Source organism: Pseudonocardia nematodicida (genome assembly GCF_040105385.1).
Lineage (GTDB): Bacteria > Actinomycetota > Actinomycetes > Mycobacteriales > Pseudonocardiaceae > Pseudonocardia > Pseudonocardia nematodicida.
Map to the genome: position 1 here is coordinate 1 of NZ_JBEDNQ010000013.1, position 57,671 is coordinate 57,671.

Annotated in this window: 49 protein-coding genes, 1 tRNA gene and 2 rRNA genes (1 of these 52 running past the window's edge); 29 read left to right on the forward strand and 23 right to left on the reverse strand. The window is 73.8% G+C overall.

Annotated elements, in window-relative coordinates; genetic code table 11:
• Positions 1-352: ribosomal RNA gene (locus WIS52_RS26580) — 23S ribosomal RNA — on the reverse strand; the annotation flags it as partial.
• Positions 353-657: 305 nt separating this feature from the next.
• Positions 658-2,179, reverse strand: a 16S ribosomal RNA gene (locus WIS52_RS26585).
• A 734-nt stretch (positions 2,180-2,913) separates the two neighbouring features.
• On the opposite strand from WIS52_RS26585, the gene WIS52_RS26590 reads away from it, so the two are divergent.
• Positions 2,914-3,558 carry a methyltransferase domain-containing protein gene (locus WIS52_RS26590; RefSeq protein ID WP_349301128.1) on the forward strand — a complete coding sequence of 215 codons (645 nt, stop codon included), beginning with the start codon at positions 2,914-2,916 and terminating at the stop codon, positions 3,556-3,558.
• A 134-nt stretch (positions 3,559-3,692) separates the two neighbouring features.
• Here WIS52_RS26590 and WIS52_RS26595 read toward each other — a convergent pair whose 3' ends face one another.
• The gene (locus WIS52_RS26595) at positions 3,693-4,496 is read right to left on the reverse strand and encodes a PP2C family protein-serine/threonine phosphatase (RefSeq protein ID WP_349301129.1); all 804 of its coding nucleotides are present in this window, start codon (positions 4,494-4,496) and stop codon (positions 3,693-3,695) included.
• A 162-nt stretch (positions 4,497-4,658) separates the two neighbouring features.
• Between WIS52_RS26595 and WIS52_RS26600 the strand changes: the two genes are divergently transcribed.
• A tRNA-Arg gene (locus tag WIS52_RS26600) sits at positions 4,659-4,732 on the forward strand.
• 72 nt (positions 4,733-4,804) lie between these two features.
• Here WIS52_RS26600 and WIS52_RS26605 read toward each other — a convergent pair.
• The 4 genes from WIS52_RS26605 to WIS52_RS26620 all read right to left on the reverse strand — a co-directional run bounded on the left by WIS52_RS26605 (position 4,805) and on the right by WIS52_RS26620 (position 8,926).
• Positions 4,805-5,074: a DUF4287 domain-containing protein gene (locus WIS52_RS26605; RefSeq protein ID WP_349301130.1), complete on the reverse strand. Its 270-nt coding sequence runs from the start codon at positions 5,072-5,074 to the stop codon at positions 4,805-4,807.
• Positions 5,075-5,173: 99 nt separating this feature from the next.
• A complete protein-coding gene (locus WIS52_RS26610) occupies positions 5,174-6,640 on the reverse strand; it encodes an FAD-dependent oxidoreductase (RefSeq protein ID WP_349301131.1) in 1,467 nt (488 codons plus the stop codon).
• Between the two features lie 9 nt (positions 6,641-6,649).
• Entirely contained in the window at positions 6,650-7,537 is an 888-nt protein-coding gene (locus WIS52_RS26615; protein ID WP_349301132.1) for an AurF N-oxygenase family protein, read from the reverse strand.
• 90 nt (positions 7,538-7,627) lie between these two features.
• On the reverse strand, positions 7,628-8,926 hold the full coding sequence (locus tag WIS52_RS26620) for a YeeE/YedE family protein (RefSeq protein WP_349301133.1): 1,299 nt from the start codon (positions 8,924-8,926) through the stop codon (positions 7,628-7,630).
• A 371-nt stretch (positions 8,927-9,297) separates the two neighbouring features.
• Between WIS52_RS26620 and WIS52_RS26625 the strand changes: the two genes are divergently transcribed.
• The gene (locus WIS52_RS26625) at positions 9,298-10,587 is read left to right on the forward strand and encodes an MFS transporter (RefSeq protein WP_349301134.1); all 1,290 of its coding nucleotides are present in this window, start codon (positions 9,298-9,300) and stop codon (positions 10,585-10,587) included.
• 4 nt (positions 10,588-10,591) lie between these two features.
• Here the strand turns inward: WIS52_RS26625 and WIS52_RS26630 are convergent, their stop codons facing one another.
• A complete protein-coding gene (locus WIS52_RS26630; protein ID WP_349301135.1) occupies positions 10,592-12,046 on the reverse strand; it encodes an MDR family MFS transporter in 1,455 nt (484 codons plus the stop codon).
• Between the two features lie 165 nt (positions 12,047-12,211).
• Here WIS52_RS26630 and WIS52_RS26635 point away from each other — a divergent pair, with 165 nt between their 5' ends.
• From WIS52_RS26635 to WIS52_RS26650, 4 genes are all read left to right on the forward strand, one after another.
• Entirely contained in the window at positions 12,212-13,375 is a 1,164-nt protein-coding gene (locus WIS52_RS26635; protein ID WP_349301136.1) for an NAD(P)/FAD-dependent oxidoreductase, read from the forward strand.
• Between the two features lie 10 nt (positions 13,376-13,385).
• Positions 13,386-13,925, forward strand: a complete 540-nt coding sequence (idi, locus tag WIS52_RS26640) for an isopentenyl-diphosphate Delta-isomerase (RefSeq protein WP_349301137.1) — start codon at positions 13,386-13,388, stop codon at positions 13,923-13,925.
• 60 nt (positions 13,926-13,985) lie between these two features.
• Positions 13,986-15,020 (forward strand): small ribosomal subunit Rsm22 family protein, encoded by a 1,035-nt coding sequence (locus WIS52_RS26645; protein WP_349301138.1) that lies wholly within the window; start codon positions 13,986-13,988, stop codon positions 15,018-15,020.
• An 86-nt stretch (positions 15,021-15,106) separates the two neighbouring features.
• On the forward strand, positions 15,107-15,745 hold the full coding sequence (locus WIS52_RS26650) for a hypothetical protein (protein WP_349301139.1): 639 nt from the start codon (positions 15,107-15,109) through the stop codon (positions 15,743-15,745).
• Between the two features lie 258 nt (positions 15,746-16,003).
• Here WIS52_RS26650 and WIS52_RS26655 read toward each other — a convergent pair whose 3' ends face one another.
• Complete coding sequence (locus WIS52_RS26655) at positions 16,004-17,011, reverse strand: CobW family GTP-binding protein (protein ID WP_349301140.1); 1,008 nt, start codon at positions 17,009-17,011, stop codon at positions 16,004-16,006.
• Positions 17,012-17,113: 102 nt separating this feature from the next.
• On the opposite strand from WIS52_RS26655, the gene WIS52_RS26660 reads away from it, so the two are divergent.
• Positions 17,114-18,082 (forward strand): carbohydrate kinase family protein, encoded by a 969-nt coding sequence (locus WIS52_RS26660; RefSeq protein ID WP_349301141.1) that lies wholly within the window; start codon positions 17,114-17,116, stop codon positions 18,080-18,082.
• 45 nt (positions 18,083-18,127) lie between these two features.
• Here WIS52_RS26660 and WIS52_RS26665 read toward each other — a convergent pair whose 3' ends face one another.
• On the reverse strand, positions 18,128-18,727 hold the full coding sequence (locus tag WIS52_RS26665) for a TetR/AcrR family transcriptional regulator (protein WP_349301142.1): 600 nt from the start codon (positions 18,725-18,727) through the stop codon (positions 18,128-18,130).
• A gap of 97 nt (positions 18,728-18,824) precedes the next feature.
• Between WIS52_RS26665 and WIS52_RS26670 the strand changes: the two genes are divergently transcribed.
• The 7 genes from WIS52_RS26670 (at position 18,825) to WIS52_RS26700 (ending at position 28,263) form a co-directional block, all read left to right on the forward strand.
• Positions 18,825-21,062, forward strand: a complete 2,238-nt coding sequence (locus WIS52_RS26670; RefSeq protein WP_349301143.1) for a glycoside hydrolase family 3 C-terminal domain-containing protein — start codon at positions 18,825-18,827, stop codon at positions 21,060-21,062.
• Between the two features lie 72 nt (positions 21,063-21,134).
• Positions 21,135-22,067, forward strand: coding sequence for a dihydrodipicolinate synthase family protein (locus tag WIS52_RS26675; protein WP_349301144.1), 933 nt, complete (start codon positions 21,135-21,137; stop codon positions 22,065-22,067).
• 49 nt (positions 22,068-22,116) lie between these two features.
• Positions 22,117-23,658 carry an ABC transporter substrate-binding protein gene (locus WIS52_RS26680; RefSeq protein ID WP_349301145.1) on the forward strand — a complete coding sequence of 514 codons (1,542 nt, stop codon included), beginning with the start codon at positions 22,117-22,119 and terminating at the stop codon, positions 23,656-23,658.
• Positions 23,659-23,712: 54 nt separating this feature from the next.
• Positions 23,713-24,660, forward strand: coding sequence for an ABC transporter permease (locus WIS52_RS26685; RefSeq protein WP_349301146.1), 948 nt, complete (start codon positions 23,713-23,715; stop codon positions 24,658-24,660).
• Complete coding sequence (locus WIS52_RS26690; protein WP_349301147.1) at positions 24,657-26,435, forward strand: dipeptide/oligopeptide/nickel ABC transporter permease/ATP-binding protein; 1,779 nt, start codon at positions 24,657-24,659, stop codon at positions 26,433-26,435. The genes WIS52_RS26685 and WIS52_RS26690 overlap by 4 nt, the downstream gene beginning before the upstream one ends.
• Positions 26,432-27,283: an ABC transporter ATP-binding protein gene (locus tag WIS52_RS26695; RefSeq protein ID WP_349301148.1), complete on the forward strand. Its 852-nt coding sequence runs from the start codon at positions 26,432-26,434 to the stop codon at positions 27,281-27,283. The genes WIS52_RS26690 and WIS52_RS26695 overlap by 4 nt, the downstream gene beginning before the upstream one ends.
• On the forward strand, positions 27,280-28,263 hold the full coding sequence (locus WIS52_RS26700) for an aldo/keto reductase (protein WP_349301149.1): 984 nt from the start codon (positions 27,280-27,282) through the stop codon (positions 28,261-28,263). Before WIS52_RS26695 ends, WIS52_RS26700 begins: the two co-directional genes overlap by 4 nt.
• Before the next feature lies 1 nt (position 28,264).
• Here the strand turns inward: WIS52_RS26700 and WIS52_RS26705 are convergent, their stop codons facing one another.
• Positions 28,265-29,248: a glycoside hydrolase family 16 protein gene (locus WIS52_RS26705; protein WP_349301338.1), complete on the reverse strand. Its 984-nt coding sequence runs from the start codon at positions 29,246-29,248 to the stop codon at positions 28,265-28,267.
• A 241-nt stretch (positions 29,249-29,489) separates the two neighbouring features.
• Here WIS52_RS26705 and WIS52_RS26710 point away from each other — a divergent pair, with 241 nt between their 5' ends.
• Positions 29,490-29,900 (forward strand): cupin domain-containing protein, encoded by a 411-nt coding sequence (locus WIS52_RS26710; RefSeq protein WP_349301150.1) that lies wholly within the window; start codon positions 29,490-29,492, stop codon positions 29,898-29,900.
• A 183-nt stretch (positions 29,901-30,083) separates the two neighbouring features.
• Here the strand turns inward: WIS52_RS26710 and WIS52_RS26715 are convergent, their stop codons facing one another.
• From WIS52_RS26715 to WIS52_RS26750, 8 genes are all read right to left on the reverse strand, one after another.
• Complete coding sequence (locus tag WIS52_RS26715; RefSeq protein WP_349301151.1) at positions 30,084-31,127, reverse strand: PHP domain-containing protein; 1,044 nt, start codon at positions 31,125-31,127, stop codon at positions 30,084-30,086.
• A gap of 48 nt (positions 31,128-31,175) precedes the next feature.
• Positions 31,176-32,279: a galactokinase gene (gene galK, locus WIS52_RS26720; RefSeq protein ID WP_349301152.1), complete on the reverse strand. Its 1,104-nt coding sequence runs from the start codon at positions 32,277-32,279 to the stop codon at positions 31,176-31,178.
• A gap of 5 nt (positions 32,280-32,284) precedes the next feature.
• Positions 32,285-33,862: a CYTH and CHAD domain-containing protein gene (locus WIS52_RS26725; RefSeq protein ID WP_349301153.1), complete on the reverse strand. Its 1,578-nt coding sequence runs from the start codon at positions 33,860-33,862 to the stop codon at positions 32,285-32,287.
• Positions 33,863-33,917: 55 nt separating this feature from the next.
• Positions 33,918-35,432: an FAD-binding oxidoreductase gene (locus tag WIS52_RS26730; RefSeq protein WP_349301154.1), complete on the reverse strand. Its 1,515-nt coding sequence runs from the start codon at positions 35,430-35,432 to the stop codon at positions 33,918-33,920.
• A 366-nt stretch (positions 35,433-35,798) separates the two neighbouring features.
• Positions 35,799-36,755 (reverse strand): NAD(P)/FAD-dependent oxidoreductase, encoded by a 957-nt coding sequence (locus tag WIS52_RS26735; protein WP_349301155.1) that lies wholly within the window; start codon positions 36,753-36,755, stop codon positions 35,799-35,801.
• Between the two features lie 48 nt (positions 36,756-36,803).
• Entirely contained in the window at positions 36,804-38,288 is a 1,485-nt protein-coding gene (locus WIS52_RS26740; protein ID WP_349301156.1) for a GntP family permease, read from the reverse strand.
• A gap of 16 nt (positions 38,289-38,304) precedes the next feature.
• Positions 38,305-39,216: a hydroxymethylglutaryl-CoA lyase gene (locus WIS52_RS26745; protein ID WP_349301157.1), complete on the reverse strand. Its 912-nt coding sequence runs from the start codon at positions 39,214-39,216 to the stop codon at positions 38,305-38,307.
• A gap of 1 nt (position 39,217) precedes the next feature.
• Positions 39,218-40,456 carry a CaiB/BaiF CoA transferase family protein gene (locus WIS52_RS26750; protein WP_349301158.1) on the reverse strand — a complete coding sequence of 413 codons (1,239 nt, stop codon included), beginning with the start codon at positions 40,454-40,456 and terminating at the stop codon, positions 39,218-39,220.
• A gap of 63 nt (positions 40,457-40,519) precedes the next feature.
• Between WIS52_RS26750 and WIS52_RS26755 the strand changes: the two genes are divergently transcribed.
• Positions 40,520-41,338, forward strand: coding sequence for a GntR family transcriptional regulator (locus WIS52_RS26755; protein ID WP_349301159.1), 819 nt, complete (start codon positions 40,520-40,522; stop codon positions 41,336-41,338).
• Positions 41,339-41,361: 23 nt separating this feature from the next.
• On the forward strand, positions 41,362-41,976 hold the full coding sequence (locus WIS52_RS26760) for an MSMEG_1061 family FMN-dependent PPOX-type flavoprotein (RefSeq protein WP_349301160.1): 615 nt from the start codon (positions 41,362-41,364) through the stop codon (positions 41,974-41,976).
• Here the strand turns inward: WIS52_RS26760 and WIS52_RS26765 are convergent.
• Complete coding sequence (locus WIS52_RS26765; protein WP_349301161.1) at positions 41,970-42,914, reverse strand: o-succinylbenzoate synthase; 945 nt, start codon at positions 42,912-42,914, stop codon at positions 41,970-41,972. The genes WIS52_RS26760 and WIS52_RS26765 overlap by 7 nt on opposite strands.
• Before the next feature lie 32 nt (positions 42,915-42,946).
• On the opposite strand from WIS52_RS26765, the gene WIS52_RS26770 reads away from it, so the two are divergent.
• The 4 genes from WIS52_RS26770 to WIS52_RS26785 all read left to right on the forward strand — a co-directional run bounded on the left by WIS52_RS26770 (position 42,947) and on the right by WIS52_RS26785 (position 46,677).
• Positions 42,947-43,558, forward strand: coding sequence for a TetR/AcrR family transcriptional regulator (locus WIS52_RS26770; protein ID WP_349301162.1), 612 nt, complete (start codon positions 42,947-42,949; stop codon positions 43,556-43,558).
• 33 nt (positions 43,559-43,591) lie between these two features.
• Positions 43,592-44,353 carry a siderophore-interacting protein gene (locus tag WIS52_RS26775; RefSeq protein ID WP_349301163.1) on the forward strand — a complete coding sequence of 254 codons (762 nt, stop codon included), beginning with the start codon at positions 43,592-43,594 and terminating at the stop codon, positions 44,351-44,353.
• 74 nt (positions 44,354-44,427) lie between these two features.
• Positions 44,428-45,174 (forward strand): response regulator transcription factor, encoded by a 747-nt coding sequence (locus tag WIS52_RS26780; RefSeq protein ID WP_349301164.1) that lies wholly within the window; start codon positions 44,428-44,430, stop codon positions 45,172-45,174.
• A 3-nt stretch (positions 45,175-45,177) separates the two neighbouring features.
• Entirely contained in the window at positions 45,178-46,677 is a 1,500-nt protein-coding gene (locus WIS52_RS26785) for a sensor histidine kinase (protein ID WP_349301165.1), read from the forward strand.
• On the opposite strand, the gene WIS52_RS26790 is transcribed toward WIS52_RS26785, so the two are convergent.
• On the reverse strand, positions 46,663-47,469 hold the full coding sequence (locus WIS52_RS26790; RefSeq protein WP_349301166.1) for a MerR family transcriptional regulator: 807 nt from the start codon (positions 47,467-47,469) through the stop codon (positions 46,663-46,665). The two genes, WIS52_RS26785 and WIS52_RS26790, sit on opposite strands and share 15 nt — an antisense overlap.
• Before the next feature lie 255 nt (positions 47,470-47,724).
• Positions 47,725-48,321, reverse strand: coding sequence for a spermidine N1-acetyltransferase (gene speG, locus WIS52_RS26795; RefSeq protein WP_349301167.1), 597 nt, complete (start codon positions 48,319-48,321; stop codon positions 47,725-47,727).
• 310 nt (positions 48,322-48,631) lie between these two features.
• Here speG and WIS52_RS26800 point away from each other — a divergent pair, with 310 nt between their 5' ends.
• Positions 48,632-50,320, forward strand: a complete 1,689-nt coding sequence (locus WIS52_RS26800) for an AMP-binding protein (RefSeq protein WP_349301168.1) — start codon at positions 48,632-48,634, stop codon at positions 50,318-50,320.
• A gap of 98 nt (positions 50,321-50,418) precedes the next feature.
• Entirely contained in the window at positions 50,419-51,324 is a 906-nt protein-coding gene (locus WIS52_RS26805) for a sucrase ferredoxin (RefSeq protein WP_349301169.1), read from the forward strand.
• Positions 51,325-51,331: 7 nt separating this feature from the next.
• On the opposite strand, the gene WIS52_RS26810 is transcribed toward WIS52_RS26805, so the two are convergent.
• The gene (locus tag WIS52_RS26810) at positions 51,332-52,120 is read right to left on the reverse strand and encodes an HAD family hydrolase (protein ID WP_349301170.1); all 789 of its coding nucleotides are present in this window, start codon (positions 52,118-52,120) and stop codon (positions 51,332-51,334) included.
• Positions 52,121-52,280: 160 nt separating this feature from the next.
• On the opposite strand from WIS52_RS26810, the gene WIS52_RS26815 reads away from it, so the two are divergent.
• The 5 genes from WIS52_RS26815 to WIS52_RS26835 all read left to right on the forward strand — a co-directional run.
• The gene (locus WIS52_RS26815; protein ID WP_349301171.1) at positions 52,281-53,426 is read left to right on the forward strand and encodes an acyl-CoA dehydrogenase family protein; all 1,146 of its coding nucleotides are present in this window, start codon (positions 52,281-52,283) and stop codon (positions 53,424-53,426) included.
• Between the two features lie 75 nt (positions 53,427-53,501).
• Positions 53,502-54,818, forward strand: coding sequence for a glycosyltransferase (locus tag WIS52_RS26820; protein ID WP_349301172.1), 1,317 nt, complete (start codon positions 53,502-53,504; stop codon positions 54,816-54,818).
• On the forward strand, positions 54,815-56,941 hold the full coding sequence (locus WIS52_RS26825) for a glycosyltransferase family 39 protein (protein WP_349301173.1): 2,127 nt from the start codon (positions 54,815-54,817) through the stop codon (positions 56,939-56,941). Before WIS52_RS26820 ends, WIS52_RS26825 begins: the two co-directional genes overlap by 4 nt.
• 146 nt (positions 56,942-57,087) lie before the next feature.
• On the forward strand, positions 57,088-57,651 hold the full coding sequence (locus WIS52_RS26830; RefSeq protein WP_349301174.1) for a PH domain-containing protein: 564 nt from the start codon (positions 57,088-57,090) through the stop codon (positions 57,649-57,651).
• Positions 57,648-57,671 carry the 5' end (the start) of a PH domain-containing protein gene (locus WIS52_RS26835; protein ID WP_349301175.1) on the forward strand. It continues 2,046 nt past the right edge of the window, so 24 of the gene's 2,070 nt are visible here — the first part of the coding sequence; its start codon is at positions 57,648-57,650; the stop codon falls past the right edge of the window. The genes WIS52_RS26830 and WIS52_RS26835 overlap by 4 nt, the downstream gene beginning before the upstream one ends.

Genomic DNA, 57,671 nt, shown 5'->3' on the forward strand with positions numbered 1-57,671 from the left:
CCCACCCTCGGCAGAAGGTGAACAATGCATCCCACAACCCCGCACCCGCAACACCTGCCGGCTTGACACGGACACGGTTTAGCCTCTTCCGCTTTCGCTCGCCACTACTCACGGAATCACGGTTGTTTTCTCTTCCTGTGGGTACTGAGATGTTTCACTTCCCCACGTTCCCTCCACGCACCCTATGAATTCAGGTACGGGTAACACCCCATGACGGGTGCTGGGTTTCCCCATTCGGACACCCTCGGATCACAGCTCGGTTGACAGCTCCCCGAGGACTATCGCGGCCTCCCACGTCCTTCATCGGCTCCTGATGCCCAGGCATCCACCATGTGCTCTCAACAACTTGACCACAACAAGATGCTCGCATCCACTATGCAACACTCAACCCACAACCACAGAAGCCCGAGAAGCAACCACCACCCCCACACAGGAGGCGTTAGGACAACCCTCGAACACGCGGCCACAGAGAAACCGAAAAACTCGGTGTCCTCTCAGGACCCAACAGTGTGCCAAGCCACGCCACAACAGGCGTCCATTATGTTCCACCCAGCCACACCCCAGGACACGAACGGCCCTGCCGGATGCGAATCAGTAAAGGAACCACAAACCTTCGAAAAGCCTCGTGGCGCCCCACCACATGGTGAGACTCCTTAGAAAGGAGGTGATCCAGCCGCACCTTCCGGTACGGCTACCTTGTTACGACTTCGTCCCAATCGCCAGTCCCACCTTCGACGACTCCCTCCCACAAGGGGTTGGGCGGCCGGCTTCGGGTGTTACCAACTTTCGTGACGTGACGGGCGGTGTGTACAAGGCCCGGGAACGTATTCACCGCAGCGTTGCTGATCTGCGATTACTAGCGACTCCAACTTCACGGGGTCGAGTTGCAGACCCCGATCCGAACTGAGACTCACTTTAAGGGATTCGCTCCACCTCACGGTCTCGCAGCCCTCTGTATGAGCCATTGTAGCATGTGTGAAGCCCTGGACATAAGGGGCATGATGACTTGACGTCATCCCCACCTTCCTCCGAGTTGACCCCGGCAGTCTCCCATGAGTCCCCACCATTACGTGCTGGCAACATGGAACAAGGGTTGCGCTCGTTGCGGGACTTAACCCAACATCTCACGACACGAGCTGACGACAGCCATGCACCACCTGCACACCAACCACAAGGGAAACCTGATCTCTCAGGCGATCTGGTGCATGTCAAACCCAGGTAAGGTTCTTCGCGTTGCATCGAATTAATCCACATGCTCCGCCGCTTGTGCGGGCCCCCGTCAATTCCTTTGAGTTTTAGCCTTGCGGCCGTACTCCCCAGGCGGGGCGCTTAATGCGTTAGCTGCGGCACAGAAACCGTGGAATGGTCCCCACACCTAGCGCCCAACGTTTACGGCATGGACTACCAGGGTATCTAATCCTGTTCGCTCCCCATGCTTTCGCTCCTCAGCGTCAGTATCGGCCCAGAGACCCGCCTTCGCCACCGGTGTTCCTCCTGATATCTGCGCATTTCACCGCTACACCAGGAATTCCAGTCTCCCCTGCCGAACTCAAGTGATGCCCGTATCGACCGCACGCTCAGAGTTAAGCCCCAAGTTTTCACGATCGACGCGACACACCGCCTACGAGCTCTTTACGCCCAATAATTCCGGACAACGCTCGCACCCTACGTGTTACCGCGGCTGCTGGCACGTAGTTGGCCGGTGCTTCTTCTCCAGGTACCGTCACGTTAGCTTCGTCCCTGGCGAAAGAGGTTTACAACCCGAAGGCCGTCATCCCCCACGCGGCGTCGCTGCGTCAGGCTTCCGCCCATTGCGCAATATTCCCCACTGCTGCCTCCCGTAGGAGTCTGGGCCGTGTCTCAGTCCCAGTGTGGCCGGTCGCCCTCTCAGGCCGGCTACCCGTCACCGCCTTGGTAGGCCATCACCCCACCAACAAGCTGATAGGCCGCGGGCCCATCCCCCACCGAAAAAACTTTCCACCCCCAACCATGCGGTCAGAGGTCCTATCCGGTATTAGACCCAGTTTCCCGGGCTTATCCCAGAGTGGAGGGCAGGTCACCCACGTGTTACTCACCCGTTCGCCGCTCGTGTACCCCCGAAAGGGCCTTACCGCTCGACTTGCATGTGTTAAGCACGCCGCCAGCGTTCGTCCTGAGCCAGGATCAAACTCTCCAACAAAAACCCTGACAAACAAACAACTGCGATCCGCCAACCCGACGGGGCCGGGCAACGAACCGTCAAACAATCTGGCATAAAAACGCCAAACATAGCTCGACACACTGTTGAGTTCTCAAAGGACACCCACACCACATCACCGACCGATAAGCCGGATCCGAAGGTGGATCACCTTGGCCCCACCACGATAACCACGCCGGAAAATCCGGGGCCTACCGGGGGGCGGCCAGCGGGCCTGTTGACCGGGCTCCAGGGCCCGTTCTGTCCGGCTCACTCGCTGACAGGAAATAAGTTACGGCATGCTGTCAGGGCCCGTCAAACCGGGGTCGGAAACACCGGCTGACCTGCGCGAACACGCTCCACAGCCGCGCCGGCCCACGATGGGCACCGACCCCGTCGCGCGACGAACGGTCGTCGCCACGGGCCTCCTCCGCATACTGGTTGACCTGGCCGGATCCCGCAAGAGCTGGTCCACTTCGGTCCTCCTGCGGGCCGACACCGCCGTCGTTCGTCCGAGGTCGGATGTGCGGCAGGCGATCTGAAAATTTTTTCCGGCCGTCCACCGTGTACTGCCGGGCGACGAACGGTCGGCACGGGGCGCACCGGTTCCCGGCGAATCGGTCACGGTGGGTGTGCGGGCGGTCATCGTGACGATCGGACCGCTCGGCGTGTGGCGCAGGCCGGAAGCCGGGGTGGTGGCTCGGAGCCGCTCCCGCCACCTCGGCGAGACTCCCGGGATGCGCAGCGACGGAGATGTCCTCGATCCGGTGCTCCACCGGTTGCGTGCCGACCCGGGCCCGACCGCCGCGGAGTGGTGTCGTGCTCCGGGGGCGAGCAGCCGGGTCCGGGCGACGGTCGCTCCGTCCGGTGTCGTCCTCGAGGCGCGCGGGGGCTCGCCCGCGTACCTGCCGGCGTCGCCGACCGCGCTCCCCGTCCGGCCCCGGTCGGTGGACCGGATCGCGCTCCCCCTGGTGCTTCCGCTCTTACCCGACATGGACGGGCTGTTCGCCGAGATGCGCCGGGTCCTCGCGCCGCACGGACTGCTGTCGCTGATGGTCCCTGCCCCGGTGTCGCTCGGCTGGCGGGAGCGTGGGCTGACCCGGGCGGTCCGCGGGGCGTGGCGGCACCGGTCGGCGGTCGAGCATCCGGAGTGGCTGGCGTCGTCGGCCGATTTCGCGGTCCTGGCCGACGACCGGCTGGGTTTCGTCCTCGACGTTCCGGCCGTGGACGGCGCGGGGCGGGAACGGAGGCACGACATCGACCTGCTGTGCCGGGCGGGGGTCTACCCGCCGGACCTTCCCGACGACGTCCGGGACTCCCTGGCCGCGCACCGCTCGGCCGCGCACAGGGTGCGGCTGCGCCGGATCGTCGCCCGGCGCTGAGCGGACGCCACCCGGCACCGCGCGGAGCGCGCGTCGCCGCCCCGCGGCAAGCGGGCCGGTACCCCGGAGCGGGAGCCGGCACCGAGCCGAGGGCGCACCGTCACCGCGCGGCCCGCGTCGGCCGGCGACGTCGGTCAGTTCGAGGTGGCGATCTCCGCGGCCGCCCCGGCGACGCGCAGGTGCTGCGCCTGTGGCGCATCGGCCGGGACGTCCACGACGTCGGCGACGATCGCGGTGATGTTGTCCGGTCCCCCGCCGTCGTTGGAGAGCTCGATCAGGCGGGCGACGACGTCCTCCGGCTCGGTACCGGAGCCCAGCTCCTGCCGCAGCGCGTCGTCGTCGAGCACGGCCGTCACGCCGTCCGAGCACAGCAGGAAGCGGTCGCCCTCGGCGATGTCGATCCGGTCGAGATCGGGCTCCGGGGCGTGGTCGGTGCTCAGCGCGCGCATCAGCACCGAGCGGCGCGGATGGTGCGCCGCCTCCTCCGGCGTGATCTGCCCCTGGTCGACCAGCTGCTGGACCATGGTGTGGTCGTGGGTGAGCTGGTCGAGCTCGCCCGCACGCAGCCGGTAGATCCGCGAGTCGCCGATGTGCGCCAGTGCCAGCTGCTCACCGGTCAGCAGCAGGGAGACGACCGTCGTCCCCATGCCGCGGGTCTCCGGGTCGTCGCTCGCCCGCTGCCCGAGCCGGTCGGTCGCGTCGGCGAGCACCGAGTTCAGCTCCGCGTCGAGGTCGACGTCCGAGAGATCCTCGGGCAGACGCGCGTCCATCTCGGTGAACGCCGACACCGTCGTCGCACTCGCGATCTCGCCGTGGGCGTGCCCGCCCATGCCGTCGGCGACGATCAGCAGGCGGCCGGTCGTCGCCCCGGAGTCCTGGTTCGACGTCCGGCGGCGACCCACATCCGACCCGATTGCGGATCGCAGTCCCAGAACCATGCCGACAGTATGGACGTCACCGTCCGTCAGCGTTGCAGGCGAGGCCCGTTTCCGTGGCGGCTTCCACCGGACGGATGGCGTTCGGCACGCCGTCCGAGGGGTCGTGGCGGTGTCGGCCGGGTGGTCGGGGACACGTGTTCGCTACCGTGTGCGCTGGAGCTCGCCCTCGTAGCTCAGCTGGATAGAGCAAGAGCCTTCTAATCTCTAGGTCGCAGGTTCGAGTCCTGCCGGGGGCACACGACGCACGTCCGACGCGGCGCGCCACCGCGCCGGTGGCGCCCGTCCCCGGCACGACGGGAGCGCCGGTCTCACTCGAGTCCGCGCGCCGCGAGCCCGTCGAGATGGAGCACCCCGTCGTCGCCGTACTTCGCGGCGGTCGCGTCGACGCCCTTCGTGACGAGCTGCGCGAGGTTCGCGGCGTGCCCGTGGCCGAGTCCGTGCTCGGTCTTGAGCCAGGCGATGACCTCGCCCGCCTTCGCACCCAGCAGCCCGCACTCCTCCGCGAGTTCGAGGAACCGGCGTGGGGTGGTGCCGGTCTGGCGCTCGGCGTTGTCGAGGTAGGTCTGGAATCCGCTCATCGCGCTTCCTCCGGTTCGTCGAGAGATGCGTCGATCATGACGGATCATCGGTCCACAGAGGATCGATTTCCCCAGGCGACCGGTGACCGGCCTCCGCCGTCACCCCCGCACGGCGGTGCGCCACCGGGACCACGGGCGCCGCCGCGCCGGCAGCCGCCCGGCCGCGGCGTCGTCGAGCAGCGACCCGACGGTCTCCGCGGCGCACCGCCGGTTCGCACCGATCCCACCCGATGCCCCCCGCTTGATCCAGCCGACGACGTAGTGGCCGGGCCGGCCGGCGACCCGGCCCGCGTCGTGCGGGATCACGCCGCGGGCGTCGTCGAACGGCAGCCCCGGAACCGGCCGGCCGCGGTGCCCGACGGCCCGTACGACCAGGCCGGCCGGGATGTCGACCCCGACGGTTCGCACGCTCCGCACCCGGCCGACCCCGTCGATCCGGTCGGGGGCGGAGTGGAACCGGAACACCACCCGCGGGCCCGCCGGCGGCGCCGACCAGTCGACGGGCGTGCGCGCCGCATCCCGCAGCAGACCCGCACCGGGGCCGTCGAGCGACGGAGCGATTCGCGGGTCGTGGTCGTCGACGACGACCGGCACCGCGGCCCGGCCGAGCAGCTCGCGCAGCTCCGGTGCGGTCGCCGCCACCGTCTCCGGGCCCCTCCGGCCGAGCAACACGACCTCCCGCGGCACACCGGAGCGTGCGGCGCCGGACCGCAGCGCCACCAGCGCGTGCGGGGCGATCGGCGTGCCGGCCAGGTCGTCGGGGTCGGCGGTGAGGACCCGGGCGATGTCGATCGCGACGTTGCCGGTGCCGACCACCACCACCCGCGACGCCGGCTCGACCGCGTCGGCGGGCACGTCCGGCCGGCCGTTGTACCAGCCGACGACGGTGTCCGCGTCGACGCTGCCCGGCAGCTCCTCCCCCGGCACACCGAGCTCACGGGACGCGGACGCGCCGACCGCCCAGACCACGGCGTCGTGGCGCGCGGACAGCTCGTCGGGACGAGCCTCGACGCCCAGCCGCATCCGCACCCTCGGGTGGGCGTGCATGTGGGCGAACGACTCGGCGATCCGCCGCGTGGCCGGATGGTCCGGGGCGACGCCGTAGCGGACCAGCCCGCCCGGGGTAGCCATCCGGTCGATCAGCGTCACCCGGGACGGGCTGTGCAGCAACAGTTCCCGTGCCGCGTACATGCCGGCCGGACCGGTGCCGACCACCGCGACGTCCAGCGGCTCCGCACCCGCGGGCGTGCCCGGGCCGAACGAGGGCGGACCCCACTCGTGGAACAGCGGCGAGACGGACTCCGCGACCGGCCGGTCGTCGTAGTACGCGGCGTTGACCTCGGCGTAGCCGGCGAGCGGGCCGGTCAGCCGCTCGACCGGGTGCACCGCGTCGACCGGGCAGGCGTCCGCGCAGGCCCCGCAGTCGATGCACGCCCGTGGGTCCACGAACAGCATGTCCGTGCTCGTGAAGTCCGGCTCGTCCGGCGTGGGGTGGATGCAGTTGACCGGGCAGGCGGCGACGCAGGAGGCGTCGGCACAGCAGGACTGGGTGATCGCGAACGCCACGGCGCGCGCTCAGATCAGGTTCGCGCGCCGGTAGAACCACAGCGCGGGCCGGGTGAGCAACCCGCACGAGCCGAGGAACTCCATCAACCCCGCGCACGACGACCGCAGCAGCGCCTTGTGGTGCTCGTTGGCCCGGGCCTCCCGCACCGCCCGCCGGGTGTCCAGGCCGGCGTTCGCGTAGACCTGCGGGCTCCACATACTGGTGACGATCATGTAGGCGGCCGCGGCGACCACCACCGCGTCGACCCCGCGGCGCAGCCGGCCGGCCCCGGCGAGGCGCTCCCGGGTCTCGTCCCGGGCGAACGCCATGTGCCTCGACTCCTCGACCACGTGGATGTTGGTGATCGTCCGGACGAACGGGGCGACGCGCTCGTCGCGCATCCAGTCCCGCTGCATGACGTCGAGCACCTCCTCGGCCACCAGGATCGAGGCGTAGGCGGCCTCGCCGGAGGCGACCGCGGCGAACACCCGGCCCAGCTCCACCGTGGACCGCTTCGGGACGTACGCCGGGGCGCCGAGCTTCGCGGCACCGCGGGCGAACATGATCGAGTGCCGGCACTCGTCGGCGATCTCGGTGAGCGCCCACTGGAACGCCGGGTCGGTCGGGTCCTTGGCGTAGAAGTCCCGCAGCACCATCTGCTGCAGGATCATCTCGAACCAGATGCCGGTCGAGGCGATCGACGCCGACTCGTGGCGGGTCAGCTCGCGGCGCTGCTCCTCGGGCATCCCGTCCCAGTACGCCGTGCCGTACAGCGAGCTCCACTCCGGACTCATGCCGTGGTGTCCCGGGTCCAGCGGCGTCTCCCAGTCCACCTCGCTGACGGGGTCGTAGGACAGCTGGTCCGACGAGCGCAGCAGCCGCTGCGCCGTGCTCTCCCGGTGGACGGTCGTGGTCATCCCGGCTCCTCACGGACGTCGTCGTCGAGTGCTGTAACCGGCGGTAACGTTACCACCGGTTACAGCACCGCGCGACGGTCCGGAAGAAGATCAGCAGAGCGAGTCGGCGGGCTTCGGGTTGGCCATGCCGAACAGCGGCCGCAGCCTCAGCCCGACCCAGGTCCCGCCGAGCGCGACGACCGCCCAGGCCCAGCCGTGCAGGCTGAACGAGGCGATCCCGGAGAAGTAGGCGCCGATGTTGCAGCCCCCGGCCAGGCGGGCGCCGTAGCCCATCGCGATGCCGCCGAGCACCGCGCCGAGCGCCAGCTTCCACGGGACCCGCTTGTGCAGCACGAACGCGCCGCCGGCCGCGGACGCGATCAGCGCGCCGATCATGATGCCGACGTCGAGGTTGGAGATCCGGTCCGCGAGCACCGGGTTCGCCAGCGCCTCGGCGTTCGCCGGGACCTGCCAGTACGCCGTGCCCGCCATGTCGGCACCGAACAGCTCCAGGAACTTCGACCCCCACAGCGCGAACGCCGACGTCACGCCCCACGGGGCGGCCGAGACGAACAGCACCGCGGCGTTGAGGCCCGCCAGCACGAGCGCGCCGACCCACATCGGCCAGGACCCGCGCAGCACCCGGGCGATCCCGCGGGCCGACGGCGGGCGCTCGACCGGCGGCGGCGTCCGGCGCCGCGCGACCACCCAGGTGCCGACGGTGATCGCGGACAGCGCGAGCAGGGTGACGGCCAGCGCGCCGGGGTAGCCCAGCAGCGCCGCCAGGTCGACCGACGCCCCGCGCGGCACGGTCTCGGTCCAGAAGGTGTGCGTGAACACCGCGAACATCGATCCGACGACGAACCCGAACAGGGTCAGCACGATCGCGCTCTGCCCGCTGCCGACCGCGAACAGCGTCCCGGAGGCGCACGACCCGCCGACCTGCATCCCGACGCCGAACAGGAACGCGCCGACGACGAGCGGGATCCCGATCGGGTTGACGTACCCGCTCGGCTCGCCGGCCAGCGCGAACCCGGAGCTCAGGATCACCGCGAACAGCACCGACGCCGTCCCCAGCATGATCATGTGCGCGCGGATCGCGGCGCCCTGCCCGACCGCGACGAGCTGGCGCCATCCCGAGGTGAAGCCGAACCGGGAGTGGAACAGCGTGAAGCCGAGGGCGAGACCGAGCGCGGCGGTGCCGACCATCGTGGCCGGCGCGACCGTGCCCACCCCGATCAGGAACAGCACGGCGAGCACGAGACCGATCGCGACGACCCGCCACTGCGGCGGCTTCGCGGCGCGGTCCTGCGGACCGAACGCGGACCGCTCGCGCGCGGGAATGCCGCGCAGCGCGCGGACCAGGGCCGACGGGCGTCCGGTGGACGGCTCGTCGCTGACGACGGACATGACTCTCCTGACGAAGGACGGTCGGGCCCGGACCGGCGACGGCGGCGGTCACGGGTGGATCGGGGTGGGCCTCGACGAACGCGGGGCTGCCGGGGCGCGGCCGCGCCGGCGGGTGAGGGGCCCGGGCGGCCCCGCGGCGCCCGGCCACCAGTGTGCAGGCACGGCGCCACGCCGCCGCGCCACCCCGCACCGTGAAACGATCGAGTGAGTCACCCCACAGTGGACCCCGTCCGAGTGACCACGCAGAGCAGTCGTTCCGTGACAGGATCTTTGCGACACTCCGGTCGTCGCGGGACGGTTCGCCCCCGGCGCCCGCCCCCGCAGTGCGGGACCGCGCGTCCGGAATACGGCCGACCGTCAGGGACCCGCTCGTGACACAGACCCAACAACCCAGCTTCTCGGTGACCCAGCGACGGCGCGCGGTGCTGTCGAGCTTCCTCGGCAGCGTCATCGAGTTCTACGACTTCATCCTCTACGCCACCGCCGCGGCGGTGGTGTTCAACCAGGTCTTCTTCTCCAGCCTCGATCCGCTGGTCGGCACGGTCGCCGCGTTCGGCACCCTCGCGACCGGCTACGTCGCGCGCCCGATCGGCGCGATCGTGTTCGGGCACTTCGGCGACCGCGTGGGCCGCAAGAACATGCTGATCATCAGCATGACGCTGATGGGCGTGAGCAGCACGCTGATCGGCCTGCTGCCCACCTACGCCCAGGTGGGCGCGCTGGCGCCGGTCCTGCTGGTGTTCCTGCGGGTCATGCAGGGCGTCGCGCTCGGCGGCGAGTGGGGCGGCGCGGTGCTGCTGAGCGCGGAGCACGCGTCGTCGCGGCGCGGGCTGTGGGCCAGCTTCACCAACGCCGGTGCGCCCGTCGGCCTGCTGCTGTCGACCGGGGTGCTGGCCGCGGCGGCCGCGCTGACCAGCGAGGAGGCGTTCCTGGCCTGGGGCTGGCGGATCCCGTTCCTGCTCAGCATCGTCCTGCTCGTGATCGGCCTGTTCGTCCGGCTCAAGGTCACCGAGACCCCGGTCTTCCAGGCCGCTGCCGACGCGACGCCGGCCCGCCCCCCGCTGTTGGAGGTGCTGCGCAAGCACCCGCGCAACCTGGCGCTCGCGGTCGGTATCGGGTTCGGGGCGTTCGTCGTCCAGGGCACCTTCACCACGTTCCTGACGTCGTACGCGGTGCAGAGCGGGTTCGACCGGGTGAGCGTGCTCAACGCGCTCACGCTGTCCGCGGTCGGCGCGCTCGTCGCGATCATCGGGTTCTCGACGCTGACCGACAGGGTCGGACGACGACCGGTCGTCCTCGCCGGGATCGTCGCCACCACGCTGTGGTTCTTCGCGCTCTTCCCGCTGGTCGACACCGGCTCGGTGGCGGCCCTGACCGTCGCCCTGGTCGTGATGCACATCGTCTTCAACGCGTGGATGGGTCCGTCGGCGGCGCTGTACTCGGAGCTGTTCAGCACCGGCACCCGCTACACCGGCGCGTCGCTGGCCTACCAGCTCTCCGGTCTGGGGGCCGGGCTGGCACCGGTGACGTTCGCGTCGATGGTCGCCGCCGGGATGGGGACCATGACGATCAGCATCGTGGTCGCGGTGCTGGCGCTGATCTCCGCCGCGTCGGTCCTGGCGCTGCGCGAGACCTCGCGCGACCGGCTGACCGACACCTGACCGGTCAGCCCGGGGCGGGTTCGGTCCGGCGGCCGGTCAGGAAGGCCACCCCCACCACCGCGAGCGAGATGACCGCCGCGGTCAGGAACGCGGCCCGCAGCCCGCCCTCGGTCACCCCGGCGCCCGCGGACGCCAGCGTCATCACGGTGATGAACAGCGCGGTGCCGGCGGCGCCTGCGACCTGCTGCAGCGTGGTCAGGATGGCGCTGCCGTGCGAGTACAGCTCGCCCGGCAGCGCCCCGAGCGAGTCGGTCATCAGCGGGGTGAACATCAGGGCCAGCGCGGCGGACAGGCAGACGTGCAGGGCGACCACGTGCCAGAGCGGGGTCGCGGCGCCGAGCGTGGTGAAGCCCCACATCGCGACGGCCAGCAGCAGCGAGCCGGGGATCACCAGCCGTCGGACGCCGAACCGGTCGTAGGCGCGGCCGACGACCGGCCCCATCAGGCCCATCACCAGGCCACCGGGCAGCACCACCAGGCCGGCGACGAACGCGCTGTCGCCGACCACCTCCTGGATGTAGAGCGGCAGCAGGATGATCGCGCCGAACAGCGCCATGAACCCGGTCGCCACCAGGATCAGCGCCAGCGTGTAGCGGCGGATCGCGAACGGCCGCAGGTCCAGCAGCGGCGCGCCGGTGGTGCGCTGCAGCCGGATCTGCCGGTGCACGAACACCGCGAGCGCGACCACGCCGACGACCATCGGCAGCCACGGCGGGACGCCGCCGTGCGCCTCGCCGCCGCCGGCCGCCGAACCGGCGGCGGACTCACCGATCGAGGACAGCCCGAAGACCAGTCCGGAGAACGCGACCGCGGAGATCAGCACCGAGGCCACGTCCAGCGGCACCCGGCTCGTCTCGGCGGCGACCTTCAGCCAGGTCGCCCCGGCCGCGAGCGCGAGCAGCGCGATCGGCAGCACCAGCCAGAACATCCAGCGCCAGCCGAGCGCGGAGAGGATCACCCCGGAGATCGTCGGCCCGACCGCCGGAGCGACCGCGATGACGATCGAGATCGTGCCCATCGTCTGGCCGCGGCGGGATGCCGGGACCAGCCGCAGGATCGTCGTCATCAGCAGCGGGATCATGACCGCGGTCCCGGTGGCCTGCACGACCCGGCCGGCCAGCAGCACCGGGAAGACCGGCGCGAGCGCGCACAGCAGGGTGCCGGCGCTGAACAGGGCCATCGACGCCAGGTACACCCGGCGCGGCGGGAAGCGCTGCAGCAGGTAGCCGGTGACCGGGATGACCACGGCCATCGTCAGCATGAACCCGCTGGTCAGCCACTGCGCGGTGGCGGCGGTGACGCCGAGGTCGGCGATCAGCGCCGGCAACGCCACGCTCATGATCGTCTCGTTGAGGATCATGACGAAAGCGGAGCCGACGAGCAGCGAGATGATCAACGGCACGCCCGCCGGGAGCCGCGCGTCCTGCGCGGCGGGTCCGGTGGTCGGCTCGGTCGTCACGGTGGTGACCTCCTGGGGCGCGTGCCGGATCCCCTTCCGCCCGGTCGAGGGCGTGCCGGGGCGCGGCGGGAGTGGCGGGAGTGCCTGCGAGTCAACACGAAACGCTCCCCGAATACGACTCGTTTCCGCCGCGAGCGAACCCCGCTCTCGCGAGAGGATGTCGGAATGGACACCCACGACCTGGTGGTCGTCGGGGCGGGACCGGCCGGCGCGGTCGCCGCGCTGCACGCCCTGGCGCTGCGCCCCGGTGCGTCGGTGCTGCTGCTCGACGCCCGGGACTTCCCGCGGGACAAGACCTGCGGTGACGGCGTCGCCGCCGAGGTGTTCGACCTGCTCGACGACCTGGGCGTCACCGGGGTTCGCGAGCTGGGACTCGAGGTGCCGATGCTGCGGCTGCGCACCCCCGGCGGGCGCGTCGCGCACCGGGCCGCGCCGCGGCCGAACCGGGTGGTCCCCCGCCGGTGGTTCGACGCCGCGCTGGTGGACGCGGCCGTCCACGCAGGGGCCGAGCTGCGCCGGCACCGGGTGCGCGAGCTCACCGACGACGGGGACCGGATCGTGCTCGACGGCACGCTCGCCGGCCGGGCGGTCGTCGGCGCCGACGGCGCGCACTCGGTGGTCCGCCGGGCACTCGGCGGCCCGGCTCCGCGGCCGGCGGACACCGCCGTCGCGATCCGCGGCTACGCCCCCGTGGCGGCCGATGCGGAGACCTTGACCATCGAGTTCGCGGCCGGGCCGCACCCGGCCTACGCCTGGTCGTTCCCGGTGCCCGGCGGCGGGGCGAACGTCGGCTACGGGGTGTTCCACCGGGACGGCGCGGGATCCCGTGCGGAGCTGCTGGCGCGGCTCGCCGCGCTGCTGCCCGGCCAGGTGCCCGATCCGGCGACGCTGCGCGCGCACCACCTGCCGCTGTCGACGAGCCCGCGGGTCCAGCCGGACGGCCGGGTGCTGCTCGCCGGCGACGCCGCGGCCGCGGTCAACCCGCTCACCGGCGAGGGGATCTTCGACGCGGTCGCCTCCGGGCTCCTCGCCGGCCGCAACGCGCTGCGCGGGGCCGGTGCGGGAGCCGCGCAGCGCGCGTCGATGGAGCGGGCGTTCGGACGGCACCAGCGGCACGTCGGCGCGCTGGCCCGGCTCGCCGTCCGGCCGGGGTTCCTGGACGCCGCGATCGGCGCGGCCGCCGCGCACCGGACGGTGTTCGACTGCGCGGTCCGGCTGGGGCTGGGCCGCGGCACCGTCTCCCCCGCCGCGCTCGCCCTGGTGGCGGGGCGGCTGCCGTCCGCTGTGATCCGGGCGCATCGCCGGGCCCGCGGCGGCGCCGTCCGGTAGACAGGGGCGCATGGAACAGGTCGTGCTCCTGGACGACGACGGCAACGCGGTCGGTGTGGCGGACAAGGCGACCGTGCACGGCGCGACGACACCGCGGCACCTCGCGTTCTCCTGCTACGGCGTCGACGACGGCGGCCGGCTGCTGGTCACCCGCCGCTCCCGGAGCAAGGCGGCGTTCCCGCTGGTGTGGACGAACACCTGCTGCGGGCACCCGGGCCCCGGCGAGGACCCGGCCGACGCGGTGCACCGGCGGCTGTCCGACGAGCTGGGGATCACCGCCACCGAGCTGCGGCTGGTCCTGCCCGACTTCAGCTACCGGGCGTCGCAGGACGGGGTCGAGGAGAACGAGCTGTGCCCGGTCTTCCTCGCCCGGATCACCGGCGAGCCCGACCCGCGCCCGGACGAGGTCGAGGACGTCCGGTGGTGGAGCTGGCCGGAGTTCCGCGCCGCCGCCGACGACCCGTCGTCCGGGCTGTCGCCGTGGGCGCGGCTGCAGGCACCGCTGCTCGACGCGCTGGACGACCCGCTGCTGAGCGGCTCCCGTCCGTGAGCGGAGCGTGCGGAGCGAACAGGTCAGAGCCTGCGGAGCGCGCATCAGCACCGTGCTGAGATGTCCGGCGTGAACGCGCTGCCCGACGACCTGGCGACGGCCCTGGACGAGCTCCTCGACCCGATCCCGGCCGGCCGGCTCGCGCCGGTGGTCGACCGGCTGATCCGCGAGTACCGCAGCGGGTCCTCGAGCTCGGGCGGTCCGGGCGGCTCGGGCGGTACCGCGCCGCCGTCGTCGTCGATCCTGCGCACGGCCGACGACGCGGCCGCCTACGCCGCGTACCGGATGCCGGCCACCCACGCGGCGGTGCGGGACGTGCTCGGCCGGGCCGCCGGGCGGGTGCCCGCCCCGGAGACGCACGTCGACGTCGGCGGCGGGACCGGCGCGGCCGTGTGGGCGGCCGCCGAGGTGTGGCCCGCGCTGCGCCGGTGCACCGTGCTGGAGGCCGCGGCCCCGGTGCGGACGCTGGGTACCCGGCTCGCCGCGCGCGCCACGGCCCCTGCGGTCCGGGCGGCGCGCTGGGAGGCCGCGCAGCTGGGCGCGCAGTCCGAGCTGCCCGAGGCCGACCTGCTCACGGCCTGTTACCTGCTCGGGGAGCTGTCCGGGGCCGACCGGGACGGTCTGGTCGACGCGGCCGCCCGCAGTGCCCGGGTGGTGGCGATCGTCGAACCCGGGACGCCGGCCGGGTACGCCCGGGTGCTCGCCGCGCGGACCCGGCTGCTCGCCGCGGGGATGTCGGTGGCCGCGCCCTGCCCGCACGACGGCAGCTGCCCGGTGACCGGCGACGACTGGTGCCACTTCGCCGCCAGGGTGAGCCGTAGCTCCCGGCACCGGACGCTCAAGGCCGCGTCACTGGGTCACGAGGACGAGAAGTTCTCCTACGTCGTCGCGGTGCGCTCCGGCGGCGCGAGCCCGGCTCCCGGACGGGTGGTGCGGCACCCCCGCACCCGGAAAGGTCTTGTGACTCTCCGTGTCTGCGACGCGGACGGCACGCTCGGCGACGCCCTCGTGCCGCGCAGTCGCAAAGAGCTCCACCGGGCCGCCCGTGACGCCGCGTGGGGCGACTCCTGGCCGCCTCCCGGCCTCGCTCCGTGACCACTGAAGACACTGTGGGCGATCCCACACCGACGATCACGGGCACTTTCGTAGCCAAGCTGTAACACCGACCGGCATCGTGTGCGATGTCCGGGCGCGACGGCCATTCGGTGGGCCGCGAGCAGCAGGTTCTCTCCCAGATCGAGCACGACATGAACGACTTCGTCACCGGCGCCCCCACCGAGCGGCTCCCCACCCTCATCCGTACCCGCCGCGGCTACCGCGTGCACGACCCGGCCCTCCTCGCCGACACGTCCTATGTGATCGACGACAAGGGCGACCTCGTCTACACCAAGCTCCCGGCCGGCGCGATGACGGCGACGGCGATCCTCGGCTCCGTCGCCGTCGCCCTCACCGTGGGTGACAACAGCTGGGGCTGGTCGATCGCGGTCCTCGTCCTGACGCTGCCGGTCGCGCTCGCCGCCGTGCTCGGTGTGCTGTCGGCGATCCACGCGGTCACCGACCCGGTGCGGGCCTACCGCCGGCGGTTCGGTCACGACCGGTTCGCCCGCGACGTCACCGACCGGACGTCCGCCGACTGGGCGCTGTGCGCCCGCGCGGAGCGGATCGCGGCGAGCCCGTCCTGGCAGGCCGGCCGGATCGACCCGACCCGCACCCTGGGTGGTCTGCTGTGGACGGCCGTCGCGGGCGCCGAGACCTGGGCCGCCGACGCGTTGCGCGCGATCGACCAGCCGCGCACCGGTCCGGACCTGACCTCGGTCTGAGCGCGCCCGGCCGGGCGGCCCGCGTCCGCCCCCGTGCGACGCGGGGACGCGGTGCGCACGGTCGCGGCGTCGAGCGCCACGTTCCCGCCCCGGGGAGGGCCGGAACGTGGCACCCGGCCGGCGCACTGCCTCCGGCCACCGGGTCGTCGCAGAGCCGGGGTGATCGACGATCGGGCCCGGTTCCCGGCCGGATTCGTCCGCTTTGCGGGCCCGATCGGTGATCAGCCACGGCTGGCGGGACGGAGGCGGGCGGATCCGTCAGACCGCGTAGCGGACGACCGGGAGCAGCGCGTCGGGGTCGCGGCGGTCGTCGTCGGCGGCGACGCAGGCGCGCAGCTGCCGGTGCAGGGCGGTCTCGTCCAGGCCCGTCCCGATCAGCAGCAGGGTGGTGCGCCGCGGCTCACCGGCGTCCCACCGGGTCCGGTGGAACCGCACGTACCGGCCCACGGTGTGCAGGTCCCAGCGGTCCCGGGTCGGCGCGGCCGCGAACCGCACCGAGCCCTTGACCCGGTACAACCCGGACGGGCGGGCGTCGAGCAGGTCCTGCAGCCGGCCGGCGTCCAGTGGCTCGTCGCAGACGAAGCTGACGCTCTGGTACCCGGCGTGCAGGTGTGCGGTGTGGTCGTCGGTCTCGCCGACCTGCTCGCCGAGCATCAGCTGCCGGCCCGGGACGATCTCGATGTCGAACAGCAGCGCGGGGTCCACGGCGCCGTCCTGCACCGGGACGATCGGGGCCCGCGGGTTGGCCTCGCGGCACAGCCGTCGTACCCGCCAGAGCGTGCCCGGACCGACCCGGTCGATCTTGTTGAGCACCACCAGGTCGGCCAGCCCGAGGTGGGTGTCGAGCTGCCGGTGACGCCGCCGCGTGGCCTCGAACTCGGCGGCGTCGACGACCTCGACCAGCCCGCCGAAGCTGAAGTGCCGGCCCAGGCCGTCCAGGACCATCCGCACCAGGGCGCCGGGTTCGGCGATGCCGCTGGCCTCGATGACGATCACGTCGATCTCGTCCCGGCGCCGCGCGAGGTCCTCCAGGACGGCGCCGACACCGTCCTCCCCGACCTCACAGCACAGGCAGCCGTTGCCGAGGCCGACGACCGCGCCGGCCTGGCCGGCCAGCCGCATGGCGTCGATGCCAACCGAGCCGAAGTCGTTGACCACCACGGCGATGCGCGCGTCGCCACCGCTGCGCAGCAGGTGGTTCAGCAGGGTCGTCTTGCCGGCTCCGAGGAACCCGGCCAGCACCACGACCGGGATCCTCCGGGACACCCGACATGAGTACCACGCGCGGTGAACAGCCGGTGACCCGGACGGGTCGGCGAAGATCACGTCAGGACCGGACCTCCCGCGACGTGTCGATACAGTTCCCCCATGCCCGACACAGCTGCCGGATCCGGGGTCATCGCCGTCGCCGGCGAAGCCCTGGTCGACGTCGTCCCCGCCCCCGCCGAGGGATACTGGGAGTTCGCTCCCGGGGGGAGCCCGGCGAACGTGGCGGTGGGGCTGTCCCGGCTCGACGTCGGCGCCCGCATGCTGGCCCGGCTCTCCGACGACCTGCTCGGCCGCAAGCTGCGCGCCCACCTCGCCGACAACGGCGTCGACCTGTCCCACGCGGTGCGGGCCGACGAGCAGTCGTCGCTCGCGATCGTCGAGGTCGCCGACGACGGGCAGGCCTCCTACGACTTCCGGATCTCCGGCACCGCGGACTGGCAGTGGTCGCCCAACGAGCTCGCCGGTGCCCTCGACGAGAAGGTCGTCTGCGTCCACTCCGGATCGCTGGCGCTGACCACGGCGCCCGGCGCCGAGGTGCTGCGCGAGCTGATGGCGTCCGCGGTGGACACCGCGACGATCAGCTACGACCCGAACTTCCGGCCGATGCTGATGGGCTCCCCGGACGAGGTGCTGCCCGGCGTGCACGAACTGCTCGGGCTCGCCGACGTGGTCAAGGTCAGCGACGAGGACCTCGCCTGGCTGCTGCCCGGCCGGGAGCCGGGCGACGTCGTCGGCGAGTGGCTGGAGCTCGGGCCCGCCATGGTCGTCGTCACCCTGGGCGCGGAGGGCGTGCTCGCCGGCACCGCGTCCGGGCTGCACACCGTGCTGCCCGGCCGGAAGATCGAGGTCGTGGACACGGTCGGGGCCGGGGACAGCTTCACCGCCGCGATGCTCGCGGGGCTGCACCGCCGGGGTCTGCTCGGAGCCTCGGCCCGCGAGGATCTCTACCGGATCGACCGCGGCTCGCTCGACGGAGTGCTGTCCGAGGCCGTGACCGCCGCGGCGATCACCTGCTCCCGGCACGGCGCGAACCCGCCGACCCGCGCGGAGCTCGACGCCACGGACTGAGGCTCGGCGGTCGAGAGCCGAAGCAACAGCACCGCGGCCCCGGGATCACCCGTCGGCGGCCTCCGGCGCCGTCACCAGGTCGAAGAACTCCCCCAGCAGCCCCACCATGTCGACGGTGGGGTCCTGCAGCCACTGCAGCTGCAGCCCATCGGAGACCGCCTCGAGGAGCCGGGAGAACGAGTCGGGGTCGATCCCCCGCGGTGCCGTGCCCCGGTCCTGGGAGCCGCGCAGCGCCGCGGCGAAGCCGGCCCGCATGTCCGGCCCCCGGTCCCGGAAGAACGTGTTCGCGGGATGGCCCTGGTCGGCCGCCTCCACCGCCATCCGCGAGAACAGCTCGACCAGTCCCGGGACGCCGGTGTTGTGCCGGGCGAGCGCCTGGAAGCGTTCGCGCAGCTCCGGCAGGTCCGCGGCGCCGGTCACACCCACCCCGCCGTCGATCTGGTCCCGCTTGCGCAGCACGGCGGTGAACAGGTCCTCCTTGCTGTCGAAGTAGTGCAGCAGGCCGGCCTGGCTGAGGTTGACCGCCTCGGCGACCTCCTTGATCGACGCTCCGGCGAAGCCCTCGCGGCCGATCACCTCGAGAGCCTGCTCGAGGATCTCCTCCCGCTTGGCGATGCCCTTGGCGTACGGACCGCGCTCGTTCATGGTTCCGAGCATAAACCGAATGACGCTTGCTTTCTGAAGACCGAGCGCCATAAGGTTTTGGCGCACCCCAACGGAGGGGGCGGGAGAGGACCGATCGATGTCGATTCCGGACCGTGCTGCCGACGCCGTCGCAGCGCTCACTCTCGACCAGAAGGCCGCCCTGACCAGCGGCGCCGACTTCTGGACGACCACACAGGCGGGCGATGTCCCGTCGGTCATGCTCACGGACGGGCCGCACGGACTCCGCAAGCAGCGGCGCTCGGCCGACCACCTGGGACTGCACGACAGCGTGCCGGCGACCTGCTTCCCGCCCGCGGTCGCGCTGGGCGCCTCCTTCGACCCGGAGCTGGTGGAGCGCGTCGGCGTCGCCCTCGGCATCGAGTCGGCGATCGAGGACGTCGCCGTCCTGCTCGGCCCCGGCATCAACATCAAGCGGTCGCCGCTGTGCGGACGCAACTTCGAGTACTTCTCCGAGGACCCCGTCGTCTCGGGTGTCATCGGGGCCGCGTGGGTGCGGGGCGTCCAGTCCCAGGGCGTCGGCACCTCGCTCAAGCACTTCGCCGCGAACAACCAGGAGACCGACCGCCTGCGCGTGTCGAGCGACGTCGACCCCCGGACGCTCCGCGAGATCTACCTGCGGGGGTTCCAGCGGGTGGTCGCCGACGCGCGGCCGTGGACGGTCATGTGCTCCTACAACCGGATCAACGGCGTGCACGCCTCCGAGGACCCGTGGCTGCTCACCTCCGTCCTGCGCGACGAGTGGGGTTTCGACGGGCTGGTCGTGTCCGACTGGGGTGCGGTGCGCGACCGCGTCGCGGCGCTGGCCGCCGGTCTCGACCTCGACATGCCGTCCTCGGACGGGCGGGCCGACGCCGAGGTCGTCGCCGCCGTGAAGGAGGGCCGGATCGACGAGCGCCTGGTGGACCGGTCCGCCGCACGGGTCGCGTCGATGGCGATGCGGGCGGCCGGGCGCGCGCCGGTGACCGCCCCGCTCGACGTGGACGCCCACCACGCGCTCGCCCGTGAGGCCGCCGGCCGGTCGATCGTCCTGCTCAAGAACTCCGACGGCGTGCTGCCGCTGTCCCGGGACGCGCGGATCGCCGTCGTGGGGGCGTTCGCCGAGCACCCGCGGTTCCAGGGCGCGGGGTCGTCGTTGATCAACCCGACACGTCTCGACGACGCCCTGACCCACATCCGGGCGGCCGCCGGCCCGGACGTCGCGTTCGCACCGGGGTTCAGCCTGGAATCCACAGCGGACGAGTCCACGCGGGTACGCCTGCGCGCAGAGGCGGTGGCCGCGGCCGCCGGCGCCGACGTCGCCGTGCTGTTCCTCGGGCTGCCGGCACCGACCGAGTCCGAGGGCTTCGACCGCACCGGCATCGACCTGCCGGCCGACCAGCTGGCCCTGCTCGACGAGGTCCGCGGGGCGAACCCGCGGACCGTCGTCGTGCTGTCGCACGGGGGCGTCGTCGCGCTGCCGTTCGCCGGCGACGTCCCGGGGATCCTCGACGGCTCACTGCTCGGCCAGGCGGGCGGCGCCGCCACCGCGGACGTCCTGTTCGGTGACGTCGACCCGTCGGCGAGGCTCACCGAGACCGTCCCGGTCCGGATCGAGGACACCCCCGCCTTCGGGAACTTCCCCGGCGAGTACGGCCACGTGCGCTACGGCGAGGGGCTGCTGGTCGGGTACCGCTGGTACGACACCCGCGACCTCCCGGTGACGTTCCCGTTCGGACACGGCCTGTCGTACACGACGTTCGACTGGTCCGGCGCCTCGGCGACGGTGGCCGGGAACGGCGACGTCGACGTGCGCGTCACCGTGACCAACACCGGCGACCGGACCGGGCGCGAGGTCGTCCAGGTCTACACCGGACTCGAGGACTCGGCGGTGAGCCGCCCGGTGCGCGAGCTCAAGGCGTTCGGCGTCGTCGAGCTCGCGCCGCGGGAGAGCCGGGAGGTCGCGCTGACCGTCCGCCGGTCCGATCTCGCCTACTGGGACGTGCGGGTCGACGCCTGGATCGTCGAGGGCGGCCGCTACCGGATCGACGTCGCGGCGTCCAGCCGCGATCTCCGGGGCACCGTCGAGGTCGACCTCGACGGGGACGAGGTCGACCTGCCGATCGCCCGCGACTCGTCGCTCGCCGAGGTCTTCGCCCACCCGGTCGCCGCCGATGCGCTGCGTGCCGCCCTGGCCCGGCACGGCGGCGGGGGCATCGCCGGATCCGGCGACGAGGACGTGCGGATGATGCTCGCCTCGTTCCCCCTCGGCCGGATGTCGATGTTCGGCCTGCCCGGCGCCGCGATCGACGAGGTCGTCGTCGCGGCGAACCGCTGACATACCACTCCGGACTCCCACCGTGCGCCGCACGGTGATCACCGCACGAGCTCACCACCGAGGAGACGCCCGATGACGAGCACCCCCGAGATGCTGCTGACCAACCAGGTGTGGCCGGTGATGCTGACCCCGATGCACTCCGACCGCACGATCGACTGGGACGGCGTCGACCGGATCACCGACTGGTACATCGACGCCGGCATCACCGGCCTGTTCACGAACTCCCGTTCCAGTGAGGTCGAGTTCCTGTCCGCCGAGGAGCGCGTCCAGCTGGCCGAGCGGGTCGTGAAGCGCGCGAACGGCCGGGCCGCGGTCGTCGCGACCGGCACCTTCGGCGCCCCGGCCGCCGACGAGATCGAGACGATCAAGCAGATCAGCGACGTCGGCGCCGACGCGGTGGTGATCCTGACCAACCACCTGGGCAACCAGGCGGCGTCGGAGGCCGCGTGGAGCGGCAAGCTCGAGACGATCGTCGAGGGGACCGGCGACATCAAGCTGGGCTTCTACGAGTGCCCGACCCCGTGGAAGCGGGTCGTCCCGGCCCCGGTGTTCGAGTGGGCCGCGCACACCGGCCGGTTCGTGTTCCACAAGGACCTGTCGTTCGACCCGGGCGACATGGCCGCCAAGATCGCCGCCGCGCGCGGCACAGATCTGCGGATCTACAACGGTGAGATCACCTCGACCTATCAGTCGATCATCGCGGGCGCGCACGGGCACTCCGGCTACGCGTCGAGCCTCAACCCGCACCTGATGGTCTGGCTGTGCGCCAACGCGCACCGGGACGACGAGCAGGTCCGCACCGTGCAGCGGCTGATGAGCGTGTTCGAGCGGATGATCGGTCTGGGTTACCCGAGCTCGGCGAAGCAGCTGCTCGCCGCGACCGGCCAGCTCGACATCACCCCGTACAGCCGGATGCCCGGCGCCAACCCGCTCGGCGCCCACGACTTCGACTCGCTGACCGACATGGTCGCGCTGATCGAGTCGCTCGACCTGAAGCTGAACTGACCGCGCGCACACCGTGACGGGCGCACCCATGACAAAGGAGTCATCCCCCATGCGCAGACCCAGCCTCCGGCGGCTCGTCGCCGCGGTCGCCCTCACGGCGGCCACGGCGACGCTGGCCGCCTGCGCCGGCGGCACGAACACCACGGCCGGTGGCGGCGGCGCCGCCGACAAGCTGACCCTGGCCGTCAGCCTCGACAGCGGCGCCTGGGAGCCCGCCCTGCTGCAGAACGGGCACCAGGCGCAGTACTGGAACGCGGTCTACGACACGTTGCTCCACATGGAGCCCGACACCACGGTCGTGCCGGGCATGGCGGAGACGTTCGAGTACAACGACGACAACACCGTGCTGACCCTCGGGCTGCGCGAGGGCATCACGTTCTCCGACGGCACGCCGTTCGACGCCGAGGCGGTCAAGGCCAACATCGAGAACCTCCGGGACGGCGCCGGTCAGAACTCGGTCATGGTCAGCTCCGTCGACGAGGTCGTCGCGGTCGACGAGCTCACCGCCGAGCTGCGCCTGACCCAGCCCGACCCGGCGCTGCTGACCTACCTCACCCTGGCCGGCGGCGTGATGGGCAGCCCCGCAGCCCTGGGCACCGACGAGATCACGACGCAACCGGTGGGATCGGGGCCCTACGTGCTCGACGCGGGCGCCTCGGAGCCCGGCGTGCGGTTCGTGTTCACCCGCAACCCCGACTACTGGGACGCCACGGCGTACCCGTACGAGACCCTCGAGCTCGTCGTGATCAACGAGCTGACCGCCCGGGTCAACGCGCTGCGCTCCGGCCAGGTCCAGGGGATCACCGCCGACGGGACGGCCGTCGCCGAGGCGGAGTCCGCCGGGCTCGGGGTCTCCGAGTGGCCGCTGAACCGGCGCGGACTGTACCTGGCCGACCGCGACGGCACGGTCGTGCCGGCGCTGGCCGACAAGCGCGTCCGGCAGGCGATCAACCACGCGATCGACGCCCAGGGCATCCTCGACGGCATCCAGCTCGGCTACGGCGAGCGGTCCACACAGGTCTTCAACCCGACCTCGGTCAACTACGTCCCGGCGCTGAACGACGCCTACCCGTTCGACCCGGACCGCGCCCGCGCACTGCTGGCCGAGGCGGGCTACGCCGACGGCTTCGACGTGCTCATGCCGGAGAGCGCCGAGGAGAAGTCCAACCCGATCGTCGCCCAGCAGCTCGCCGACGTCGGCATCCGCGTCCAGTACGAGAAGGTCGCCCCGACCAGCTACGTCGAGGAGGTCCAGTCCGGCCGGTACGGGATGTTCTGGTTCTCCAACAGTACGGCCGAGGCGTGGTGGGACATGAGCAAGCAGATCCCCGCGGCCGCGCCGTGGAACCCGTTCAGCACCGCCACACCCGAGCTCGACGCGCTCATCGAGCAGGCCCGGACCGCCCCGGACGAGGACACCTACGCGCAGTCGATGACGGCCATCAACGAGTACGTGGTGGACGAGGCCTGGTTCGACATCTGGTACCTCGAGAACGTCGTCTACCTCTCGGCCCCCGAGGTGGAGGTGACGGTGCACCCGATGAACGTCGTGCCGTTCATCAAGGACTTCGCACCCGCGCCCGCGTCCTGAGTCCCGCGGTGGTGGCGCGTCCCGGCGCGCCACCACCGGTCCCCCGGATCGGAGGTGCCTGTGCTCGTCTTCTTCACGCGCCGCGCGGTCGCGGCCGTCGTGCTCCTGGTGGCGATCACCGCGCTGGCGTTCACCCTGGTCTACTCCAGCAACAACAACATCGCCCGCAACATCCTCGGTGAGCTCGCCACCCAGGAACAGATCGACGCGCTGAGCGCCGAGCTCGGCCTCGACCGTCCGCTCGTCGTCCAGTACCTCGACTGGCTGGTCTCCGCCGTGCAGGGCGACCTCGGGGTGTCGTTCGTGACCGGCACGCCGGTGGTCGACTCGCTCGCCATCCGGCTGCCGGTGACGCTCTCGCTGGTCACGGTCTCCCTCGTCGTCGCCGCGCTGATCGCCATCGTGCTCGGCATCGTCGCGGCTGTCCGGCGCGGATGGGTGGACCGGGGTGTCCAGATCTTCTCGGTCGCCGCGGAGTCGCTGCCCAACTTCTGGGTCGGGCTGGCGCTCGTCTCCACCTTCGCGATCGGCCTCGCGTGGTTCCCGGCGACCGGGTACGTCCCGATCGACCAGTCGGTGACCGGCTGGGTCTCCACGATCACCCTGCCGGTGATCGCGCTCGCGCTCAGCTGCATCGCCTCGACCGCACAGCAGATCCGCAGCGCGGTCATCGACGTCCTCAAGAAGGACTACGTCCGCACGCTGCGGGCGCGCGGGTTGCCCGAGGGGGCGATCCTCGCCCGGAACGTCCTGCGCAACGCCGCACCCCCCGCGGTCACCGTCGTCTCGCTGCAATTCATCGGGATGCTCAGCGGGGCGGTGCTCATCGAGCGGGTCTTCGCGCTGCCCGGACTCGGCAGCCTCGCGGTCAACGCGGCCATCCAGAGCGACATCCCGGTGGTCATGGGCGTGCTCGTGGTGGCCGCGGTGATCGTCGTCGTGGTGAACCTCGCCGTGGACCTCGCCGTCACCTGGATCAACCCGAAAGCGAGGATCCAATGAGCGACCTGCTGCCCGGCGGCGAACCCGCGGCCGGCCCGCCCGCCGCTCGCCGCGGTGTCGTGCACCGGTTCCTGCGCAACCCGCTCGCGGTGACCGCCGCCGCCGTCGTGACCGCGGTCGTGCTCGTCGCCGTGTTCGCCGACGTCGTCGCGCCGGGCAGCCCGGTGGTGTCCAGACTGGACATGGTGAACGCCGCGCCCGGCGGCGAGTACCTGCTCGGCGGCGACGGCGCCGGCCGCGACGTGCTCAGCCGGCTCGTGCACGCCGGCCGGCTGACGCTGCTCGGGGCGTTCCTGACCGTCGTCGTCGCGATGTCGATCGGGGTGGTCACCGGCCTGGTCGCCGCCTACTTCGCCGGCTGGTTCGACACGGTGGCCGGCTGGGCGGCGAACCTGGTCATCGTGCTGCCCGGGACCATCGTGCTGGTCTCGCTGTTCGCGGTGATCGGGCCGAACATCCTGGTGTCGATGGCGGTGCTGGGCATCATGTTCTCTCCCAACTTCTTCCGGCTGGTGCGCAACCAGGTCATCGCCGTGAAGAACGAGCTCTACGTCGACGCCGCGCGCGTGTCGGGGCTCGGCGACGCGCGGATCATCGCGCGGCACATCCTCTACGTCGTCCGCGCCCCGATCATCATCCTGTCCGCGACCATCGCCGCCGCGGCGATCGTCGTCCAGGCGGGGCTGGAGTTCATCGGTCTCGGTGACCCGGCCACCCCCACCTGGGGCGGGATGCTGCAGGACGCCTTCGCGAACCTCTACACCGGACGTCACCTGTTCCTGCCGCCCGGCCTGGCGATCGGGATCACCGTCGCCTGCTTCATCCTGCTGGCCAACGGGGTGCGCGACGCCCTGGAGGGCGACGAGTCCGGGGCACGCCGCCGCCCGCCCAGAGCCCGCACCGCGGCCCCGGCGGTGCCGGACGACCGGGCCACCGAGCACGTCCCCGACGATGCGCTGCTCACGGTGTCCGGTCTGGTCGTCGGCTACCGCACCCGGTCCGACGAGGTCACCGAGGTCGTGCACGGCGTGGACCTGCGCGTCGAACGCGGCCGGATCGTCGGGCTCGTCGGCGAGTCGGGCTCGGGCAAGACGCAGACCGCGCTCAGCGTCCTGGGTCTGCTCCCCGAGGGCGGCGAGATCCGGTCCGGGCACGTCGCGCTGGACGGTGAGGACCTGGCGAGGCTCTCCCCCCGGCAGATGCGCAACGTCCTCGGGCGCCGGATCGGCTACATCCCGCAGGAGCCGATGAGCAACCTCGACCCGTCGTTCAGGATCGGCTGGCAGCTGGTGCAGCCGATGCGGCGGGCGCGGGGACTGTCCGACTCCGCCGCCCGGGCCGAGGCCGAGTCGCTGCTGCGCCGGGTCGGGATCACCGACCCGCCACGGGTCATGAGCTCCTACCCGCACCAGATCTCGGGCGGCATGGCCCAGCGGGTCCTGATCGCGGGCGCCATCTCCTGCAACCCGGCGCTGCTGATCGCGGACGAGCCGACCACCGCCCTGGACGTCACGGTGCAGGCCGAGATCCTCGACCTCATCCGGGACCTGCAGCGCGAGCGGGGCCTCGGGGTGCTGCTGGTGACGCACAACTTCGGCGTCGTCGCCGACGTCTGCGACCGGGTGGCGGTCATGCGCTCGGGGAGGATCGTCGAGGAGCGCGCGACCCGGGACATCTTCGCCGACCCGCACCATCCGTACACGATCACCCTGCTGGGATCGACCATCGAGGGTGCGCCGTTGCGTGCCCCGCTGGACGAGGAGGTCGCCCCGTGACCGGCCGGATCCTCGAGGTCGACGACCTCGTCGTCGAGTACCCGGGGCGCGGGTTCCGCGCCCGCCCGTTCCGCGCCCTGCACGACGTGTCGCTGCACATCCGCCCGGGCGAGACCCTCGGGCTGGTCGGCGAGTCCGGCTCGGGCAAGACCACGCTCGGCCGGGCGGTGCTCGGCCTCGCCCCGGTCACGGCCGGGAGCATCCGCCTCGACGGCCGGGAGATCGGCACCCTGTCCCGGCGGGACCGCCGGCGTCTGTCGCAGGACCTGCAGGTCGTGTTCCAGGATCCCTACACCTCGCTGAACCCCGTCATGTCGGTCGGCGACATCCTCGCCGAGCCGCTGCGCGCGCAGGGCATGTCGCGCGCCGAGGCCGGCGAGCGCATCCGCGGCCTGCTCGACCAGGTGAACCTCCCGGCCGACGCCGGCAACCGGCTCCCACGGGAGTTCTCCGGCGGGCAGCGCCAGCGGGTGGCGATCGCGCGGGCACTGGCGATCGACCCACGGCTGATCGTCTGCGACGAGCCGGTGAGCGCGCTCGACCTGACCACGCAGGCGCGCGTGCTGACCCTGTTCCGGGAGATCCAGGAACGCACCGGCGTGGCCTACCTGTTCATCTCGCACGACCTGGCCGTGGTGCGCGCCATCAGCCACCGGGTGGCGGTGATGCATCGCGGGCGGCTCGTCGAGCAGGGCCCGGCGGCCGTCGTCACCGAGAACCCCAGCGATCCCTACACGCAACGGCTGCTGCTCTCGGCGCCGGTGCCCGACCCCGTCGAACAGGAGCGGCGACGCGAGGAACGCCATCGCCTCGCGCGCGCCCGGCCGGAAAGCGAGCTCGCATCGTGACCTACACCCCCTCACCCGCCCGCTACGAGACGGCGGCCTACCGGCGGCTCGGCCGCAGCGGCCTGTGCGTCCCCCCGATCTCGCTGGGCCTGTGGCAGAACTTCGGCGACGAGCGCACGTTCGACACCCAGCGCGACATCCTGCGCGCCGCGTTCGACCGGGGCGTCACGCACTTCGACCTCGCGAACAACTACGGCACGCCCTACGGGTCGGCGGAGACCAACTTCGGCCGCCACCTCGCGCAGACCTTCGCCGGCCACCGCGACGAGCTCGTCATCTCGACCAAGGCGGGCTACGACATGTGGCCCGGTCCCTACGGCAACCACGGCTCGCGCAAGTACCTGCTGGCGAGCCTCGACCAGTCGCTGCACCGGATGGGCCTGGACCACGTCGACGTCTTCTACAGCCACCGCCCGGACCCCGACACCCCGATCGAGGAGACCGTCGGCGCGCTGCACACCGCCGTGACGTCCGGTCGCGCGCTCTACGTCGGCATCTCCAGCTACTCGGTGGAGCAGACCCGGGCGGCGACGGCCGCGCTCGCCGAGCTCGGCACGCCCCTGCTCGTGCACCAGCCGCGGTACTCGATGCTCGACCGCTGGGTCGAGGACGGCCTGCTCGACCTGCTCGACGACGAGGGGATCGGCAGCATCGTGTTCTCGCCGCTGGCCCAGGGGGTGCTCACCGACCGCTACCTGGACGGGGTGCCCGAGGGCTCCCGTGCGGCGGCGGGGAGGACGCTGCGCGGCGTTCCCGAGGACACGCTGCGTCTGGTCCGCTCGCTCGACGAGCTGGCTCGCGAGAGCGGGCGGAGCCTCGCCCAGCTCGCGCTGGCCTGGGTGCTGCGCGGCGGACGCGTCACCTCCGCGCTGGTCGGCGCGTCGAGCGTCGCCCAGCTGACGGCGAACCTGGACGCGGCCGACCGCCTCGATCTCGACGACGACCTGCTGGACGCCGTCGAGAAAGTGCTGGCCGGATGAGCTAGGGGGCGAGGGCGGCCAGCATCTCGTCCTGCGCCGCCCGCTCCTCGGCCGTCAGCTCACGCGGGGCGCGTTCCGGGTGGTCGCGAGGCTGGCCGGTGGCGTTCGCCCCCGGCGGCAGGCTCAGCTCGGCGGGCTCGCTCTCCTCGATCGCCCACTGGCTCGCCCAGTCCATGTGCATCGCGGTCGCGCCACCGGCCGGCGGGAAGTAGTCCAACTGCATGGTCATGTTCATCGGCCGCGGCGGGAACTTGTCGGTGTCGGTGTTGGAGTACCACTCCTCACCGTCCACATAGGCCGTCATCTTCTCCGGCGTCCACTCCAGCGCGTACGACGACCACTGCGTCGAGTCGTGCTGGGTGGCCCCGTAGTCCTGGTCGTTGTCCGGTCCGTAGTGGAGGAAGAACGACGTCTCCTGACGGTCGTCGGAGAGGATCTCCATCCAGTCGATCTCACCGCCGACCGGGAAGTCCTCGGCGACCGGCCAGAGCAGCAGCAGCGCGTTGAGCCCGCCGGAGGCCTCGTCGGACTTCACGCAGGCCTCCCAGCGGCCGTGCCGCTGACCCGGGTGCCAGGAGACGGCGCCGGTGTTGCCGTCGGCGTCGGCGTCGATGGTCATGACGCCGTCGGCGACGGTCACCGCGTCCGGGGTGCGGGTGCCGTTCTTGGCGTGCCCGGGCTCCGGGCCGTAGGGGTGCCAGTCCGGCGGGAGAGTGTCGCCGTCGAAACTCGAGTGCCGGTCCGGGTCACCCCAGCCGAGGCGCTCGGCCGCGGTGTCCGGGCAGTTCTCCGCCGACGACGACGGCGGCGCCGGCTGATCCGGCGCGGCCGGGTCGCCGGACCCGCCCGCCGGGTCCGGCTGGTCCGACCGGCCCGTGCCGGCCGGGTCGTCGTCCTGCACGACCGCCGCCGGGACGCTCGCGGCGGCCGTCGCCGGGTCGTGCACCGTCGTCGCGGCGGTCATCGCCACCGTCGCGGCCAGCATCGTCACCGTGGCCAGTCCTCGCGCTCGCGTTCTCGCACGCACCGTGGGGTCGCTCCCGTCGCTGTGTTCACTGCTGTCACTACCGTCACCGTCCGGCCCATCTCACGAGCGGACGGTGATCCGGGCCAGCGGAAACACCCGGTCGGGGAACCCCCGATCCGGGTGATCATCAGGAGTGTTCGACGCGCGGTGACCGTCGCCACCGTGGCTCTCACCCAGGGTCACCGGCGATGCTGAACCGATGCGTCCCGATCTCGCCGCCGCGCTCGACCTCGCTCCGCACCCGGAGGGCGGCTGGTACCGGCGGACCTGGACCTCACCGGTGACGGTGGAGACCGATCGGGGACCGCGGCCGTCGGCGACCGCGATCCTCTACCTGCTCGACGGGCCGGCGCGCTGGCACCGGGTGCGTTCGGCGGAGCTGTGGTGCCACCACTCCGGCCCGGACGCCGAGCTCGTCCTCGGCGGGGACGGCGACTCCCCCGGTACGGAGACCGTCCTGCGCCTGGGCACGGCGGGCGCGGACGCGCTGCCCCAGCGCGAGGTCCCGGCGGACGTCTGGCAGCGCGCGGCCCCGCTCGGCGACGGGCCGGTCCTGGTCAGCTGCGTGGTCTCCCCCGGCTTCGACTTCGCCGACTTCGAGCTGAGCTGATCGGACCCGATCCCCGCCCGCGCGGCCCACAGGCCCGTCCCTCGCCCCGCCCGCAGCTCTCGCCCCGGCCTCCCGCGCCGAGATGCAGATGCGGGCAAATAGATGATCTCCGCACGACCCTGGTCTGCATCTCGGCGCGGATCGGTGGGCCGGGGCGGGCGGGATGTGGATCGAGCGGGGCGGTCAGCGCGCGAGCAGGCCGGCTCGGTCGCGGGTGTTGCGGATCCGCTCCGGAGGGACGCCGCACGCCACCGCGCGGGCGCAGCCGTGGTCGAGCCAGTCGAGCTGGCCGGGGGCGTGCGCGTCGGTGTCGATCGTGAACTCGCACCCCGCCTCGACGGCGAGGCGCAGCAGCCGCTTCGGCGGGTCCTGCCGCTCCGGCCGTGAGTTGATCTCGACGGCGACGCCCTGCTCGGCGCACGCCGCGAACACGGCGGCGGCGTCGAACTCGGACTCGGGGCGTTTCCGGCGGCCGGTGACCATCCGCCCGGTGCAGTGCCCGAGCACGTCGACGTGCGGGTTCGCGATCGCGGTCAGCATCCGCTCGGTCATCTCGTCGCGCGGCATCCGCAGCTTCGAGTGCACGCTGGCGACGACCACGTCGAGCTCGGCGAGCAGCTCCGGCTCCTGGTCGAGGGCGCCGTCGTCTCCGATGTCGACCTCGATCCCGGTGAGCACCCGGAAGTCCCGTGTGGACCCGGCGATGCGCTCGTTGAGCGCGGCGACCTGCTCGAGCTGTCGCCGCAGCCGGTCCGCGGACAGTCCATTGGCGACGGTGAGCCGCGGCGAGTGGTCGGTGACGACGAGGTAGTCGTGCCCGAGCCCGATCGCGGTCTCGGCCATCTCGGTCAGCGGGGAGCCGCCGTCGGAGGCGTCGGTGTGGCAGTGGCAGTCACCGCGCAGCGACTCACGCAGCCGCAGCGCGGGCTCGGCCAGGGGGATCCCGTCGGCGTCGGCCCGGGCGACCGCGTCCTCGAGGCGGCGCAGGTAGACCGGCTCCTCACCGGCCACCGACTCGGCGACGCAGCGGGCGGTGACCTCACCGACGCCGCGCAGGTCGGTCAGGCCGCCGGAGCCGGCCAGCCGGGCGAGCTCCGCGGCGTCGCGCCCGCGCAGCGCGGCGGCCGCGGTGCGGAATGCCCGGACCCGGTAGGTGGACTCGCCGGCCCGCTCCAGCAGGAACGCGATCCGGCGCAGGTCGGCCACCGCGTCACGTGGGTCGCTCACAACGCCGACGTTAGCGCCGCAGGGGGCCGCGCGCGCCCGCTCGGACGCTCAGGTGAGCCGGCCGGCACCGTCGGAGGGAATGCCGGGGAACACCACCGGCGGCTCCCAGCCGTGCCCGGCGTAGGCCTTCTCGACGGCGCCGGCCACCGCCGCGGCGGCGCCCGTCTCGCAGAGCGCGATCACGCACCCGCCGAACCCGCCACCGGTCATCCGGGCCCCGACCGCGCCCCCGGCCCGCGCCGACTCCACGGCGACGTCGACGTGCGGGACCGTGATCTCGAAGTCGTCGCGCATCGAGACGTGCGAGGCGTCCAGCAGCGGGCCGATCTCCCGCGGGTCCGCGCCGGATCGCAGCAGCTCCACCACCGCACGGACCCGGTCGTTCTCGGTGACCACGTGCCGGGCCCGGCGGCGGATCCGGTCGTCGGTGAGCGTCTCGACCTCCGGGAGGCCGGCGTCGCGCAGCGCGGGCACGCCGAGCGCGGCGGCCGCGCGCTCGCAGTCGGCACGGCGCGCGCCGTACTCGCCGTCGGCGTGCGAGTGCGGGGCCCGGGTGTCGATCACCAGGAGGTCGAGGCCGTGCGCGGCCAGGTCGAACGGCACGAGCTCGACGGTGTCGTCGCGCGTGTCGAGGAAGACGAGCTGCCCGGCCCGGCCGTGCATCGCCGCCATCTGGTCCATCCCGCCGGTGGGCGCGCCGACGAACTCGTTCTCCGCCCGGCGGGCGATCCGCGCCAGCCCGGTCGGGCCGACGTCCACACCGGACATCCCGGCGAGCGCGACCCCGACCGCGCACTCCACCGCCGCCGACGACGACAGCCCGGCCCCGACCGGCACGTCGGAGTCCAGCTCCAGGTCCAGCTCGGACACCGGGTACCCGGCCTCGCGGAACGCCCAGACGGTCCCGGCGACGTAGGCCGCCCAGCCGGGCACGTCCCCGGGACGCACGGTGGCGGCGGTGAACTCGACGGGTGCGTCCTGCTGCGCGGAGCGCACCCGGCTGCGCGGGCCGGCCGCCGGGCCGGCGGTGACCACCGCCCTCCGGGGCAGCGCGAAGGGGAGCACGAACCCGTCGTTGTAGTCGGTGTGCTCGCCGATGAGATTGACCCGGCCCGGTGCGAACCAGACCCCGGAAGCGCTGCTCTCGGACATCCGGGTCAGCCTCGCATCCAGCGGCGGGACTTCTTCCGCCGGACCCCCTCCCAGGTTCCGGGCAGCCGCTGCTCCAGCTCGACCAGCCGCTCGGTGTCCCGGGCGTGCAGCACGCCGAAGGTGAACCCGTTCCCGTCCTCGATGCCGGCCCGGCCGCCCAGCTGGAGCACGAGGTCCCGGCCGACGACGGCGTCCTGGTGCGCGCCGAGCACGTCCTGCACCTTCTTGAGCTTCCGGGCGAAGTCGCGGGCGGCCTTCCCCGCGGCCGGGCGGGCCACCTCGGTGGCGTACCGGAGCTGCTTGCCGGTCTTGCGGGCGTCGTGCAGCGACTCCGGGGCCTGCTCGCCACGGTCGAGGTCGGCCAGCGCGCGGCCCATCCGCCGGTCGAACCTGCGGGCGGTGCGCCCGACCATCGCCGGCATCGTCCGGGCGGCGGACCGCTCGGCCTTCGCGGACAGCGGCGGGTCGGCCAGCAGCCGTCGCAGGGCGGCGCGCAGCGCGGCGTAGCGCTCGCCGTCGACCACCTCGCTCACCGCGGCCGCGGTCTCGGCGCGGGTTCGCGCGAAGTGCCGGGTGACGGCGGCCTGCACCGGCCCGACCACCAGCTCCGGCTCCAGCCCGGCGATCTGGGTGGTGAGCCGCTCCTCCTGCACCTCGGCGTCGCGTTCCCCGGCGAGCGCGCGACCCAGCCAGCGCAGCTCGGCGACGAGGTGATCCACCCGCGGGCCCTCCAGCAGGCGCCGGTAGGTCCGCAGGGCGCTGCGCGCGCGGCGGGCCGCGACCCGCATCCGGTGGACGGCGTCGGGCCGGTCCGCGCGCAGGTCCCGCTCCCGCTCGGCGAGGGCGTCGGCCTGCCGAGCGAGGTAGTGGAGCAGCAGCGCACCGGCGCTGCCCTCGGTGGCGCGGTACCGCGGCGGCTCGCCGGCCGAGCCGGACAGCAACGCCGCCAGCCGGGCCCCGCCGTCCCGGGAGCCGGGGATCAGCCCGGTGGTGCGCAGCGCGTCGTCGATCCCGTCCAGCAGGGCGCTGCCCGCGCCACCGGGGACCACAGTGGCCTCGGTCCAGTTCTCGATCTCGGTGGCCGCGCCCAGCGTCGCGACCTGGACCTCGTCGCGGAGCACCAGCGCCAGCTCGGCACCGGCGGCGTCGTGCAGCCGGGTCACGTTCCGGACCAGGCGGACCCGCCCGACCGGGCGCAGTCCGGCCTCGCCGCGGATCCGCCGGATCTCGATCTCGATCTCCTCCGGGACCCCGGCCGGGTCGACGCCCTCGACGTCCGTGGCCGGCAGCGCGACCCGCAGCTCGTCGTCGGAGTCGGGCAGCGACAGCACCCACGCCGCGGTCTCCGGGCGGGTCGCGGCCCGGTCGGGCAGGACGCGCTCGACGGCGAGCCCGATGCCGGTGGCGAGCAGCCGCAGGTCGGGGGTGTCGAACCGTTCGTGCTCCCGGACCTCGGCCTCGGTCACCGGCGCGACCCGATCCACACCGGACAGTTCGGCCAGCCGGGGCGCCCCGCTGTGCGCCGGGCCGCGGTAGCTCCTCGTGGTCGTTCCTGCCGGTCCGGGGCGCGCGGGGTCGTTCATGTGGGAGTGTTCCCGGTGATCAGCATCGCCAGTCGCGGCCATCCGGGCTAACGGGTCAGACCGCCTTGCCGGGGTTGAGGATGCCGTCCGGATCCAGCGCGGCCTTGACCGCCCGCTGCATCGCCAGCACGCCCGGACCGAGCTCGCGCTCCATGCCGTCCCGCTTGAGCAGCCCGACGCCGTGCTCCCCGGTGACGGTGCCGCCGTGCTCCAGCGCCGCGGCGATGATCTCGTCGAACGCGGCGCGGGTCCGGTCCCGGGCGGCCGGGTCGTCGTGCGGGGTGAGCATCAGCGGGTGCAGGTTCCCGTCGCCGGCGTGTGCGACCGTCGCGATCCGCACGCCGCGCTCGTGCGAGATCTCCTCGATCCGGGCGAGCATCGACGCCATCCGGGTGCGGGGAACGCAGACGTCCTCGGTGAGCATGCCCATCCCGAGCTGCTCCAGCGCCGGGTAGGCCATCCGGCGGGCGTCGAACAGCGCCTCGGACTCGGTCTCGTCGGTCGAGGCCATCGCCTCGGTGGCCCCGTGCGCGGTGAAGGCGGCCAGGATCGCGTCCGCCTCCGCGCCGGCGGCCGGCTCGGGCAGGTCGGTACGGGCCAGCAGCAACGCGGCCGCGCTCTCCGGCAGCCCGGCGTGGCGCCACGCGTTGACCGCGGCCAGGCACTCGCGGTCGACGAGCTCGAACACCGACGGCTGCAGTCCCTGCTCGGTGACGGCGGCGACCGCGGCCCCGCAGTCGGCGAGCGACTCGAAGAAGCCGACGACGGTGCGCGGCGCATCCGGGCGCGCCGGGCGCAGCTTCACCGTGATCTCGGTGATGACGCCGAGGGTGCCCTCGGAGCCGACCATGAGCCCGGCCAGGTCGTAGCCCGCGACGCCCTTCGCGGTGCGCCGCCCGACCCGCACCACCTCGCCGGCGGCGGTGACCACCTCGAGCGCGAGCACGTAGTCGCGGGTGACGCCGTACTTGACGCAGCACAGCCCGCCGGCGTTGGTGGCGACGTTGCCGCCGATCGTCGACCAGGGTGCCGACGCCGGGTCCGGTGGGTACCAGAGCCCCTGCTCCGCGCAGGCCGCGCGCAGGTCGTCGTTGACCACCCCGGGTTCGACGACGGCGAGCCGCTCCCCCACCGAGACCTCCCGGATCGCGGTCATCCGCTCGGTCGAGAGCAGCACGCACCCGTCGACGGCGTTGGCCCCGCCGGACAGCCCGGTCCCTGCACCGCGCGGGACGACCGGGATCCGGTGCCGCGCGCACGCCGCGACCGTCGCGGCGACCTCGGCGGTGCTGCGGGCGCGGACCACGCACAGCGGGGTGCCGTGGGCCGCCCACTCGGCCTCGTCGTGCACGTAGGGCCGGACGGTGTCGGGATCGGTGAGGATCCGGTCGGGGTCGAGCGCCGCGGCGAGCTCGGCGAGCACCGCGCGCCCGGTGGCGTCCGGGCCGGACGGGTCCAGCTCGGCCGGGGCGGTGGAACCGCCGAAAGGCCGGCCCTCCGGTTCGACGACGGCGGCGCCGCCCTCGCCACCGGCCGGACCTGCTACGACGTCGGACGCACGATCGGCCATGGTGCGACGGTAGGACGCATCCCTCCGGTGGGGCCAGTGCACGCCCCGATCCCGCCTCGCCCTCCCTCGCCCACCGACCACTCCCCGACCGCCGAGATGCAGCCCACGGTCGCGCGGAGATCGACAGCTCGCCCTGTGGAGCATCTCGGCGCGCGGGAACGTGGCGACGCCGATCCACCGGACGGATGCCTCGACGACCCGGTCACCAGCGGTCCGCGGCCGGCGAACCACCGAGATGCAGGTCAGGGCGAATTGTCGATCTTCGGGCGACCCTGGGCTGCATCTCGGCAGGTTGAGGCGGGCACCGGGGCCGCCGAGTGGATCGGCGCAGGGCGGATCGGTACGGGGCGGAACGGTCGGGTCGGGTCAGTGCCCCAGTCGCTCGGCGACGGCTCGGCCGGCGGCACGGCCGGACAGCCAGGCCGTCTGCACCCGGGACCGGCCCCAGGCGTCCCCGGCGAGGCCGATGCCGTCGTCGTCGAGGTGGAAGGGCTCGTCCCGCTGCTGCGCGGGGGCGGCGAACCGCCACCGGTGCACGTGTGTCCACTCCGGACCGTCGGCGATCCCGAGCAGCTCCCGCACCGCGGCGGTCATCTCCGGGACCGCGCCGGACGGGTCGGCGTCGTGGGCGCGGGCGAGCTCGCCGGTCGAGTGCGCGACGAGCACCGGGGCCCGGTCGCCGCGCCGGTCGCCGTCGTCGGCCACCAGCGACAGCACCGGGTGGTCGTTGACGAACGCGGCCGGCAGCTCCGGCCAGTCCCGGCGGGCGAAGCCGAGGGTCAGCGCCAGCACCGGGTTCCAGGCCCGCCCGGCGACGGCGGCCCCGGCCGAGGTGTCCGGGTCGAGCAGCCGGACCGCCTGCGGATCCGGCATCGCGAGGACGACGGCGTCGCACGACTCGCCGTCGACGACCGGGCGGCCGTCCGGGCCCGGCCGGACCCGCTTGACAGTGCGTCCGGTGTGGACCGTCAGGTCGCGGGCGGTGTCGGTGACCAGCGAGCGCAGCCCGCCGGGTGCGGCCCAGCGCACCGGGCCGGGGGCGTCGGCGGACCGGGTCGTGCCGTCGTACACGGCGAGGGTGTCGGTCCACTCGCGGACCAGGCCGGCGGCGCGCCCGCGCTCGACGTGAGCGGCGAACCCGTCGTCGGAGACGGTGAAGTAGGCGGCGCCGATGTCGGCCGGGCGGCCGTCGTGGCGGTGGGTCGCCAGCCGGCCGCCCGCCCCGCGCGCCCGCTCGTACACGGTCACGTCGACCCCGCGGGCGGCCAGCTCCGCCGCGCACGTCACCCCGGCGATGCCGGCCCCGACCACGATCACTCCCACGACGCGAACATACGACGCGGCGGCGACCGCGGCCGGACGGCCGGAACCTCAGACCGTCACCGCCCAGAGCCCCATCAGGAGGCCCAGCGACACCACCGAGGAGATCGAGGGGCCGAGCGTGTAGGTCTTCAGCGCCCCGCGGACCGTCAGCTCGTAGACCGACTTGAACAGCCAGAAGCCGTTGGCGTTCGGCAGGCCGCCGAACAGCGCCCCGGACAGCGCGGCGAGCCCGATGAGCACCGCCCCGGCCGGACCGGCCGCCTCGGCGACCGGCGCGACGATGCCCACCGCCGTCAGCGCGCCGAGCGTGATCGAGCCGACCGCGGCGTGCAGCACCGCGGCGATGATCCAGGTGAGGATCACCGGGGACGCCAGGCCGGCGTCGAACAGCGAGGCGAGGTAGTCGCCGGCGTCGGTCCCGCCGACGAGCTCGGCGAAGCTCCCGCCGACCCCGGTGAGGATCAGGATCGAGCCACTGGTCTTCATCCCGGTGCCGACCGCCGCGTCGAGCTCGGCCCGCCCCAGGACCCGGCGCGCGAGCACGTACGCCAGGCACACCCCGATGAACAGCGCGGTCGCGATGTCGCCGAGGACGTCGACGACGACGCCGGAGACCCCGAGGATCCCGAGCACCGCGCCGGTGATGATGATCGTGACCGTGACGATCAGCGGGCTCGCGAGCACCACCAGCGGGACGCGCCGCTCGGGCCGTTCCGCGCCGGCCGTGTCATCCGCCGTGTCATCCGCCGTGTCATCCGCCGTGTCATCCGCCGTGTCATCCGCTGTGTCGTCGGCCGGCCGCGACGCCGCCCCCGGCCCGTCCGCGCGGCGGGCCGGCGCGGGCCCGGACCCGGCCGCGTCCCCGCTCCCGGGGGCGACGGCGACCGGCGCCAGCTCGTCGTGCCGCTCGGACCACAGCCCCATCCTGATCAGCAATGAGTAGAGGAAGACGCTGATCACGATGCTGGCCGCGCCGACCGGCAGCGCGAAGAGCAGCGCCTGCCCGACCGGGATCCCCAGCACCCCGACCACCGCCATCAGGGCCGTGCCCGGGACGACGAACACGAGCCCGGCCGTGATGCCGATGATCGCGGCGCCGGACAGCAACCCGTGGCCGTCGCGCCCGAGGCGGCTGGACGCGTGCCGGGTGAGCGGCCCCGACAGGACGATGAGCACGTCGGCGAACACCGACGCGAGGACCACACCGAGGGACAGGCCGTGCGCGTAGGGCACCCCCTTGCGCCCGAACCCGCGCAGCATCACCTCGGCGATCCGTTGCGGGACACCGAGTGCCTGCACGAGCGCCCCGAGCAGCACACCGAAGGCGATCAGCAGGCCGATCTCGGCCATGACGGCGCCGAACCCCTCGGCGATCGCGGTCGTGGTGCCCGCGTATCCCTGCCCGGTCGCGAGACCGAGGTAGGCGGCACCGAGTACCAGCGCGATCACCGGCTCGAGCCGGAACACGATGATCGTTCCGACCACGCACGCCACAGACACCGCGATGTGCAGGATCGCCATTGATCCGGTCACTGCAGGCTTCCTCTCGTCAGTGGTCGGCGCCGACGCCGGCGGGGAAGTCCCCCGCCGCGAGCAGCGCGCTGGGCAGCCGGTGGCCGAGCAGCCCGCCGAGCCATTCGGCCGTCGCGCGGAGCTTCTCCAGGTCGTGCCCGGTCTCGATCCCGCTGCGGCGCAGGGCGTAGACCAGGTCCTCGGTCGCGAGGTTCCCGGTGGCCGCCGGCGCGAACGGGCATCCGCCGGCGCCGCCGACGCTGGTGTCGAGCACCTCGACGCCCTCCTCGACCCCGGCCAGCGCATTGGCCGTCGCGGTGTTGCGCGTGTCGTGCAGGTGCAGCCGCAGCCTGCTGCCCGGGACGAGCTCGCGGGCCAGCGCGACCCGGGCCCGCACGTCCCGCGGGACGGCGACCCCGATGGTGTCGGCCAGCGCGATCTCGGTCGGCTCCGCCTCCGCCACGGTCCGGAGGACCTGCGCCAGCCGGTCGGTCGGGACCTCGCCCTCGAACGGGCAGCCGAACGACGCGCCGATCGTGATGGTCGTCGTCAGGCCGGCGGCCCGGGCCCGCGCGGCGAGCTCCACCGCCGACGACGCCGCCTCGGCCGTGCCGGTGTTCTGGTTGCGGCGGCAGAACGTGTCGGTCGCGACCACGACGAGGTCGACCTCGTCGACACCGCTGTCGAGGGCCCTGCGCAATCCGCGTTCGTTCATCACCAGGCCCGCGTAGCTCACCCCCGGCCGGCGCGGCACCCGCTCCATGAGCTCCTCGGCGCCGGCCATGGCCGGGACCCGGGCCGGGTTCGCGAAGCTGACGGCCTCGACCCGGGTCGCGCCCGCGTCGACCAGCCGGGTGATCAGCTCGAGCCGCTGCTCGACGGTCAGGACGACGGCCTCGTTCTGCAGCCCGTCCCGCGGGGCCGTCTCGACGACCTCGATCCGGCCCATCTCAGACCACCCCCTTCTCGCGGAGTTCCTCGACCGCCGCGGCCGACAGGCCGAGCACCGAGGTGAGCACCTCGTCGGTGTGCTCGCCGAGCTCGGGCCCGACCTGCCGGACCCGCCCGGGCGACCCGGACAGCCGGGGCGCGACGTTCTGCATCGGGAAGGACCCGAGCGTGTGGTGGGTGAGCCGGACGATCGCCTCCCGCGCGGCGAAGTGCGGGTCGGCGAGCATGTCCTTCGATGTGTAGGTCCGCCCGGCCGGGACGCCGCCGTGGTGCAGCGCGTCGAGCAGCTCGTCGCTGTCCCGGCCGGCCGTGATCGCCCGGATCTCCTCGTCCAGCTCGGCACCGTGCCGGCCCCGCGCCTGGTGGGTGGCGTAGCGGGGGTCGTCGAGCCAGTCGGCCCGGCCCAGGACGGGACCGAGCCGGGAGAACACGGTGTCCCGGTTCGCCGCGATGAGGATCTCCGCGCCGTCCCGGGTCGGGTAGACGTTGCTGGGCGCGACGCCGGGCAGCGTGCCGCCGCTGCGCTCGCGCTGCGCGCCCGCGAGCTCCCACTCCGGGATCGTCGACTCCATCAGCGCGAGGACGGCCTCGTAGATGGCGGAGTCGACGATCTGTCCCGCGCCGGTGCGCTCCCGGTGCACGACGGCCATCACCGTCCCGAGCGCGGCGAACGTCCCGGCCAGCGAGTCGCCCAGCGAGATCCCGACGCGGCTGGTCGGCCGGTCGGGCTCGCCGGTGACGTACCGGACGCCGCCCATCGCCTCGCCGATGACGCCGAACCCGGCGCGGTCGGCGTAGGGCCCGGTCTGGCCGTACCCGGTGACCCGGGTCATGATCAGCCGCGGGTTGAGCCCACGGAGCTCGTCGAACCCGCAGTTCCAGCGTTCCATCGTGCCGGGCCGGAAGTTCTCGATCAGGACGTCGGCGCCGGCGGCGAGGTCCCGGAGGACCCCCTGCCCCTCCGGCGTCCGGAGATTGCAGGTCACCGACTTCTTGTTGCGGGCGATGATCGGCCAGCTCAGCGAGAAGCCGGACGGACGGTGGTGGCCCCAGGCCCGCATCGGGTCACCGACCCCGGGGTCCTCGAGCTTGATCACCTCGGCGCCGAAGTCGCCGAGGAGCTGGCCACAGAACGGACCCGCGATCAGCGAGCCGACCTCGACGACCCGCAGACCGCTGAGCGGGCCGGGGGCCTCGCGGTCCGTCTCGTCCGTCGTCGATGAGTCCGATGGCGTCATTGCCGGTCACCCCTGTCGCGGTCCGGGCGCCGCATCGGCACCCTGCGTGAGATCACCCACAGCATGCGCAGGTGTACACACTCGCGTCAATCCTCGGCCGATATCGGCCCTCCGGGCAGCAGACTGTGTACATTTCTCACGCCGCTAGGGTCGACACCGACACCACTTCGGACCGCGGGTCCGGACGAGCGGACGGGAGCCGACGCCGTGACCACTGGTGCCGAACGCGCCTACGAGGAACTCCGCGCCGCGATTCTCCGGGGCGAGTTCGAGCCCGGAGCGAAACTGAACGAGACCACCCTGGCGAACCGTTTCGAGGTGAGCCGCACACCGGTTCGCGAAGCATTGCGGAAACTGGGCCGGGACGGGCTGGTGGAGGTCGAGACGAACCGGGGCGCCCGGATCATCCGGTGGACCGACGACGATCTGCGCGAGGTGTTCGCGCTCCGCGCGGTCCTGGAGGGGCACGCGGCGGCCCTGGCCGCCGAGCTGCGCACCGACGCCGAGATGGCGGTGATCGAGCGTGCGCTGTCCGAGCTCGACGAGCTCGGGAACAGGCACGATCCGGAGGCCGCGGAACTGCGTAGCATCCGCAATGCGGCGCTCCATTCCGCCATCGTGACCGCCGCGCACAGCCCGCGGCTGCCCCGGCTGCTCGATCAGCTCATCAGCGTCAATGCGATCGCGCGGAACTTCGACCGGTATTCGGTCGCCTCGATCGAACGCAGCCAGAACCAGCATCACGACATCGTGCGGGCCATCCGCCGCCGCAACCCCGACCTGGCCCGCGCCGCGATCCGCACCCATCTGCTGACCGCCGCCGAGATCCTCACGGACCCGGCCGACGGGGCGGGCGCGCGCGACGACCGGGACGTCCCCTGAGAAGGAAGGGTAGCCTCACCGGCGTGGAGGAGATCACCGACGAGACCCGGCTTCGCGAGATCATCGCCGACGCGGCACCGGCCATCCGGGACAAGGCCCGCGACCACGTCGACCCGGTGACGGCGGAGTTCCTGGCCGCGTCGCCGTTCTTCCTCCTGGCGACGACCGGGCCGGACGGCGTCGACGTCTCGCCGCGTGGGGATCCCGCCGGCTGCATCCTGGTGCTCGACGGGGGCCGGGCGGTCGCGTTCGCCGACCGCAAGGGCAACCGCCGGCTCGACTCGCTGCGCAACATCCTGCACGACCCGCGGGTCGGGATGATCGTCGTCGTGCCGGGGTCGAACGACACCGTGCGGATCAACGGGCGGGCCCGGATCGTGCACCACCCGGACTTCGCCGACCGGCTCACCGTCAAGGGGTCGACCCCGGAACTGGCGGTCGTCGTCGAGATCGACGAGCTGTTCCTGCACTGCGCGAAGGCGTTCCTGCGGTCCTCGCTCTGGGACGCCGGGACGTGGCCGGTGAAGGGCGACGTCCCGAGCGCGGGGGCCCTGGTCAAGAGCCAGTACCGCGTTCCGAACCCGGCCGAGGAGATCGACGCGGCGCTCGAGCAGGACGCCGTGGTGAACAGCTACTGACGGCCTGCGGCGACCCGTTCGAGGCGGGACCGCCACCAGGCGTCCCGGTCCGGGGCCGCGGCCACCTCGGCGTGCCGGGCCGGCTCGGGCGCCCGGCGCGGCACCGGCAGGAACCCGCCGTCGGGCACGAGCCGGTCGTCGTCGGCGACGACGTCGGCGGCCAGCAACGACGCCGTCCCCAGCCCGCAGGCGTGGTGCAGCTCCGGCAGCGCGCCGGCCAGCGCCAGCCCGGCGGCCAGCCCGACGCTCGACTCCAGCGCCGACGACACCACGACCGGGAGACCGACCTCCTGCGCGATCCGCAGCGCCCGGCGCACCCCGCCGAGCGGGGACACCTTCAGGACGACGACGTCCGCGGCCTCGGCCCGCACCACCCGCATCGGGTCGTCGGCGCGCCGGATCGACTCGTCCGCGGCGATCGGGCTGTCGACCTTCCGGCGGACCGCGGCCAGGTCCTCGACCGAGGCGCAGGGCTGCTCGACGTACTCCAGACCGCCCGCCGCCCGCTCGAGACGGGCGATCGCGGCGACGGCGTCGTCGCGGGGCCAGCCGCCGTTCGCGTCGACCCGGATCCTGCCGGCCGGGCCGAGCGCGTCGCGGACGGCGGCGACGCGCTCCTCGTCGTCGGAGGCGGGGGCGCCCGGCTCGGCCACCTTGACCTTCGCGGTGGCGGCCCCGGAGGCGCGGACGATCCGCTGCGCGTGCTCCGGTCCGACCGCCGGGACGGTGCAGTTGACCGGGATCCGGTCGCGGACCGGTTCCGGCCAGCCCTGCTCGGCCGCCTCCCGGGCCGCGGCCAGCCACGCGGCGGCCTCCCGGTCGTCGTACTCGGTGAAGGGGCAGAACTCGCCCCAGCCGGCGGGGCCGGACAGCAGAAGGCCCTCCCGGACGGTGATCCCGCGGAAGCGGGTGGTCATCGGCAGCGCGTAGACGTGCACCTCTCGACGCTACCGCCGGTAGCATCCGCGAGGTGAGCACCGGCCCCGCGACCCCCGCGCCGCCCCGGAGACGGGTGCCCCGGGCCGAGCGGGAGCGCCAGATCGTCGACGCCGCCGTCGCGGTGTTCGGCGAGCGCGGCTACGCCCGCGCGTCGATGGAGGCCGTCGCCGACCGGGTCGGCGTGACCAAGCCGGTGCTCTACACGCACTTCGGGTCCAAGGAGGGGCTGCTGCTCGCCGCGATCGCGCGGGCACGCTCTGAGCTGCACGACGTCACCGCCGCGGCGGCCGCGTCCGCGCGCGACCCGGAGGCGATGCTGCGCGCCGGCACCCGGGCGTTCTTCGAGTACCTGGACCGCCGCGCGCCGGCGTGGGAGCTGTTCTGCTCGGAGGCCGGGGTGACCGCCGACGCGCTGGAGGAGATCCGGGCGCAGCAGACCGACCTGATCGCGGGGATGCTGGCCGCGCAGGTCCCGGACGCCGGCCCGGAACGGCTGACCGGGTGGGCGCAGGTGATCGTCGGTGCCTGCGAGCGGCTCGCGGTGTGGCGCGGGCAGGACGGGTCCGTCACCACCGAGCAGGCCACCGGGTACCTGATGGACCTGGTCTGGACCGGGCTGGCCGGGCTGCGCGGTCGGGACTGACCCGCTCGGGTCGATGCGGAAGACTGCACGGTCATGAGCACGACCGCGCCCCGCCTGCTCCGGGTGGCCCGCACCGAGCGGGTCACCCCGGCCATGATCCGGGTGACGTTGACCGGTGAGGAGCTCTCCGGGTTCCCCGGGCACGGCCCCGACCGCCGGATCAAGATGTTCTTCCCGGTCGAGGGCCAGGAGCGCCCCGCGGTGCCGAGGGCGAGCACCGGCGGCCCGGTCTGGCCGGCCGGTGAGGCACGGCCGGCGATCCGCACCTACACGGTGCGCCGCTTCGACCCGGACGTGAGCGAGCACGGCGAGCTGGACGTCGACTTCGTCGTGCACGCCGGGCACGGACCGGCCGCGGCGTGGGCCGAGACGGCGCGCCCCGGCGCCTGGGTCGGGGTGTCCGAGCCGGGCGGCCGCTGGGAGCCGGACCCGGCCGCGGAGCACCACCTGGTGATCGGCGACGAGTCGGCGCTCCCGGCGGTGGCGACGGTGCTGGAGACCCTCGCCTCCGCGCACCCCGCGGTGCCGGTCCGCGCGGTCCTGGAGGTCGCCGACGCCGGCGAGGAGCAGGACCTGCCCGGACGGGCGACGGTCGAGTGGGTGCACCGCGGCAGCGCGCCGGCGGGGGAACGGCTGGTCACGGCGGTGCGTGCCGCCCGGCTGCCGGACGGGCGCGGGCAGGCCTGGCTCTCCGGGGAGTCGGCGGCGGTGCGCGAACTGCGGACGCACCTGCTGTCCGAACGCGGCTTCGACCGCCGCGCGGTCTACGCGACGGGCTACTGGCGCGCCCGCTGAGCCGGGGCGGAGCTCGCACGCCTCCGACAGCGCGCGCACAGCCGTCCCACAGGTTCGGGGTGTGGGCTGGCAGCATGACCGAGGTGACCGACCGGGCAGCGCGCGCGGACCGGCTCGTCCGCGCCGACGGCGGCCCGATCCGGGTGCTCGTGGTGGACGACGAGGCCACCCTGTCCGACCTGCTCGCGATGGCGCTGCGCTACGAGGGCTGGGAGGTGCGGACCGCCGCCGACGGCGCGACCGCCGTCCGGACCGCCCGGGAGTTCCGCCCGGACGCGATCGTCCTCGACGTGATGCTGCCCGACCTCGACGGGTTCGAGGTGCTGCGCCGGGTGCGCGCCGGCACCCCCGAGGTGCCGGTGCTGTTCCTCACCGCGCGCGACGCCGTCGAGGACCGGGTCGCCGGGCTGACCGCCGGCGGCGACGACTACGTGACCAAGCCGTTCTCGCTGGAGGAGCTCGTCGCGCGGCTCCGCGGGCTGCTGCGCCGGGCCGGGATGACCGCGGCGCAGCGGTCGTCGGAGCTGGTCGTCGGGGACCTGGTGCTCGACGAGGACGCGCACGAGGTCCGGCGCGCCGACCGGCCGATCGAGCTCACCGCGACCGAGTTCGAGCTGCTGCGCTACCTCATGCGGAACCCGCGCCGGGTGCTGTCCAAGGCGCAGATCCTCGACCGCGTCTGGAACTACGACTTCGGCGGCCAGTCCAATGTGGTCGAGCTCTACATCTCCTACCTGCGCAAGAAGATCGACGCCGGCAACCCGCCGATGATCCATACGGTGCGTGGCGCGGGCTACGTGCTCCGTCCGGGGGCGAGCTGAGCCGTGGTCGTCGCCCGGGTCGCGGGCCGTGCGCGCTCGCTGCGGGCGCGGCTCGTGCTCACCGTGCTGCTGCTGTTCGCGGTGGCGTGCGTCGCGATCGGGGTGGCGACGACGGCGTCGCTGGACCGCTCCCTGTCGGTCCGCCAGGACCGGGAGCTGGTCATCGCGCTGGACGGGTTCGTCGCCCGGCAGACCGGCGACCCGCCGGGTCGGCTGACCGGGACGCCGCCCGGCGGTGACCGGGACGCCCCGGACTCCCCGCCGGCGGACCCGCCGGGCTTCCTGCTCGGTCCCGGCCAGGGCCCCGGTTCGGTCGGCGCGATGTTCGCCGACGGCCGGCCGGTGCGCTCCGAGCAGGCCGAACGCGGCGGCGGGAGCACCGCGGTGCCGGCCGCCGACCTGACCGTGCTGCGGGGAGTCCCGGCCGACGCCGTGCCCCGCGACGTCGCGCTGTCCTCGGGGGCCTACCGCTCGGCCGCCTACACCGCGGGGACGACGACCTACGTGGTCGCCCAGCCGGACATCGCCGGCGACACGGTGGCCCGGCTGGTGCTCATCGAGGTCGTCGTGCTCGGGACGGCGCTGCTGCTGGCCGGGGTCGCGGCGGCGGTGCTGGTCCGGCGCGAGCTGCGCCCGCTCGAACGGGTCGCCGGGGTCGCCGCCGGGGTCGGGCTGCTGCCGCTGGACCGCGGCGAGGTGCGCCTCGCGGCGCGGGTGCCCGACCCGGACCCGCGCACCGAGGCCGGCAGCGTCGGCGTGGCGCTGAACCGGATGCTCGACAACGTGGAGGGCGCGCTCGCGGCCCGCCAGGAGTCGGAGACGCGGCTGCGCCGGTTCGTCGCCGACGCCAGCCACGAGCTGCGCACCCCGCTCGCCGCGATCCGCGGCTACGCCGAGCTGTCCCGCCGGGAGTCCGAGCCGGTGCCGCCGGGCACCGCGCACGCGCTGGTGCGGATCTCCACGCAGGCCGAGCGGATGAGCACGCTCGTCGAGGACCTGCTGCTGCTCGCCCGCCTCGACGCGGGCCGGCCGCTGGAGCGGGCCGAGGTCGACCTGACCCGGCTGGTGCTGGACGGCGTCGGCGACGCGCACGTCGCCGGTCCGGAGCACCGCTGGCACCCACGGCTGCCCGACGAACCGGTCACCGTCACCGGGGACACCCACCGGCTCGCCCAGGTGGTCGGCAACCTGCTGACCAACGCGCGCACGCACACGCCGCCCGGGACGTCGGTGACCGTCGCCCTGGACCGGCCGGCTCCGGACCGGGTGCGGCTGTCCGTCACCGACGACGGCCCGGGGGTCCCGCCCGAGGCGCTCCCCCGGGTGTTCGAGCGGTTCTCCCGCGCCGCCGAGGGGCGCGGCCGCCCGCGCGACGACGCCGCCGGTGGGACCGGGCTGGGCCTGGCGATCGTGTCCGCGGTCGTCACCGCACACGGCGGGACGGTCTCGGTCGAGAGCGAGCCGGGGCGGACCACCTTCACCGTCGAGCTACCGGCGTCCTGACCCGCTGTCGGCGGTGGTCCCGGAAGCCGTGGTCCCGGAGCCGGCCTCCGGCGCCAGGTCGCGGGAGAGCTCGCGGATGAAGTCGTCCATCGCCTCCTGCATCGTCTGCCGGAACGCGCCCAGCAACGACTCGGTGGCCACCGGCTGCAGCGCCTCCACGGCGGTGCGGACGTCGGCGACCCCGCTGTGCGGCAGACCGGCCTCGACGTGTGCCCGCCAGATCTGGTCGCGGAAGAGCTCGACGAACACCTCCGCGATCTCCCGGGTCCGGGCGCGCAGCTCCACCCCGACCTCCGCGATCGCCTGCGGCGACAGCCCGAGTGCCACCGCGTGCGCCCCGGCTCGCATCAGGGACGGGTTGAGGATCCGGATCCGGCCGCCGTCGGTCCGTTCGACCAGGGCCGACCGGGTGAGCTGCGTGATCGAGTCGTCGGAGAGGTCCGCACCCGCCCAGGCCGCGAAGCCGCCCTCGTCGATCTCGACAGGTTCCTCGGGCCGCCACGGCGCGAGCATGCCGCGGTAGAGCCGCAGGGCCTCCTCGGCGCTGCCGGACGGGGTCTGGTGGATCAGCACCCCGATCGCGGCGAGCGAGAACCCGCGGCGCTGCAGGCCGGCGATGAGCTCGAGCCGGGACAGGTGTCCCGGCCCGTACCAGGCGGTGCGGCCACGGATCTCCCCCGGCGGGAGCAGCCCCCGGGTCAGGTGCGCCCGGACGTTGCGCACCGTCATCCCGGCCAGCTCGGCCAGCCGGTCGATCGGATACTCGTCCCCAGTGGACGGCGAACCGGACATCATGACGACCCTACCCGCGAGCCGCCCCGCTCCGCCGAACCTGACACCGGGTGGACCTCTCCCGAATTGATGTTTCCGCTGGTCGAGAGCCGATCACGCGAAGACGTTGACATGACCATCGGTGTCGGTTTGTACTATTACGGCACACTCGGGCTGCCGAGACCCGGCCGAATGCCCGCGGCCGGACAGCGCCGGTCCGGCCGGCGGGAACCCCCCTCCCCGCCGGCCGGTCCGGTTCCCCGTGACGGCGGCGCGTCACGCGCCGCCGTCGAGGCCCTCCGGGTCGCGACCCAGGTGGTCGCGCTGCAGGATCGCCATCCGGTGCGCGTCGCGGTAGCGGCCGCTGGCGAAGTACTCCTCGCGCAACGTTCCCTCCACGACGAACCCGGTCCGCTCGTAGGCCCGCACCGCGCGGTGGTTCTCGACGTCCACGACGAGGTACACCTTGTGCAGGTTCAGCACGCCGAACGCGTGGTCCAGCGCCGCCGAGGTCGCTGCGGCGGCCAGCCCGCGGCCCTGGAAGTCCGGGTGGACGATGATCTGGAACTCGGCGTTGCGGTGGATGTAGTCGATCTCCACCAGCTCGACGAGACCCGCCCGCTCACCGTCGAGGTCGATGACGAAGCGCCGCTCGCGGTTGTCGTGGATGTGCCGGTCGTAGATGCCCTGGAGCTCGACGAGCGCCTCGTAGGGCTCCTCGAACCAGTAGGACATGATCCCGGAGTCGTTCGACAACCCGTGCACGAACGCCAGGTCGTCCCGCTCCAGCGCGCGCAGGCGCATCCCGGTCGGCGCCATCAGCGCGCGGCGTGCCCCCGGACCGGGGTCGCGCAGGAGGGGCAGTCCCGCCACGGCAGCGTCCGCGAGTCGGCCGGACGCGCCGCGCCGCAACGACATGCGGCCGCGAGGGCGCCCCAGCCGGGCATGGTCTTGGCCGGACGACCGGCCCGGACCAGGGTGCGGCCGGAAGCGGACGTGCGGGAGGGCAGGTACAGGCGCATCGAGATCCCCGACGGATGTGGTGGAGGCGGCAACCTGTGGGTCACCAGGAGATACTTCGCAGATACTCTGCGAAACATTACCGTCATGGCGGGTGAGCCCGGCCACAGGTCATCTGAACGCGGTCGGCGACGGTGCGGGTAGCCCTGCCAGACTGCCGCGCATGGCCGCTCCTCCCCTGCTCCAGACCGTGACCGGCACCCTGACCGGTTCGGCCCGTACGGCCTACGAGCTGGGCAGCGGCACGGCCCGGGCGACCGTCGCGCTCGCCCGGTCCGGTGTGGTGCGCCCGCTCGGCGCGGGCCGGCTCTACGGGGTCAGCCGCGCCCTGCTGCGCTACGGCTACAGCATCACCGCCGCGTTCGCCGTCGGCGCCGCCCGGCACCCGTACCGGCTCGCCGTCACCGACGACGACGGCGTCACCACCTACGCCGAGCTCGAGGACCGCACCGACCGGCTCGCCCTGGCACTGATCGACTCGGGCGCCGGGCCCGGAGCCCCGGTCGGGGTGCTGTGCCGCAACGCGGCCGCCCCGGTCGAGGTCATGGTCGCGGCCGGGAAGGCCGGCGCCGACGTCGTGCTGCTCAACACCGGGATGTCGGCCGAGCAGCTGCGGACCGTGGCCGGCCGGCAGCAGCTGCACACCGTCGTCGCGGATCCGGAGTTCCTCGAGCTCGTGCCCGCCGGGCCCCGCGTGGTGCTGACCGGCGGCCCCGACGGGCCGCGCGCCGCGGGCGACCGGCGGCTCGACGACCTCGAGGTGATGGTGCACCGGGCCGGTCCGGGCGAGCTGCCGTTCCGGCCCGCCCGGTCCCGCACGATCGTGCTGACCTCGGGCACCACCGGCGCGCCGAAGGGGGCGAAGCGGCCGCACCCGTCCAGCCTCGCCCCGGCGGCGTCGATCCTCTCGACGATCCCGCTGCGTGCCGGGGAGCCGGTGCACATCGCGGCGCCGCTGTTCCACACCTGGGGCAACGCCGGGCTGCTGCTCGCCGCGCTGCACGGCGCGACGATCGTGCTGCGCCGGCGCTTCACCCCGGAGACGTTCCTCGCCGCGGTGCGGGAACGGCACTGCACCACGGTGTTCGCCGTGCCGGTGATGCTGCAGCGCGTGCTCGAGGCCGACGAGGACCGCGGGGCCGCGGCGGACGGCTGGGGCGGGCCGGCACGGCCGCGGGTCGTCGCCGTCAGCGGGTCCGCGCTCCCCGGCGGGCAGGCCACGGCCTTCATGGACCGCTTCGGCGACTGCCTCTACAACCTCTACGGCTCCACCGAGGTCTCCTGGGTGTCGATCGCCGGACCACGGGACCTGCGCGACGCGCCGGGCACCGCGGGCCGGGCCCCGGCCGGGACCACCCTGGTGATCCTCGACGGCCACGACGAACCCGCGCCGACCGGCGTCGACGGGCGGGTGTTCGTCGGCAACGACCTGCCGTTCGAGGGCTACACCGGCGGGGAGCACGAACCCGAGCGCCGGAACGGACTGCTGGGCACGGGCGACGTCGGGCACCTCGACGACCAGGGACGGCTGTTCCTCACCGGCCGGGCCGACGACATGATCGTCTCCGGCGGCGAGAACGTGCACCCCGGACCGGTGGAGGACCTGATCTCCGGTCTCGACGGGGTCCGGGAGGCCTGCGTGCTGGGCGTCGACGACGACGACTACGGGCAACGGCTCGCCGCCTGGGTCGTCACCGAACCCGGCGCGGATCTCACCGCCGAACAGGTCCGCGGGAAGGTGAAGTCCGGCCTCGCGCGCTACGCCGTCCCGCGCGACGTGCACTTCCTGGACGAGCTGCCGCGCAACCAGACCGGCAAGGTGCTGCGCGCCGAGCTGCCGGGCCGGAGCTGACGGCCCGCGGCGACGACATCGGGTGGCCGCCCGATCACCGTCGGGTGAGCAGACCCCTCCCCCCTTGAAGTAAGGCGTGCCTTCCCTACACTGGCCCGATGACGACGGGTGCGACGGTGGACCGCGCGCTCGCGTCCGCGCCCGAGACGGCCGGGTGCGCGGCGTCGAGCGAGCGGGCCGGTGAGCCGCTGGCCGGCACGGCGCCGGCCGCGCGCCGCCTGGTCGCCGTCGAGCACGTCGGGGCGTGGCCGCGGGCGGTCGCCGACCACGCCGACCCGGACGTCGCCCAGCTGTTCGCCCGGCTGCGCGGCGAGGGCGTCGTGCTGCTGCTGATCCGCCGCACCGGCCGCGCCGGTCGGACCACATCGGACACCGGCCGCACGGTGTTCGTCGCCGATCTCGCGCCGGGCGCGTCCCGGGTGGTGCGACGCACCGTGCGCGGCACGTCCGACCTGGCCCGCATCCCGACCTCTGTGGACGGTGGCGAGCCGGTCACCGACCCGGTCCTGCTGGTCTGCGCGCACGGCCGCCGCGACGTCTGCTGCGCGGTGCACGGCCGTGCGCTCGCCGCGGACCTCGCCGACGCCGACGCCGACGTCTGGGAGTGCACCCACCTCGGCGGCCACCGCTTCGCCCCGACCGGGCTGGTGCTGCCCACCGGCTACGCCTACGGCCGGCTGGACACCGGTACCGGGCTGGCCGCGCTGAAGGCGGCCGCGGGCGGCGGGGTCGACCCGTGGTCATGCCGCGGGCACGTCGGGCTCTCCCCGGCCGCCCAGGTCGCCGAGCTCGCGGTGCGCGGACACACCGGGATCGGCGACGCCGGCGCGCTCGTCGTGGACCCGGCCGCCGGTCCCGGCCCGGTCGCCGTCGCGCACCGCGACGGTCGTGTGTGGACGGTCGACGTACGCCCGGACGACGGCGTGGCGCCGCGGCCGCCGTCCTGCGGCGCGCAGCTGGAGCCGGTCGTCCCGCTGGCCGCCGGCCGCGTGACCGGGAGCTAGTACCCCGTCAGGCCTGGAACCAGCGGCGCAGCGCGGTGGCGAGCCCGTCGTCGGCGACCGTGCCGGTGACCTCGTCGGCGTCCGCGCGCACCTCCGGCGGAGCCTGCCCCATCGCGACGCCGTGTCCGGCCCACCGGAGCATGGCGCGGTCGTTGTCGCCGTCGCCGACCGCGAGAACCTCCTCGGCACGGATCCCGAGCCGTGCCGCGACCCGGGCCAGGCCGGACGCCTTGGACACCCCGGCCGGGACCAGAGTCACCCACGGCAGCTCGTGGTCGAGGGTCACCGTGGCGTCGTCGACGACGAGCCCGGCCGCCCGCGCCGCGGTCTCGGCCGGGGTGCGGCCGGGCCAGTAGGCGATCAGTTTCGGGGTGGGCTCGGCGACGATCCCCTCGATGCCGACCTCGGTGACCGTGCCGGCGAGCAGGCCGTCCGGGAACGGGGCGCTGACCCGCTGCCCGACCCCGACGTGCTCGCCGGCGAACACCGCGCCGGGGAAGAGCTCGCGCAGCCGGGACAGCGCCGCGGTGACGTCGAACCGGGCGACGCTGCGCACGACGCGCGAGGCGGTGTCCATCTCGACCGCGCCGTTGGAGGTCAGCGTGACCCCGCCGGTCAGCCCGAGCTCGTCCAGCGCGGTCGCGACCCCGATCACGGTGCGGCCGGTGCAGAGCATCACCTCGGCGTGCCGGGTGGCGGCGGCGATGGCGTCGCGGACGGCGGGGGACGGCGGGTTGCGGCCGTGGACGATCGTCCCGTCGATGTCCAGGGCGACCAGGCGGGGGCGTGGGGGCACGGGCCGACCCTAGATCGACGCCGCGGCCCCGGGCGCGGCCCCGGGCCCGGCGCCGCGACCGGTCACCGGCTTCCGCGACCGTCGCGGAGGTCGCGGCGACGGGTCACGGGTCGCGGCGGTGCTGTGCGCCGCGGTCCCGGACCGTGCGACGGTGATCGGTGTGACCGCGAACCCCACTCCCGCAGACCCGTTCGCACCGGACGCGGGGCTCGCCGCGCACCCGGCCGTCGTCGCCGCGCACGAGGTCGCCGAGGGCGTGCTCGCCCCGCAGGCCGCCGAGGCCGACGACCCGGCCCGCGGGGTCCGCCGCGAGGTCTGCGAGACGGTGGCCGCCGCCGGGCTGCTGTCGGTGACGGTGCCGGTCGCCGAGGGCGGGTCCGGCGGCGACGCCCGCGTCGAGGCCGAGGTCGTCGAGCTCCTGGCGGGAGCGTGCGGGGCGACCTGGTTCGTCGGCACCCAGCACCGCACCCCGCAGCAGCTCGCCCTCGGCGGCCCGCGGGGCGTGCCCGAGGGCACCGTGCGCACCGGTCCCGCGGCGGCCCGCTACCGCGCGGGGCTCGGCACCGCCGCCGAGCGCGCCGGGATCGCGATCGCGCACCTGCGCCGTCCCGGCCCGCCCGCGGTCACCGCCGAGCCGCACGGCTCCGGCTGGCGGCTGCGCGGGCACTCGGACTGGTGCACCGGCTGGGGCCTCACCGACCTCGTCATGATCGGCGCCACCACCCCGGACGACCGCTACCTGTTCGTCCTGGTCCCGGCCCGCGAGACCGCCGGGCTGCGGGCCGGTGACCCGCTGCCGCTGAGCGTGATGGGCGGGACCCGCACCGTCTCCGTCGAGTTCGACGACCTGGTCGTGCCCGGCGACGCGGTGCTCGCCGACGTCGACGGGGCGCCCTACCGGGCACTGGACGCGGCCCGGACCGCCAACGCCCATCCGGCCTCGATCGGACTGCTGCGCCGGGTGCTCACCGAGCTGGGACGCCTCGGCCGGGAACGGGCCCGGCCGGAGGCGAGCGAGCTGGCGGCCACGCTCACCGTCGACGCCGCCCGGTACCGCGACGAGGCGTACGCGCTGCTCACGCAGGTCCCGGTCGGCGAGCGGGTGGCCGAGCGGACCGCGCTGCGCGGCGAGCTCGCCGCGCTGACCGTGCGGGCCGCCCAGGGCCTGGTCGCGGCCCGGTCCGGATCGGCACTGCTCGCGTCGAGCCCGGAACAGCGGTGGGCACGCGAGGCGATGTTCTTCCTGGTCCAGGCGCAGACGGTGCCGGTCCGCGCGGCCCAGCTGGCCGCCCTCGGCCGGAGCTGAGCCCCGCACGGATGCACAGCCGGCCCACAGGTCGGGCACACGATCACGACAGCGCCGGCGACGACCGTTCCGGACATGACAGGAGTCCTGGCCGGCCGCGTGTCCGGCACCCATCCCCCGGAGGCCCGTTCCCGTGCGGACGGTGAGCGGTCCGGCACCGGGACCGGCGGCACCCGGACCGTCCTGGACATCGTCGTCCCGGTGCACGACGAGGAGCGGGTGCTCGAGTCCTCGGTCCGCCGCCTGCACGCGTTCCTGCGCGGCGGTCTCCCCTACCCGTTCCGGATCACGATCGCCGACAACGCCAGCACCGACGCCACCCCGCGGATCGCGGCCCGCCTGGCCGCCGAGCTCGCCGAGGTCCGCACCGTCCGGCTGGAGGAGAAGGGTCGCGGCCGGGCGCTGAACGCCGTGTGGTCCACATCGGACGCGACCGTGCTCGCCTACTGCGACGTCGACCTGTCCACCGACCTGGGTGCCGTCCTGCCGCTGGTGGCGCCACTGGTGTCCGGGCACTCCGACCTCGCGATCGGCACCCGGCTGCGCAGGGGGTCGCGGGTGGTCCGCGGCGCGAAGCGGGAGTTCGTGTCCCGCAGCTACAACCTGATCCTGCGCGGCGCGCTCGCGACGCACTTCTCGGACGCCCAGTGCGGGTTCAAGGCGATCCGCGCCGACGTCGCGCACCGACTGCTGCCGCTGGTCGCCGACACCGGCTGGTTCTTCGACACCGAGCTGCTGGTGCTGGCCGAACGGGCCGGGCTGCGCATCCACGAGGTCCCGGTGGACTGGGTGGACGATCCGGATTCCAGTGTGGACATCGCCGCGACGGCCGTCGCCGACCTGAAGGGGGTCTGGCGGATCGGCCGGGCCCTGACCACCGGCGCGCTGCCGCTGGCAGAGGTCCGAGCCCAGCTCGGCCGGGCCCCGCTCGAGCGGATCACGGAGGTACCCGGGGTGCCACGCGCACTACCGCTCCAGCTCGTCCGGTTCGCGGCGGTCGGCGTCGCCTGCACGGCGGCGAACCTGCTGCTGTTCCTCGCCCTCCGCGGGGCGCTCGGCGCGATCGCCGCCAACCTCGTCGCGATGGGAGTCTGCGCGGTCGTCAACACCGCGGCGAACCGCCGGTTCACCTTCGGCGTCCGCGGCCGTGACCGCGCGGTCACCCACCAGGTCCAGGGGCTGGTCGTGTTCGGCCTCGGGCTCGGGCTGACCACCGCCGCCCTGGCCCTGCTCGGCGTGCTCGCTCCCGCGGCACCTCTGGTCGTCGAGGTGCTGGTGATCGTCGCCGCCAACCTGGCCGCCACGGTGCTGCGCTTCGTGCTCTTCCGCTCCTGGGTGTTCCGCCGCGCGGACCCCGCCCGCCCGACGCCGCAAGGGGCGACCGCCCGATGAGCAGCACCCTCGATCGGGGCCCGACCCGTACCGGCGCCCCGCGGGACGACGTGCCCGCGCCGCGCCGCACCTGGGCCCGGCCGCTCTCGCCGGCGGTGCTGCTCGCCGGGACCGCCGTGCTCTACCTGTGGAACCTGGGCGCGTCCGGCTGGGCCAACTCGTTCTACGCCGCCGCCGTGCAGGCGGGGGCGAACGACTGGACCGCGTTCCTGTTCGGCTCGCTCGACCCGTCGAACGCGATCACGGTCGACAAGCCGCCGGCGTCGCTGTGGCCGATGGAGATCGCGGCCCGGGTCTTCGGGTTCTCGTCCTGGTCGATGCTGGTGCCGCAGGCGCTCATGGGGGTCGCCTCGGTCTGGCTGCTGTATGCGACCGTGCGCCGGGTCTCCGGGCACGGCGCCGGGCTGCTGGCCGGCGCGTTGCTCGCGCTCACCCCGGTCGCGGCACTGATGTTCCGGTTCAACAACCCGGACGCGCTGCTCACCCTGCTCCTGGTCGCCGCGGCCTACCTGGCGGTCCGCGGGGTGGCGGACGGCCGGACCCGCTGGATCGCCGGCGCCGGCCTGGTGATCGGGTTCGCGTTCCTGACCAAGTCGCTGCAGGCCTTCCTGATCCTGCCCGGCCTGACGCTGGCCTACCTGTGGGCCGCGCCGGGACGTCCGTGGCGCCGGGCGTGGCAGGTGCTGGTGGCGGGCGCCGGCGTCGGCGTCGGCGCCGGGTGGTGGCTGTTGACGGTCGCGCTGTGGCCGGCGGACTCCCGGCCCTACATCGGCGGGTCGGGGGACAACACCCCGCTGGGACTGGCGTTCGGATACAACGGCCTCGGGCGGATCTTCGGCGAGTCCGGCGGCGGCATGGGCGGTGGCGGGATGCCCGGCGGTGGGATGCCGGACGGCGGGCAGATGGGCGGTGACGCGGCCGGGACGGCGCCGGACTCCGCCGGCGCGACGGGCGGTATGCCGCCCGGGGGCGGGACGGGTGGCGGCATGAACACCGCCTTCGGTGGCGAGCCCGGCCTCCTTCGGATGTTCGAGTCCGCGTTCGGCACCCAGATCTCCTGGCTGCTCCCGGCCGCGGTGCTGCTGCTCGTCGCCGGGATCGCGCTGCGCGGCCGTGCGTCGCGGACAGACCCGGTGCGGGCGTCACTGCTGCTGTGGGGCGGCTGGACCCTGGTCACCGCGCTGGTGTTCAGCCTGATGAGCGGGATCGTGCACCCCTACTACGCGGTGGCCCTGGCACCCGGGATCGCCGCCCTCGTCGCGATCGGCGGGCGCGAGGTGCTCGCCCACCGGCAGCGGTGGTGGGCCCGGGCGGTGCTCGGGCTCGCGGTCGCCGGGACGGCCGTCTGGGCGTTCGAGCTGCTGGGCCGGTCGCCGGACTTCCTGCCCTGGCTGCGCTGGGTGGTGCTGGTGCTCGGCGTGCTCGCCGGAGCCGCGCTGGTGCTGCCGGCCCGGCGCGGGCGCTGGCTCGCGGTGCTTGTCGGGGCGGCGCTCCTGACCGGGCTCGCGGCGCCGGCGGCGTACGCGGTGCAGACCGCCGCCACCCCGCAGTCGGGGTCCATCCCCACCGCCGGGCCGGAGGTCTCCGGGACCGGCGCCTTCGGTGGGCCCGGGAACGGCGCGCCCGGCGGACCCGGGAACGGCCCGGCCGGCTCCGCCTCCGCCGGCGACGCACCGGCGGGCCCGGCCGGTGACGGCTCCGGGCCTGCCGGTGGCGCGCAGACCGGGTCCCCACGCGACCGCGACGACGGTGCTCCCGGCGGGACGGAGACCTCGGCCGAGCTCGCCGCCCTGCTGCGGACCGCCGGCGACTCCCGGTGGGCCGCGGCCACGATCGGCTCACAGGGTGCGGCGTCGATGATGCTGACCGCCGGCGGCGACACCGCGGTGATGGCGATCGGCGGCTTCTCCGGCGGCGACGAGTACCCGACGCTCGCGCAGTTCCAGTCCTCCGTCGAGCGGGGCGAGATCCGGTACTTCGTCGACGGCGCCGGTCCCGGCGGCGGAGGCCCGGGCGGCGGCCGGGGCACCGCCGCGGAGATCACCGAGTGGGTGCGGGCCCACTACCCGGCCACGACGGTCGGCGGGAGCACGGTCCACGACCTCACGACGCCGACCACCTGATCCGTCGCCGCCCAGGTTCCGGTACCGCCGCACGACCTGCAGCGTGTGCGGGACGACCGGAACCTGTGCGGCGTGCCGGGGAGCGATTCGGTGACGGCGCGGCGCGGCGCATGCCGGGGGCGATCGCGTTCGGCAGAGTGGAGGTCATGACCGCCACCGGCCCCCTCACGACCGGCGACCCCGCGGGCGGCGGCACCGGCTCCGGCCCGCACGCCCTGCCCCTGCCGCTGCGCCCGCCCGAGCACCGCGTGCACCCGCGCGCGATCTGGTGGTGGCGGCTGCGGGCGCTGCCGATGCCGGTCCTGCTCCTGGTCGCCCAGGGCGTCGGGCTGGGGCTGCTCCCGGCCGAACCGTTCCGCCCGCTGCTGATCACGGCGATGGTCCTCACCGTGCTGTGGCTGCTCGTCGCGACGCTGGTCGTGCCCGCACTGCGGTTCCGGCTGCACCGCTGGGAGGTAACCGACGAGGCCGTCTACACCCGGTCGGGGTGGCTGGTGCGGGAGTGGCGGATCGCGCCGATCCCGCGGGTGCAGACCGTCGACACCGAGCACGGCCCGCTGCAGCAGGCGCTGGGACTGGCGACGGTGACGGTCACGACCGCGTCGGCCCGGGGCCCGGTCCGGATCGCCGGGCTGGAGTCCGAGCACGCGCGGGAGCTGGCCCGGCGGCTCACCGAGACCACCGGCCGGCACAGCGGGGACGCCACGTGAGCCGTCCCGGCGACCAGGAC

Bases quoted from the DNA above. Each gene is read 5' to 3' on its own strand.
- WIS52_RS26590 (WP_349301128.1), top strand. From the start codon at position 2,914: ATGCGCAGCGACGGAGATGTCCTCGATCCGGTGCTCCACCGGTTGCGT.
- WIS52_RS26595 (WP_349301129.1), bottom strand. From the start codon at position 4,496: ATGGTTCTGGGACTGCGATCCGCAATCGGGTCGGATGTGGGTCGCCGC.
- WIS52_RS26605 (WP_349301130.1), bottom strand. From the start codon at position 5,074: ATGAGCGGATTCCAGACCTACCTCGACAACGCCGAGCGCCAGACCGGC.
- WIS52_RS26615 (WP_349301132.1), bottom strand. From the start codon at position 7,537: ATGACCACGACCGTCCACCGGGAGAGCACGGCGCAGCGGCTGCTGCGC.
- WIS52_RS26620 (WP_349301133.1), bottom strand. From the start codon at position 8,926: ATGTCCGTCGTCAGCGACGAGCCGTCCACCGGACGCCCGTCGGCCCTG.
- WIS52_RS26635 (WP_349301136.1), top strand. From the start codon at position 12,212: ATGGACACCCACGACCTGGTGGTCGTCGGGGCGGGACCGGCCGGCGCG.
- idi (WP_349301137.1), top strand. From the start codon at position 13,386: ATGGAACAGGTCGTGCTCCTGGACGACGACGGCAACGCGGTCGGTGTG.
- WIS52_RS26645 (WP_349301138.1), top strand. From the start codon at position 13,986: ATGTCCGGCGTGAACGCGCTGCCCGACGACCTGGCGACGGCCCTGGAC.
- WIS52_RS26650 (WP_349301139.1), top strand. From the start codon at position 15,107: ATGTCCGGGCGCGACGGCCATTCGGTGGGCCGCGAGCAGCAGGTTCTC.
- WIS52_RS26660 (WP_349301141.1), top strand. From the start codon at position 17,114: ATGCCCGACACAGCTGCCGGATCCGGGGTCATCGCCGTCGCCGGCGAA.
- WIS52_RS26665 (WP_349301142.1), bottom strand. From the start codon at position 18,727: ATGAACGAGCGCGGTCCGTACGCCAAGGGCATCGCCAAGCGGGAGGAG.
- WIS52_RS26670 (WP_349301143.1), top strand. From the start codon at position 18,825: ATGTCGATTCCGGACCGTGCTGCCGACGCCGTCGCAGCGCTCACTCTC.
- WIS52_RS26675 (WP_349301144.1), top strand. From the start codon at position 21,135: ATGACGAGCACCCCCGAGATGCTGCTGACCAACCAGGTGTGGCCGGTG.
- WIS52_RS26680 (WP_349301145.1), top strand. From the start codon at position 22,117: ATGCGCAGACCCAGCCTCCGGCGGCTCGTCGCCGCGGTCGCCCTCACG.
- WIS52_RS26690 (WP_349301147.1), top strand. From the start codon at position 24,657: ATGAGCGACCTGCTGCCCGGCGGCGAACCCGCGGCCGGCCCGCCCGCC.
- WIS52_RS26705 (WP_349301338.1), bottom strand. From the start codon at position 29,248: ATGCTGGCCGCGACGGTGGCGATGACCGCCGCGACGACGGTGCACGAC.
- WIS52_RS26710 (WP_349301150.1), top strand. From the start codon at position 29,490: ATGCGTCCCGATCTCGCCGCCGCGCTCGACCTCGCTCCGCACCCGGAG.
- galK (WP_349301152.1), bottom strand. From the start codon at position 32,279: ATGTCCGAGAGCAGCGCTTCCGGGGTCTGGTTCGCACCGGGCCGGGTC.
- WIS52_RS26725 (WP_349301153.1), bottom strand. From the start codon at position 33,862: ATGAACGACCCCGCGCGCCCCGGACCGGCAGGAACGACCACGAGGAGC.
- WIS52_RS26730 (WP_349301154.1), bottom strand. From the start codon at position 35,432: ATGGCCGATCGTGCGTCCGACGTCGTAGCAGGTCCGGCCGGTGGCGAG.
- WIS52_RS26745 (WP_349301157.1), bottom strand. From the start codon at position 39,216: ATGGGCCGGATCGAGGTCGTCGAGACGGCCCCGCGGGACGGGCTGCAG.
- WIS52_RS26750 (WP_349301158.1), bottom strand. From the start codon at position 40,456: ATGACGCCATCGGACTCATCGACGACGGACGAGACGGACCGCGAGGCC.
- WIS52_RS26755 (WP_349301159.1), top strand. From the start codon at position 40,520: ATGCGCAGGTGTACACACTCGCGTCAATCCTCGGCCGATATCGGCCCT.
- WIS52_RS26775 (WP_349301163.1), top strand. From the start codon at position 43,592: ATGAGCACGACCGCGCCCCGCCTGCTCCGGGTGGCCCGCACCGAGCGG.
- WIS52_RS26780 (WP_349301164.1), top strand. From the start codon at position 44,428: ATGACCGAGGTGACCGACCGGGCAGCGCGCGCGGACCGGCTCGTCCGC.
- WIS52_RS26790 (WP_349301166.1), bottom strand. From the start codon at position 47,469: ATGTCCGGTTCGCCGTCCACTGGGGACGAGTATCCGATCGACCGGCTG.
- WIS52_RS26800 (WP_349301168.1), top strand. From the start codon at position 48,632: ATGGCCGCTCCTCCCCTGCTCCAGACCGTGACCGGCACCCTGACCGGT.
- WIS52_RS26805 (WP_349301169.1), top strand. From the start codon at position 50,419: ATGACGACGGGTGCGACGGTGGACCGCGCGCTCGCGTCCGCGCCCGAG.
- WIS52_RS26820 (WP_349301172.1), top strand. From the start codon at position 53,502: ATGACAGGAGTCCTGGCCGGCCGCGTGTCCGGCACCCATCCCCCGGAG.
- WIS52_RS26825 (WP_349301173.1), top strand. From the start codon at position 54,815: ATGAGCAGCACCCTCGATCGGGGCCCGACCCGTACCGGCGCCCCGCGG.
- WIS52_RS26830 (WP_349301174.1), top strand. From the start codon at position 57,088: ATGACCGCCACCGGCCCCCTCACGACCGGCGACCCCGCGGGCGGCGGC.